This window comes from Caulobacter sp. DWR2-3-1b2 (genome assembly GCF_049896345.1).
Classification (GTDB): Bacteria; Pseudomonadota; Alphaproteobacteria; order Caulobacterales; family Caulobacteraceae; genus Caulobacter.
Window position 1 is genome coordinate 272,731 of sequence record NZ_JAFCUC010000004.1, and the last position, 56,948, is coordinate 329,678.

Annotated in this window: 52 protein-coding genes (1 of these 52 running past the window's edge); 28 read left to right on the forward strand and 24 right to left on the reverse strand. The window is 68.3% G+C overall.

Annotation, left to right across the window (positions count from 1 at the left end):
* Positions 1-518 precede the first annotated feature (518 nt).
* The 8 genes from ACP694_RS13200 to bglX all read right to left on the reverse strand — a co-directional run bounded on the left by ACP694_RS13200 (position 519) and on the right by bglX (position 11,783).
* The gene (locus tag ACP694_RS13200; protein ID WP_426013041.1) at positions 519-1,160 is read right to left on the reverse strand and encodes a hypothetical protein; all 642 of its coding nucleotides are present in this window, start codon (positions 1,158-1,160) and stop codon (positions 519-521) included.
* A complete protein-coding gene (locus ACP694_RS13205) occupies positions 1,160-2,752 on the reverse strand; it encodes a sensor histidine kinase (RefSeq protein ID WP_426013043.1) in 1,593 nt (530 codons plus the stop codon). Before ACP694_RS13205 ends, ACP694_RS13200 begins: the two co-directional genes overlap by 1 nt.
* A complete protein-coding gene (locus ACP694_RS13210; RefSeq protein ID WP_426013044.1) occupies positions 2,749-3,468 on the reverse strand; it encodes a response regulator transcription factor in 720 nt (239 codons plus the stop codon). The genes ACP694_RS13205 and ACP694_RS13210 overlap by 4 nt, the downstream gene beginning before the upstream one ends.
* A 78-nt stretch (positions 3,469-3,546) precedes the next feature.
* Entirely contained in the window at positions 3,547-4,563 is a 1,017-nt protein-coding gene (locus tag ACP694_RS13215; RefSeq protein WP_426013046.1) for a helix-turn-helix domain-containing protein, read from the reverse strand.
* Between the two features lie 661 nt (positions 4,564-5,224).
* Positions 5,225-6,568 (reverse strand): HlyD family type I secretion periplasmic adaptor subunit, encoded by a 1,344-nt coding sequence (locus ACP694_RS13220; protein ID WP_426013048.1) that lies wholly within the window; start codon positions 6,566-6,568, stop codon positions 5,225-5,227.
* Between the two features lie 2 nt (positions 6,569-6,570).
* Positions 6,571-8,310, reverse strand: a complete 1,740-nt coding sequence (locus tag ACP694_RS13225; protein ID WP_426013050.1) for a type I secretion system permease/ATPase — start codon at positions 8,308-8,310, stop codon at positions 6,571-6,573.
* 158 nt (positions 8,311-8,468) lie between these two features.
* The gene (locus ACP694_RS13230) at positions 8,469-9,404 is read right to left on the reverse strand and encodes a Gfo/Idh/MocA family protein (protein WP_426013053.1); all 936 of its coding nucleotides are present in this window, start codon (positions 9,402-9,404) and stop codon (positions 8,469-8,471) included.
* An 84-nt stretch (positions 9,405-9,488) separates the two neighbouring features.
* Complete coding sequence (gene bglX, locus ACP694_RS13235) at positions 9,489-11,783, reverse strand: beta-glucosidase BglX (RefSeq protein WP_426013054.1); 2,295 nt, start codon at positions 11,781-11,783, stop codon at positions 9,489-9,491.
* 108 nt (positions 11,784-11,891) lie between these two features.
* On the opposite strand from bglX, the gene ACP694_RS13240 reads away from it, so the two are divergent.
* Positions 11,892-12,122, forward strand: coding sequence for a hypothetical protein (locus tag ACP694_RS13240; RefSeq protein WP_426013056.1), 231 nt, complete (start codon positions 11,892-11,894; stop codon positions 12,120-12,122).
* A 45-nt stretch (positions 12,123-12,167) separates the two neighbouring features.
* Here ACP694_RS13240 and ACP694_RS13245 read toward each other — a convergent pair whose 3' ends face one another.
* The 4 genes from ACP694_RS13245 to ACP694_RS13260 form a co-directional block, all read right to left on the reverse strand.
* Positions 12,168-13,061 (reverse strand): oxygenase MpaB family protein, encoded by an 894-nt coding sequence (locus tag ACP694_RS13245; protein WP_426013058.1) that lies wholly within the window; start codon positions 13,059-13,061, stop codon positions 12,168-12,170.
* 1 nt (position 13,062) lies between these two features.
* Entirely contained in the window at positions 13,063-14,655 is a 1,593-nt protein-coding gene (locus ACP694_RS13250; RefSeq protein WP_426013060.1) for a fatty acid--CoA ligase, read from the reverse strand.
* Positions 14,656-14,745: 90 nt separating this feature from the next.
* Positions 14,746-15,219 carry a hypothetical protein gene (locus tag ACP694_RS13255; protein ID WP_426013062.1) on the reverse strand — a complete coding sequence of 158 codons (474 nt, stop codon included), beginning with the start codon at positions 15,217-15,219 and terminating at the stop codon, positions 14,746-14,748.
* Positions 15,220-15,316: 97 nt separating this feature from the next.
* On the reverse strand, positions 15,317-15,616 hold the full coding sequence (locus tag ACP694_RS13260) for a hypothetical protein (RefSeq protein ID WP_426013063.1): 300 nt from the start codon (positions 15,614-15,616) through the stop codon (positions 15,317-15,319).
* A gap of 240 nt (positions 15,617-15,856) precedes the next feature.
* Between ACP694_RS13260 and ACP694_RS13265 the strand changes: the two genes are divergently transcribed.
* The 5 genes from ACP694_RS13265 to rutA all read left to right on the forward strand — a co-directional run bounded on the left by ACP694_RS13265 (position 15,857) and on the right by rutA (position 20,993).
* On the forward strand, positions 15,857-17,503 hold the full coding sequence (locus ACP694_RS13265) for a sensor histidine kinase (RefSeq protein ID WP_426013271.1): 1,647 nt from the start codon (positions 15,857-15,859) through the stop codon (positions 17,501-17,503).
* A gap of 145 nt (positions 17,504-17,648) precedes the next feature.
* Positions 17,649-18,365 (forward strand): pyrimidine utilization protein B, encoded by a 717-nt coding sequence (gene rutB / locus ACP694_RS13270; RefSeq protein ID WP_426013065.1) that lies wholly within the window; start codon positions 17,649-17,651, stop codon positions 18,363-18,365.
* Positions 18,366-18,475: 110 nt separating this feature from the next.
* Entirely contained in the window at positions 18,476-18,862 is a 387-nt protein-coding gene (gene rutC, locus ACP694_RS13275; protein WP_426013067.1) for a pyrimidine utilization protein C, read from the forward strand.
* Positions 18,863-19,663 carry a pyrimidine utilization protein D gene (gene rutD, locus ACP694_RS13280; RefSeq protein ID WP_426013068.1) on the forward strand — a complete coding sequence of 267 codons (801 nt, stop codon included), beginning with the start codon at positions 18,863-18,865 and terminating at the stop codon, positions 19,661-19,663. It begins immediately after the preceding gene.
* A 265-nt stretch (positions 19,664-19,928) separates the two neighbouring features.
* Positions 19,929-20,993, forward strand: a complete 1,065-nt coding sequence (gene rutA / locus ACP694_RS13285) for a pyrimidine utilization protein A (RefSeq protein ID WP_426013070.1) — start codon at positions 19,929-19,931, stop codon at positions 20,991-20,993.
* Between the two features lie 156 nt (positions 20,994-21,149).
* Here the strand turns inward: rutA and ACP694_RS13290 are convergent, their stop codons facing one another.
* Both ACP694_RS13290 and ACP694_RS13295 read right to left on the reverse strand, forming a co-directional pair.
* Entirely contained in the window at positions 21,150-21,662 is a 513-nt protein-coding gene (locus tag ACP694_RS13290; protein ID WP_426013071.1) for an FKBP-type peptidyl-prolyl cis-trans isomerase, read from the reverse strand.
* Between the two features lie 70 nt (positions 21,663-21,732).
* On the reverse strand, positions 21,733-23,664 hold the full coding sequence (locus ACP694_RS13295) for a M61 family metallopeptidase (protein WP_426013073.1): 1,932 nt from the start codon (positions 23,662-23,664) through the stop codon (positions 21,733-21,735).
* A gap of 269 nt (positions 23,665-23,933) precedes the next feature.
* Here ACP694_RS13295 and ACP694_RS13300 point away from each other — a divergent pair, with 269 nt between their 5' ends.
* A complete protein-coding gene (locus ACP694_RS13300; protein ID WP_426013074.1) occupies positions 23,934-24,605 on the forward strand; it encodes a hypothetical protein in 672 nt (223 codons plus the stop codon).
* Between the two features lie 27 nt (positions 24,606-24,632).
* Here ACP694_RS13300 and ACP694_RS13305 read toward each other — a convergent pair whose 3' ends face one another.
* Positions 24,633-25,010 carry a response regulator gene (locus ACP694_RS13305; RefSeq protein ID WP_426013076.1) on the reverse strand — a complete coding sequence of 126 codons (378 nt, stop codon included), beginning with the start codon at positions 25,008-25,010 and terminating at the stop codon, positions 24,633-24,635.
* A 201-nt stretch (positions 25,011-25,211) separates the two neighbouring features.
* Here ACP694_RS13305 and ACP694_RS13310 point away from each other — a divergent pair, with 201 nt between their 5' ends.
* The 5 genes from ACP694_RS13310 (at position 25,212) to ACP694_RS13330 (ending at position 29,918) form a co-directional block, all read left to right on the forward strand.
* Complete coding sequence (locus tag ACP694_RS13310) at positions 25,212-25,841, forward strand: PepSY-associated TM helix domain-containing protein (RefSeq protein ID WP_426013078.1); 630 nt, start codon at positions 25,212-25,214, stop codon at positions 25,839-25,841.
* 10 nt (positions 25,842-25,851) lie between these two features.
* Complete coding sequence (locus ACP694_RS13315) at positions 25,852-26,376, forward strand: DUF2271 domain-containing protein (protein WP_426013079.1); 525 nt, start codon at positions 25,852-25,854, stop codon at positions 26,374-26,376.
* A 15-nt stretch (positions 26,377-26,391) separates the two neighbouring features.
* Positions 26,392-27,321: a DUF4198 domain-containing protein gene (locus ACP694_RS13320; protein WP_426013081.1), complete on the forward strand. Its 930-nt coding sequence runs from the start codon at positions 26,392-26,394 to the stop codon at positions 27,319-27,321.
* Positions 27,322-27,393: 72 nt separating this feature from the next.
* A complete protein-coding gene (locus tag ACP694_RS13325) occupies positions 27,394-28,386 on the forward strand; it encodes an FAD:protein FMN transferase (protein WP_426013082.1) in 993 nt (330 codons plus the stop codon).
* Positions 28,383-29,918, forward strand: coding sequence for a flavodoxin domain-containing protein (locus tag ACP694_RS13330; protein ID WP_426013084.1), 1,536 nt, complete (start codon positions 28,383-28,385; stop codon positions 29,916-29,918). The genes ACP694_RS13325 and ACP694_RS13330 overlap by 4 nt, the downstream gene beginning before the upstream one ends.
* 25 nt (positions 29,919-29,943) lie before the next feature.
* Here ACP694_RS13330 and ACP694_RS13335 read toward each other — a convergent pair whose 3' ends face one another.
* A complete protein-coding gene (locus ACP694_RS13335; RefSeq protein WP_426013086.1) occupies positions 29,944-30,498 on the reverse strand; it encodes an NTP transferase domain-containing protein in 555 nt (184 codons plus the stop codon).
* A 102-nt stretch (positions 30,499-30,600) separates the two neighbouring features.
* On the opposite strand from ACP694_RS13335, the gene ACP694_RS13340 reads away from it, so the two are divergent.
* Positions 30,601-31,659: a LacI family DNA-binding transcriptional regulator gene (locus ACP694_RS13340; protein WP_426013088.1), complete on the forward strand. Its 1,059-nt coding sequence runs from the start codon at positions 30,601-30,603 to the stop codon at positions 31,657-31,659.
* A 98-nt stretch (positions 31,660-31,757) separates the two neighbouring features.
* Here ACP694_RS13340 and ACP694_RS13345 read toward each other — a convergent pair whose 3' ends face one another.
* A complete protein-coding gene (locus ACP694_RS13345; RefSeq protein WP_426013090.1) occupies positions 31,758-32,582 on the reverse strand; it encodes a helix-turn-helix transcriptional regulator in 825 nt (274 codons plus the stop codon).
* Positions 32,583-32,682: 100 nt separating this feature from the next.
* On the opposite strand from ACP694_RS13345, the gene ACP694_RS13350 reads away from it, so the two are divergent.
* The 6 genes from ACP694_RS13350 to xylD all read left to right on the forward strand — a co-directional run bounded on the left by ACP694_RS13350 (position 32,683) and on the right by xylD (position 39,962).
* Entirely contained in the window at positions 32,683-33,573 is an 891-nt protein-coding gene (locus ACP694_RS13350; RefSeq protein ID WP_426013092.1) for an SDR family oxidoreductase, read from the forward strand.
* A 214-nt stretch (positions 33,574-33,787) separates the two neighbouring features.
* Positions 33,788-34,939: a fumarylacetoacetate hydrolase family protein gene (locus ACP694_RS13355; RefSeq protein WP_426013094.1), complete on the forward strand. Its 1,152-nt coding sequence runs from the start codon at positions 33,788-33,790 to the stop codon at positions 34,937-34,939.
* Positions 34,940-34,955: 16 nt separating this feature from the next.
* Positions 34,956-36,392, forward strand: a complete 1,437-nt coding sequence (locus ACP694_RS13360; protein ID WP_426013095.1) for an aldehyde dehydrogenase family protein — start codon at positions 34,956-34,958, stop codon at positions 36,390-36,392.
* A gap of 5 nt (positions 36,393-36,397) precedes the next feature.
* Positions 36,398-37,144 carry a D-xylose 1-dehydrogenase gene (gene xylB, locus ACP694_RS13365; protein ID WP_426013097.1) on the forward strand — a complete coding sequence of 249 codons (747 nt, stop codon included), beginning with the start codon at positions 36,398-36,400 and terminating at the stop codon, positions 37,142-37,144.
* Between the two features lie 165 nt (positions 37,145-37,309).
* A complete protein-coding gene (locus ACP694_RS13370) occupies positions 37,310-38,179 on the forward strand; it encodes an SMP-30/gluconolactonase/LRE family protein (RefSeq protein ID WP_426013099.1) in 870 nt (289 codons plus the stop codon).
* A complete protein-coding gene (xylD, locus tag ACP694_RS13375; RefSeq protein ID WP_426013100.1) occupies positions 38,169-39,962 on the forward strand; it encodes a xylonate dehydratase XylD in 1,794 nt (597 codons plus the stop codon). Before ACP694_RS13370 ends, xylD begins: the two co-directional genes overlap by 11 nt.
* Before the next feature lie 164 nt (positions 39,963-40,126).
* On the opposite strand, the gene ACP694_RS13380 is transcribed toward xylD, so the two are convergent.
* Complete coding sequence (locus ACP694_RS13380) at positions 40,127-40,756, reverse strand: TetR/AcrR family transcriptional regulator (RefSeq protein ID WP_426013101.1); 630 nt, start codon at positions 40,754-40,756, stop codon at positions 40,127-40,129.
* An 82-nt stretch (positions 40,757-40,838) separates the two neighbouring features.
* Here ACP694_RS13380 and ACP694_RS13385 point away from each other — a divergent pair, with 82 nt between their 5' ends.
* Positions 40,839-41,915 carry an aldo/keto reductase gene (locus tag ACP694_RS13385; RefSeq protein WP_426013102.1) on the forward strand — a complete coding sequence of 359 codons (1,077 nt, stop codon included), beginning with the start codon at positions 40,839-40,841 and terminating at the stop codon, positions 41,913-41,915.
* 55 nt (positions 41,916-41,970) lie between these two features.
* Here the strand turns inward: ACP694_RS13385 and ACP694_RS13390 are convergent, their stop codons facing one another.
* Together ACP694_RS13390 and ACP694_RS13395 are read right to left on the reverse strand one after the other, a co-directional pair.
* The gene (locus ACP694_RS13390; protein ID WP_426013104.1) at positions 41,971-42,336 is read right to left on the reverse strand and encodes a type II toxin-antitoxin system VapC family toxin; all 366 of its coding nucleotides are present in this window, start codon (positions 42,334-42,336) and stop codon (positions 41,971-41,973) included.
* Positions 42,337-42,361: 25 nt separating this feature from the next.
* Entirely contained in the window at positions 42,362-42,610 is a 249-nt protein-coding gene (locus ACP694_RS13395; protein WP_426013106.1) for a type II toxin-antitoxin system Phd/YefM family antitoxin, read from the reverse strand.
* A 172-nt stretch (positions 42,611-42,782) separates the two neighbouring features.
* On the opposite strand from ACP694_RS13395, the gene ACP694_RS13400 reads away from it, so the two are divergent.
* From ACP694_RS13400 to ACP694_RS13410, 3 genes are all read left to right on the forward strand, one after another.
* Complete coding sequence (locus tag ACP694_RS13400) at positions 42,783-44,231, forward strand: sugar porter family MFS transporter (protein WP_426013108.1); 1,449 nt, start codon at positions 42,783-42,785, stop codon at positions 44,229-44,231.
* Between the two features lie 197 nt (positions 44,232-44,428).
* Positions 44,429-46,033 (forward strand): family 43 glycosylhydrolase, encoded by a 1,605-nt coding sequence (locus ACP694_RS13405; RefSeq protein ID WP_426013110.1) that lies wholly within the window; start codon positions 44,429-44,431, stop codon positions 46,031-46,033.
* Between the two features lie 135 nt (positions 46,034-46,168).
* Entirely contained in the window at positions 46,169-47,014 is an 846-nt protein-coding gene (locus ACP694_RS13410; protein WP_426013111.1) for a rhamnogalacturonan acetylesterase, read from the forward strand.
* 13 nt (positions 47,015-47,027) lie between these two features.
* Here ACP694_RS13410 and ACP694_RS13415 read toward each other — a convergent pair whose 3' ends face one another.
* Complete coding sequence (locus tag ACP694_RS13415; protein WP_426013113.1) at positions 47,028-47,735, reverse strand: YceI family protein; 708 nt, start codon at positions 47,733-47,735, stop codon at positions 47,028-47,030.
* Between the two features lie 107 nt (positions 47,736-47,842).
* Complete coding sequence (locus tag ACP694_RS13420) at positions 47,843-48,442, reverse strand: TetR/AcrR family transcriptional regulator (protein WP_426013114.1); 600 nt, start codon at positions 48,440-48,442, stop codon at positions 47,843-47,845.
* A 188-nt stretch (positions 48,443-48,630) separates the two neighbouring features.
* On the opposite strand from ACP694_RS13420, the gene ACP694_RS13425 reads away from it, so the two are divergent.
* The 3 genes from ACP694_RS13425 to ACP694_RS13435 are packed head-to-tail and all read left to right on the forward strand — an operon-like array spanning position 48,631 to position 54,442.
* Positions 48,631-49,806, forward strand: a complete 1,176-nt coding sequence (locus tag ACP694_RS13425) for an efflux RND transporter periplasmic adaptor subunit (RefSeq protein WP_426013115.1) — start codon at positions 48,631-48,633, stop codon at positions 49,804-49,806.
* Between the two features lie 12 nt (positions 49,807-49,818).
* Positions 49,819-53,013 carry an efflux RND transporter permease subunit gene (locus ACP694_RS13430; RefSeq protein ID WP_426013117.1) on the forward strand — a complete coding sequence of 1,065 codons (3,195 nt, stop codon included), beginning with the start codon at positions 49,819-49,821 and terminating at the stop codon, positions 53,011-53,013.
* A 1-nt stretch (position 53,014) separates the two neighbouring features.
* Positions 53,015-54,442: an efflux transporter outer membrane subunit gene (locus ACP694_RS13435; protein ID WP_426013118.1), complete on the forward strand. Its 1,428-nt coding sequence runs from the start codon at positions 53,015-53,017 to the stop codon at positions 54,440-54,442.
* Between the two features lie 218 nt (positions 54,443-54,660).
* Here the strand turns inward: ACP694_RS13435 and ACP694_RS13440 are convergent, their stop codons facing one another.
* Entirely contained in the window at positions 54,661-55,164 is a 504-nt protein-coding gene (locus tag ACP694_RS13440) for a lipocalin-like domain-containing protein (protein WP_426013120.1), read from the reverse strand.
* Positions 55,165-55,256: 92 nt separating this feature from the next.
* Here ACP694_RS13440 and ACP694_RS13445 point away from each other — a divergent pair, with 92 nt between their 5' ends.
* Positions 55,257-55,826 carry a CGNR zinc finger domain-containing protein gene (locus tag ACP694_RS13445; protein WP_426013122.1) on the forward strand — a complete coding sequence of 190 codons (570 nt, stop codon included), beginning with the start codon at positions 55,257-55,259 and terminating at the stop codon, positions 55,824-55,826.
* A 140-nt stretch (positions 55,827-55,966) separates the two neighbouring features.
* On the opposite strand, the gene ACP694_RS13450 is transcribed toward ACP694_RS13445, so the two are convergent.
* Entirely contained in the window at positions 55,967-56,428 is a 462-nt protein-coding gene (locus ACP694_RS13450) for an Lrp/AsnC ligand binding domain-containing protein (protein WP_426013124.1), read from the reverse strand.
* 429 nt (positions 56,429-56,857) lie between these two features.
* On the opposite strand from ACP694_RS13450, the gene putA reads away from it, so the two are divergent.
* Positions 56,858-56,948, forward strand: partial view of a bifunctional proline dehydrogenase/L-glutamate gamma-semialdehyde dehydrogenase PutA gene (gene putA, locus ACP694_RS13455; RefSeq protein ID WP_426013126.1) — the 5' portion only. The gene runs 3,002 nt beyond the window's last position; only the first 91 of its 3,093 coding nucleotides appear in the window; its start codon is at positions 56,858-56,860; its stop codon lies beyond the right edge, outside the window.

Below are 56,948 nucleotides of genomic sequence, written 5' to 3' on the forward strand. Positions count from 1 at the left end.
AAATCCGCTCATCCCGGCGAATGCCGGGACCCAGATCCCATGGCGTTGAAGTGGGTTGGAGGCGCTCAGAGCTGATGGCGTCAGGCCCAAAGCCACCCATCTGGGTCACGGCATTCGCCGGGATGAGCGGGTTTGTGGGGGTCGCCATTTGAGCCCCTCTTCCCTCCACGCGCATCGCCGACGCCCCGCCTCAAACCCTCAGCGGAGCCTGCTCCGCCGTCCGACGGTGTAAAGGACGGCGCGCCGCGCCGCCGCGACGCGGCCGCCAGAGGCGGTCCTTGACACCGCCAGCCGCCAGAGCTCCGATCCTCCAAAGGTTTAAGGTGTGGCCCCATCCGAGGCGGATGCGGGGCAAGAAGCCACATTTCCAACCTCAGCAGAGGGTGAGGCGCCTGCGCGAAACCCTCTCTCTTCGAGAGAGGGAGGGGCCCACCGCGAAGCGGTGGGAGGGTGAGAGGTTTCACCGCTTGCCGGGAAATCCCTGCCTGAACCTTCATCAACTCGAGCCCGACCACGCCTTACTTCAACGTCGCGCCGATCACCGCCGAGTTCCCTCGCATCCGTGTCTCGAAGTCAGGGTCCGACCAGTTTGTGTCGGCAATTCCCAGCGCGCAGGGCTGATAATCGCGCACCTCCACGCAGTCGGTCCAAATCCCGCCGCGCCCCACTAGGAGCCGGCGCCCGTCACTTGAGAGCGCCAGCCGCTCCTCGTTGATGAAGCGGCCGTCTTCCGAATAGCTGAGATCGGCCATCGTTCGCCGCCACAGCCACCCACCCTGCTCCTCCTGCCAGAGATCGTAGGTGAGGTCGGTCAGCGTGGGGCCAACGCTAAGATGCACGACCCGCCCATCCGCCAACCGAAGGCGCGCGGTATCGGTGGCGGGAATCATTAGCGCGCCATAGCTCAGCGGCACGATCAGCGGCGGCAGCAAGAGCAACAGCAGTAAACCCGTCCAGTGGCGCACCCACAGGATCAGCAACACGATGGTGACGGCGGTCCCGCCAATGGCCGTCAGCAGTAGCACGTCCATGGTCGGCGGCGCCGGCGACAATTGGGGCGGGATCGCGGACATCACGAAGAGGACCCCCGCCAACACGGACACCGCCGCGCAAATGCGGAGAGGCCAGAGCAGCCCGCCGCGCCGAACCTTGCCAACCATCAGCCGCCCTCCCGCGCGGTCGCCAACCGCACCTCGAACACCGCCCCCGCCTCCCCTTCGACCAGCCCGATCCGCCCCGAACTCGCCGCCAGCAGCGATCGGGCGATCGACAGGCCGAGCCCCGTGCCGCCCGCCTCGCGCCGGCTGGTGAAGAACGGTTCGAACAGGCGCTCCCGGTCGGCGGGCGGGACGCCGGGGCCGTCGTCGCTGACGCGCAGCACCACGTCTTCGCCCATCACCAAAGCCGAGATCCAGACCCTCCCCGCCCCCGCCTGGCGGCTGTTCTCCACCAGGGTGGTCAGCACGGTCTCCACCGTCGCCTCGGGCGCGGCGACCTGCGGGAGGTCGTCCGGCAGGTCCAGGACCACGGCGATGTCGCGGCCCTGGGCGTCGGCCACCCGGCGGGCCGGCGAGGCCACGGCGCAGACTACGCCGGCCTGGGGCATGGCCATGTCGGCGCGGGCCATGTCCATCAACCGGCCGACCAGGGCCGAGAGCCGGGCGCTGTCGGCCGAGATATTGCCCAGGAAGCGGTGGCGCTCCTCGGGGCTCATGGTGGCGAAATGGTCGTCCAGCAGCTCGACCGCGCCAGTGATCCCGGCCAGGGGGGTCTTGAACTCGTGGCTGACGGCGGCGGCGAAGTCGCGCAGGTAGCGCGAGCGCACGGCGATGGCGCCGGCCATCACCCGGAAGTCCTGGTAGAGGGCGCGGATCTCGACCGCGGCGGTGACCGGGGTCTCCGGAACCTCGCCCTGCCCCGCCGCCACGCCTTTCGTGGCCGCGCTGAGCGCCTCGATCGGCCGGGTCACGCCGCGCGACACCAGGCCCGACAGCAGCACCAGCAGCAGCACCGTCGCCCCCGCCCCCAGCAGGATCTTGCCCCGGTCCTGATAGACCCCCCGGAACAGGGCGCGGGGCGAGCGCGACAGCAGCAGCGCCCCCACCACCAAGCCATTGACCCGGATCGCCCGCGCGTGATGCAGCCGCAGGGCCGAGGCCCGGCTCAGCCACTCGAACGAATAGCGCGGATGATAGGCCCCATTGCGCCGCAGCACGGTGCGCGAATGGCCCGCCAGCGCCGCCTGGATCTCCGGCAGGGCCGCCAGGCTGCCGCCTTGGCCGAGGCCCCGCACCACCACGCCATGGCGATCGACGATCAGGATCGAGGCCAGGGTGCTGCGGCTGGTCTGGTCGAGGATCGGCTCCAAGGCGTCGGCGGCGGCCACGGCCTGCGGGTCGGCGGGAGGCGCGAGCGCGGGGCCGGGGCGCTCGGGCAGCACCGGCGAGGCGCGCAGGTCGATGCTGACAGCCTCGGGCCGGTAATAGCCGGGATCGTCGCGGGCGTCGGGGTCGGCCAGGGTGGTGTCGCGCACGGCGCCGGGCCACAGGGCGCCGGCCGCCGCCGCCAGGGCCGCGCCTTGCGACGCGAGTTCGGCCTCGGTCTGGCGCACCAGGGTGTTCTCGTAGGTGCGCAGGAACACCGCGCCTATGGCCGGCATGGCGGCGGCGAACAGCAGCACGGTCAGCAGGATGGCCCGCAGCCGAAGCGCCGGCCACCAGGTGCGCAGCCAGGCCCGCAGCGGTTGGATCACGGCTCGACGCCGCCAGCACAAGCGCCTAGCCGGTAACCGATCCCGGCCCGCGTCTCGATCAGGTCGTGACCGCCCACGCCCGCGAACTTGGCCCGCAGGTTGCGCACATGGCTGTCGATGGTGCGGTCGGTGACCGCGAAGCCCGGCCCGCGCAGACGGTCGATGATGGCGTCGCGGCTGAACACCTTGGTCGGTGTGGCCGCCAGGGTCTTGAGGATGGTGAATTCGGTGACGGTCAGCGACAACTCGGCCCCGGCCCAGCGGGCGCTCCAGGCCTCGGGGTCGAGGGCCAGCCGGCCCCGCGTGATCACACCGTCCAGGCCTGTCGCCGCCTCGGCCTTGGCCCCGGTGCGTCGCAGGATGGCCTGGACGCGGGCCACCACCTCGCGCGGGCTGAACGGCTTGACCACATAGTCGTCGGCCCCCAGCTCGATGCCCAGCACCCGGTCGATCTCGTCGTCGCGCGAGCTCAGGAACAGGATCGGCAGCTCGCCCTGGGCCCGCAGCCGGCGGCAGACCTCCAGCCCGTCCAGGCGCGGCATGTTGATGTCGAGAACCACCAGGTCGGGGGCGCGCTCGGCCACGCTGGCCAGGGCCGCTTCGCCGTCGGCCGCTTCGCGGGTCTGCAAGCCCACCTTGGCCAGGGCGAACACCAGGAGCTGGCGGATGTGGGGATCGTCGTCGACGATCAGGATCGTGCGCTGCATGGCGCCCATGTTCAGGGCTCCGCGTCTGGGGTCAACGGAGACGTCGAGGCGGTCGCGCGCGTTTGCCGTGCAGATTTCGTGCAGGCCCTACCCCGCCTTGACCCTCTCGGTCCACCGTCCGAACGGGCCATCTGGCTCGTCGGGCAGGCTGGGCTGCAGCGAGCGCAGGTCGCTGGGGCGGATGTTGAACGCCTTGCGGAAGCTGCGGCTGAAATGGGCCTCGCTACTGAAGCCGCACTGGAAGGCGATCTCGCTGATGCGGCGGACCCGCTTGGGGTCCAGCAGGGCGGCGCGGGCCAGATGCAGGCGGCGGTCCCAGACATAGGCGGTGACCCCGCCCAGGGGTTCGAACAGGCGATAGAGCGTGGAGCGCGACACGCCCAGGGCTTCGCTGATCTTGGCCGGGTTCAGGCTGGGTTCCAGCAGGTTGTGCTCGACATAGCCGCGGGCGCGCAGCAGCACGGGCGACTCGCGCACCCCGAAATCGGCCCGTCCCGCCTCCATGGCCAGGCACGCGCCCAGCAGTTCGACGGTGGCGCGGGTGATGCCGGGCAGGGTCTGGGGGATCAGTTGCGGGAACCAGCGGGTCACCGAGGTCAGGTGTTCGATCAACAGGCCCGCCCGGTTGCCGTCCAGCACCATGCCATGCAGGTCGATACCCGGCACGACGGTCTGGACCTGGACGCGCGGCAGGAAGGTGGAGAGCACCTTGACCGACGTGCTGTGCAGCAGCATGGGCCGCGAAAGGTCGCAGATGCCCACCTCGCCCGGACCGGCCGCGAACGGCACGCCATCGAAGTCGCCGGTGTGCGAGCCGGCGATGTTGAACTGAACGATGTAGGCGTCGTGGCCGTCGGCGGCGATCATTTCCGGCGTACGGAACATCGTGTGGCCGCCGGTCTCGGTCACATAGAAGGCGTGGTCGCCCAGACGCAGCGAGGTGATGCTGGCGGTGAAGCCGGGCTCGGGGTCGCGGGCGTCCAGCGCGACGAGCACTTCACGCCGGTAATAGTCGTGCCGCTCTTCGGCCGGTACGCTCCGGGTACTGAAATTCGACCGGGCGAGGGACGGCAGCCCCGCGCGCGGCTGTTCGAAATCGCTCATGTGTCCCCCCGTTAGCCATAGTCGCTGATTTACGAGACCCGCCCCATGCGGGCGTTCGTCGCATGGGGCGAGACAGGTTTGTCCTTTGAGACAAGCGGTCAAGGAAAAGGGACCCGCATGTAACGTTTGGCGCGCCGAACGCCTTCCTGGTATCCAGCCATCGGGAGAACGTTGGTCGATGACGCGAGCGCTCCGGGAAGACTTTCGTCCCGACGCGACGGCCGCTGGCGACATCGGTTCGAAGAACGGCGCACCGCCCAGGCCAGAGACTGGCTGTTTGTCAGCGCCGCCAAACCCTGTGGGGGAAACCAACTGAAGGCGGGCCTTGGGGGGGGCCTTTTTTGTTTCCGCGGATCCGCCGGGGACGTCATCGAACTGCCGCCGCGTTCCTTCTCCCCTTGCGGGGAAAGTGGCGGCGTAGCCGACGGATGACGGGTCGACGGGCGGCTACCGAAGCGTTTTCACAGCATTGCCGATAGGCTGGCGCGACCCCTCATCCGACCTGCTTCTCAGGCCACCTTCTCCCGCAAGGAGAGAAGGGAAGGTCCACGCCCGTCCAAGAGCATTTCCCGACCTGACTGCGTCAGGCCGTGAGCTCTAATCTTTTGTTTTGACGCACTTTTCTTCACGCGAACCGGAACCACTTCGCTCGAAAAATGCTCTAGTGCTCGCGGCCCATCCGCCAGAAGGTCTGGGTCAGGGGCTCCAGCAGATAGGCCAGGGCCGAGCGCTTGCGGAGGGGGATCAGCACCTCGACCGGCAGGCCGGCCTGCAGGCCCGACTGCGCGCCACGGATCTGGCGGATCTTGTCAAGCTCCTCGGGCGGGGCCGCCACCTCGGCCCGGAAATACTGCACCCCACTCTTCTCGTCGGTGAAGCTGTCGGCCGACAGCTCGGTCAGGGTGCCGTTCAGCAGCGGCAGGTCGCGTTCGTGCAGCGAGGTGAAGCGAATCTGGGTCTTCTGGCCGGGCTGCAGGTCGTCGGCGTCATTGGGCGAGACCTTGGCCTGGATCACCAGCCGCCGGTCCTGAGGCACGATCTCCATCAGGGTCTGGCCCGGCGCCGCCACGCCGCCGACGGTGAAGACATTGAGGCCCACCACCTTGCCGCTGCTGGGCGCGCGGACTGTGGCGCGGGCCAGCTGTTCGCGAGCGGCCAGCACCTTGGGCTGCAGGTCGTCCAGCCGCACCTGCACGTCGCGCAGTTGGCCGGAGACCTCCTCCATCATCTGGCGTTCCAGCGACAGGGTCTGCAGGCGGGTTTCGCCGATCTGCTCGTTGGATCGGGCGATCTGGGCCCGATAGGCCCCGTCCTCGCCGGTCAGGGAGGCGGCGCTGCGCTGCAGGGCCAGAACGCGGGTCTTGGGCGCATAGCCCTTGCTGGCCAGTTCCTGAACACCGGTCAGCTCCTCGGCGATCAGTTTCTGCTGCTCGCGATTGGCGTCCAGCTGGCGCTCGGCGCCGTTGGTCTGCTGGCCCAACTGAAGGACGCGCTGGTTGAGCACGCCGCGCTGGGTGTTCAGCGAACCGCGACGGGCCTGGAACTGCTGGCGCTGCAGGCGCAGGGAGTCCTCGGCGAGGGGCTTGTCCTCGGGCGCCAACGTGGCGAACTCCGGCGGGACGGCGATCGTGGGGCGGCGGTCGCGCTCGGCCACCAGGCGGGCGCGCTGGGCCAGCAGGGTCAACATCTCGCCGGTCATGCCGCGTTCGCTGGCCCGCAGTTCCGACGCCGACAACTCGACCAGGATCTGGCCCTTGACCACGGTCTGGCCTTCCTTGACCCGGATGCCGGTAACCACCCCGCCTTCACGATTTTGTACGGCTTGGCGGTTCCCCGACACGGCGACCACGCCGTGGGCATAGGCCCCGGCGTCCAGCGGCGCGAACGCCGCCCAGCCCAGGAAGCCGACGAAGAACACGCCAGCGACCACCGCGCCGAGACGGATCATCAGGGCCGGATCGTCAGAAATCCGCGCCGTCGCCAGGGCGGTGTTGGGAGACGGCACGGTCATCGCTTGGCGGCCCGCAGGGACATGGCGTTGCCGTTGGTGGCAGGACGGGGCGGGGTCTTGGCGGCCGCAGCCATCTGGGCGATGACCTCGGCTCGCGGCCCGATCCGCTCGACCTGTCCGTCGCGCAGAACCAGCAGGCGATCGGCGATGTTGAGGATGCCCGTGCGGTGGGCGATGATCATGATCGCCGCGCCCCGGGCCTTGGCAGCCAGGATCGTTTGGTTCAACGCCGCCTCGCCCTCGGCGTCGAGCGCCGAATTGGGCTCGTCCAGCACCAGCAGCGGCGGACTTTCATAGAGGGCGCGGGCCAGGGCCACGCGCTGGGCTTGACCCGCCGACAGACCGCGACCGCCCGGCCCGAGCACGGTGTCGTAGCCATTGGGGAAACGCAGGATCAGCTCGTGCACGCCCGCGGCCTGGGCGGCTGCCACCACGGCGGCGTCGATGACGGCGGGATCACCGCCCGCCCAGGCCGCGAAGCGCGAGACATTGTCCTTGATCGAACCGGCGATCAGGGCGGAGTCCTGCGGCAGATAGCCGATGAACCGCCCAAGGCGATCGCCGTCCCAATCGTTCATTTTGGCGCCGTCCAGCCGAACCGCGCCGGCGTCGGGCGTGATCGCGCCGGCGGTCACGCGGGCCAGGGTGGATTTGCCGGCGCCGCTAGGGCCGACAACCCCGAGGATCTCGCCCGGCGCCAAGCGTAGGGACACGCCGCGCAGCAAAAGTGGGCCATCGCCGGGCGCGCGGATCACCACCTGCTCAAGGGTTAGGAGTCCCGAGGGCGCTGGCAGCAGCGTGCTCGGCAATTCAAGGTTCTGGGCTGGAAACAGCTTGATCAGGTTGTTGAGCGCGCCGCGCGCCTGGCCCACCGTGGTCCAGGCGCCGACCATCTGCTCGATCGGCTGCAGGGCCCGGCTCATCAGCACGGAGGCGGCGATGATCGAACCCGCCGAGATCTGCCGGTCCACCGCCAGCCAGGCGCCCAGGCCCAAGGCCGCCGACTGCAGGAACATTCGGGTGAACTTGGTGGCCGCCGAATAGCCGCCGCCGGTGAACTGGGCCTTGGCGGTCAGGTCCAGGCCCTTGCGGCGGTCGACCAACTGTCGCTCGCCCAGGGCGCCGCGCATGCCCAAGGCGCGCACCACCTCAGCGTTGGCGGCGACGGCCTCTTGCGAGGCATAGGCCTGGGCCTGGGCCAAGAACGCCTCGCGGGCCCGCAGGCGAGTGGCGCGCTCGTTGAGGACAGCCAGGGCTACCAGGATCGCGCCGCCGACGATGGTCATCGCGCCGAGGGCCGGGTGGATCATGAAGGCCACGATCACGTAGATCGGTGTCCAGGGGATGTCGAAGGCAGCGATGGCGATGGGGCCGGACAGGGCCTGGCGAACGATGTCGAACTCGCGCATGCCCTGCGACGACGAGCCGGGCGACAGGGCGCTCATCAGCCTCTGCAGGATGTCGCCGGCCAGCAGGCGATCCACGCGCAGGCCGGCCAGGGTCAGCAAGCGCGAACGCACCGACTCCAGCGCCGTCTGGGTGCCCAGGGCGAAGGCCACAACGAGGGTCAGGTAAAGCAGGGTGAGGCGGCCCTCGGTCGGCACGACCCGGTCATAGACCTGCATCATGTAGATGGTCGGGGCCAGCAGCAGCAGATTGATCATGGCGCTGAACACCGCCGCGGCCATGAAGTGCGGCCTGCAAGCTCGCAAGGCGGCGGCCAGCGGCGGCGGCAAGGGGGCGTCCAGGAACTTCAGCCTAATCTCTCCCCAGGCCGCGCGCTCGTTCCGACACCCTGGTCGGCCGTCAACGTTACGCTCCGGACGGTACCTAACGTCCGGGGCCCCTTCTATGCAAGAGAACGTCGCCCAGGTTGCAGGGCGGCGCGACCTTGCTATTCCACGAAGGCGGGAGCGGCGACGCGGCGTCCCAGCAGGAAAGCGTCCGCCACGTGCCGCAGGGGCGTGACATCGACGTCCGACGCGCCGGTCGCGATCAGCTCGGCGAACCGGGTGTAGAGGCTCGGATACTCCGCCTCTGGCTGCTCGTGCATCAGGAGGCCGTCGATCCAAAGCTTGGACCCGCCGTGCGACAGCCGCAGGGCGCCGCCGTCGGTGTCGACCTCGATGTCCCAGCTCTGCGGGCCGGTCTGCAGGAAGTCGAACACTGCGGTGATCGGCACGCCCGCCGTGTCGACAAAGTCCAGCTCGGCGGCGATTGGCGACTGGCGGTTCTCGGGAACGTGCAGGGTGGCGCTGGTCAGGAAGAACGACCGGGGCAGGATGGCGGTGGCGATCGACAGGGCGTTGATGCCGGGGTCGAAGACGCCCAAGCCACCCGGCTCCCATATCCAGTCCTGGCCGGGATGCCAGACGCGGACGTCCTCTTTCCAGATGATGCGGGCGGCGCTGATCCTCCTGCCGGCTAGCCAGTCGCGCGCGGGGGCGACGGCGGGGGCGTGGCGCGAGTGCCATGTGGCCTGCAGGGTGACAGCCTTCGCTTGCGCGAACTGCCGCAGGTCCTCGACCTCGCTCAGCGTCGCGCCGGGGGGCTTTTCCAGCATCACGTGCTTCCCCGCTTCCAGCGCCTGGCGGGCCAGGCCGTGGCGCACCTGGGGCGGGGTGCACAGCGTCACGGCGTCGAAGGCGACCTCGCTGGCCAGTAACTCATCGAGGGTGTGGAAGCTGGGTAGGCCCGGCTGTTCGGCGTGGCGGCTGACGATCGCTACCAGCTCGAAGCACGGGTCGGCGGCCATGGCCGGCAGGTGCTGGTCACGGGCAATCTTGCCCAGGCCGATCAGGGCCACGCGGATGGGGGTGGCGGCGGTCATGGGGCCTCGCGAACTCCGGGGACTTTATTTGTAGGATGAATGATGGGTGGGGCTCGAGATGTCAAATAGCCTCCACAAACCCGCTCATCCCCCCAACAACTCGAAACTCGCCGCCAAGCCATCCACGGCGTTATTGGCCACCCACAGGTCGAACATCCCCGGCTCGGCGATCCAGCGATCGTTCTCGCCGAAGAACATCAGCGCGCCGCGCTCCAGGCTGAAGCGCACCTCGCGCTTCTCGCCGGGCTTCAGGGCCACCCGGATGAAGCGCTTCAGCTCGCGCACCGGCCGAGTGCGGCTGGCGACCCGGTCATGCACATAGAGCTGGACCACATGCTCGCCCGCCACCTTGCCCATGTTGGTGACATTGGCGGTGATGGCCAGCTTGTCGTCCCAGGCCAGGCGCGTGGTCGACAACCGCACATCGCTGAGCGCGAACGGCGCATAGCCCAGGCCATGGCCGAACGGATAGAGCGCCTCGTTGCGGGTGGTGCGCCAGCGGGCTTTGTACTCCTGGCTGTCGTCGGCCTGGGGCGCGGGCCGGCCGGTGGTGCGGTGATTGTAGAAGAACGGCTCCTGGCCGCTCTCGTGCGGGAAGCTGACCGGCAGGCGGGCCGACGGATTGACCTTGCCAAACAACACATCGGCCACCGCGTGGCCGGTCTCGCTGCCCAGGAACCAGGTGGCGAGGATCGCCGGCGCGGCCTTGACGGCCCCCTCCAGCACCAGGGCCCGCCCGTGACGCAGCAGCACCACCGTCGGCTTGCCCACCGCGCCGACCAGGTCGGCCAGTTGCTGCTGGACGCGCGGCAGGCCGATCTCGGTGCGCGATTGGGCCTCGCCGGACATGTTCTGCCCCTCGCCGACCGCCAGCAGCACGATGTCGGCCGCCCGCGCCGCCGCCACTGCCTGGTCGAAGCCGCCGCGGATGGTGGCCTCGACATCGCAGCCGCGGGCGACGGTCAGCGACGCCGAATCGGCCAGGGCCTCGCGGATGCCGGTGGCCAGGTCGACGCTCAGGCCCGGATCGCCGAAAAAGGCCCACGGGCCCAGGATGTTGGCGCGGTCCTCGGCGAACGGCCCGATCAGAGCGATGCGCTTGCCCTGGGTCGCCAGGGGCAGCAGGCCGCCATCGTTCTTCAGCAGGACGATGGATCGCGCGCCCGCTTCCCGCGACAGCGCCCGCGCCGCCGGGGTGGCGGTTTGGGCGGCCTGGACCTTGGGGTTTATCGAGCGGAACGGCCGGTCGAACAGGCCGACGGCCTCCTTCAGGCTCAGCACCCGGCGCACGGCGGCGTCGACGACCGCCATCGGCACGCGCCCCTGGGCGACCAGCTCGGGCAGGTAGCGGCTGTAGAGCCCGCTCTGCATGCTGATATCCACCCCGGCCAGGATCGCCAGCCGCGCGGCGTCCCTGTCGTCGGCGGCGTAGCCGTGGGCCACCAGCTCCTGGTCGGCGGTGTAGTCGGAAATCACCACGCCCTTGAAGGCCCATTCGCCGCGCAGGACATCGGTCAACAGGTGGCGGTTGGCGGTGGAGGGCACGCCGTTGATGTCGTTGAAGGCCGACATCACCGTCAGGCAGCCGGCGTCGAAGGCGGCCTTGAACGGCGGCAGGTGCACCTCGCGCAGGGTCTCGTCTGAGATGTCGACGGCGTTGTAATCGAGCCCGGCCATCACCGCGCCATAGGCAGCGAAGTGCTTGGCGGTGGACAACAGGCTGTCGGGGGCGGTCAGGTCGCGGCCCTGGAAGCCGCGCACCCGGGCCTGGGCCATCACCTCGCCCAGGAACACGTCCTCTCCGGCGCCCTCGGCCCCCCGGCCCCAGCGCTGGTCGCGGGCCACGTCGACCATCGGGGCGAAGGTCCAGTGCAGGCCGTGAGCGCTGGCCTCGACGGCGGCCGCCCGGGCCGTGCGCTCGGCCAGGACAGGGTCGAAGCTCGCCGACTCGGCCAGGGGGATGGGGAAGATGGTCTTGAAACCGTGGATCACATCGGCGGCCAGCAGCAGCGGAATGCCCAGGCGCGACTGTTCGACGGCGGCGGTCTGGGCCAGCAAGGCGCCCTCGACGCCCACCCCATTCATCAGCACGCCGATCCTGCCGGCCCGGGTGTCGGCCAGGATCTGCTGGGTGTTGCGGGCGTTGACCGCCGGATTGATGTCGCCGACCGGCGGACGGATCGTGTCGGAATAGCACGAGAGCTGACCGGCCTTTTCCTCAAGGGTCATCTGAACGATCAGAGCCTCGACGCGCGGCGAGGCCGCCCGGGCGGAGCCGGCTCCCGCCCCCACCGAGATAACGGCGAACCCCGCCAGACCTGCGGCGCCGGCCATGAACTCGCGCCGACCCAGGCCCTGCCGCCCGCCACCATCCGCCATGGAATCTTCCTAACTGAAGCTTTGGCGCAACCTCGCCAGAAACACCGACCGGTGCAATGGTGCGTTACCTGTGGGGCGAACGAACGTCCAATTCTTGAAGAGGCTCCCATGACCGTACGCTGGCGCATTGATGTCCGACTGGGCGACGCCCCGCCCCAGGCGCCGCTCCGCAGCATGGTGGTCGAGGCTCCCACCGAGGTCGAGGCCCTGCGGCTGGTGCTGGTCCAGGCCGAGCAGGACCGCGACAACGCCGCGGAGCTGTTGCAGGACGGGCAGGAGGAGGTGTTCTCCCGCACCGAGGTCGAGGGCCGCACGGAGCACCAGGGGAATACGGACTAGCGGGCGGCGCAGTCTTAAAAACCTTCTCCCGGAGAGGAGAGGGTCTCATTTGCGCCGATACAGATAATCCGCCGGCAGTCCCATCCGCAGGCACGCCTCCACCGCTGGCATGCCCTTGATTGGTAAACGATCGGCCGCCGCGCCGGCCCAGCGCACCAACCGGCCCTCCACCGGCCCCAGGTCCCACTCAGGCCCAAGCCCCACGACCGCCCGAACCTCCGCCGGGGTGATCGCCACCGCCGCTCGGATCAGCGCGCCCTGCAGGCCTTGTAGTGGCGCTGGCAGGATCGCCGTCTGGCGCATCAGGTCCAGGAACTCAAACACGATCTCGTGTCGCTCGAGCTTCGGCAGCATGGCCACGAGCTGAGCCTCCCATCCCACCACCGAACCCGGCGCCCCCACGGCGCCGTAGAGGGCGGCCGCCGGCGCCGCCTCGGCGTAGAAGCGGTCGCGTTCGTCGTCAGTCAGCGGGGCGGCGTAGGCGCGGTAGGCCTCCAGGAAGCCGAAGCTGGCGGTGGCCTGCACCCAGTCCAGCAGCTCGACGTCGTTGGCGCGGTAGGTGGCGCCGGTTGGAGTATCGCCCGCCACCCGGTCATGCATCCGCCGCACGCCGGCGATCATCGTCTCGGCGGCCGATCGCGCGCCATAGACCGTGACCATCGCCGCCAGGCCCGTGCGCTTGAGACGCGGCAGGGGATCGGTGCGAAAACTGCTGTATTGCCAGACCCCCGTGCGCACGCGCGGCTCGGCGAGTTCCAGGATCACCGCCGCAACGCCGCCGACGAATAGCGAGACCGGGTTCTTGAACACCCGCCACGACACCGAGTCCGGGGCGGCCAAGGCGGGCTCGCCGGCCGGCTGGCGGAAGTCGATGCGTGGCCCGGTCTCCGGCTGGATCAGACCCTGAACGAAGCTCGCCAGGCGACCGCCGTCGGCCATGCTAGTTCACGCGCCTTTCCTTGCCAGCCCAGTACGGTTCGCGCAGTTCGCGGCGCAGGATCTTGCCCGAGGCGTTGCGCGGCAGGACCTCGACGAAGTCGATGGTCTTGGGCGCCTTGAAGCCGGCGATGCGGGTGCGGGCGAAGGCGATGATGTCGTCCGGATCGGCCGGGGCGCCGGGCTTGAGCGCCACCACCGCCTTGACCGCCTCGCCCCAGGTGTCGTCGGGCACGCCGATCACCGCCACCTCGGCGACGTGCGGATGACCGTAGACGGCGCTTTCGACCTCGGCGGGATAGATGTTCTCGCCGCCGCTGATGATCATGTCCTTCACCCGGTCGTGAATGAACAGATAGCCGTCGCCGTCGATATAGCCGGCGTCGCCCGTGCGCAGCCAGCCGTCGGCGGCGATGGTCTCGGCGGTGGCCTCGGGCAGTCTCCAATAGCCGGCCATGTTGGCGGGCGAACGGACCGCGATCTCGCCGACCTCGCCCGGCGGCAGGGCCTGGCCGCTCTCGCCGAGCACCTTCAGCTCCACGCCCGGCATCGGCAGACCGGCCGAGCGCATGCGGGCGTTGCCGGCCGGGTCGTGGTCCTGTGGCGGCAGATAGACCACCGTGCCGGTCGTCTCGGTCATGCCGTACTGCTGGACGAAGCCGCAGCCGAACACCTCGAGACACTCGCGCAGCAGGTCCAACGGGATAGGCGCGGCGCCGTAGAGGATGTGGGTTAGGCGGCTGTAGTCAACCTGGCGGGCGCTCGGCAGGCGGACCACGATCTGCAGGGCCGCCGGCACCATGAACATCTTGGAGATCTGGTCCTTCTCGATGAAGTCCAGCACCTTGGTCGGGTCGAACTCGCGGGCCACCACGCCCTTGGCGCCGTTAACCAGGCCGACCACGCCCCAGCCGGTGCCGCCGATATGGGCCACCGGCATGGCCACCAGGCTGACATCGTCCGGACCCCAGCGGTTCCAGTCCATGTCGGCGGCGGCGGCCAGCTTGCGCGGCCCCAGGATGTTGTCGTGGGTCAGCATCGCGCCCTTGGGGCGGCCGGTGGTGCCCGAGGTGTAGAGCTGCACGGCGATATCAGCCGGCATGATCCGCGCGGTCGGCGCATCGGCGGAGGCGGCGTCGCGCCAGGTGGCGAAGTCGGGATGGCCGTCCTCGCCGGGCTCCATGGCGATCAGCAGCGGCTGGTCGAGAATCAGGGCCGCCACGTCCTGGACATGGGCGATCAGTTCGGGGCCGACGAACACCATGCGGGCCTCGGCGTCGCCGAGGATGTAGGCGATCTCGCGCGGGGCCAGGCGCCAGCCGATCGGAGCCAGCACCACCCCGGCCTTGGCCGCGCCGAACAGCAGCTCGAAATAGTGGTCGCTGTTCTTGCCGACATAGGCGATGCGGTCGCCGGCGCTCAATCCCTCCGCCAACAGGGCGTTGGCGACCTGGTCGGTGTGGCGGTCGAAGTCGGCGAAGCTCGTCGAGCGCCCTTCGAACACCAGGGCCGTGGCCTCCGGGCGCACATCGCGATGGTAGCGCGCCACGTCGCCAAGGGTGGTCATGCGGTCGAAATCGACGGCGGGTCCGGACATGCTCACAGGGCTCCTCGCGCGGTTCCGAGGCGATCTAGGCGCCGCCTTCGGTTCAGAAAACCCAGGATGAAGGCCATTTCCGGTTCAGGGCTAGGGGAAAACGCTCGTTTTCGACACGGCCTTGGGTCCAAGGCGTCGAGCATTGGCTGTCGCGGCGGCGTGCACCGGGGTGATCATCGCCGCCTGCCAGGCCATGCTTAGCGACATCATTCGTCCCCAAAAGGCCATCGCCGCCATGGGCGCGGCCACGGGAGCGGCCACCACGCCGAGGCCCGGCGCCTTCCAGGCCTCGCCGAGATAGCGATTGGAGTCCGCCACCATCGCCAAAAGACCCGCGCCGCCCGCCGCCGCGCCGCGCGCGAAGGCCAGGGGCTTTTCGGACACCATCTTGGTCAGTTCGGCGTAGTCGCCGCGCATCGGGTCGCGCAAAGCCTGGGCGATCATCGGCGTGCGCGCGCCCACCACCTGCCACGAGGCCAGGGCCAGTTCTCCAGCCGTCGTGGCCAGGCAAAACGCGTCGACGACGGTGGCCGTCTTGCGGCGGGTCTTGCGGGGCTTGGTCATGCGAGAACAACGCGGCGCGAGCCGGGTTTGCTCCGCGCAATATAAAGACCGGCCCCGCACAAGCGGGGCCGGCCCTTCAGTCTTCGACGGCGAACGCTTAGTGGGCGGCGTCCTTGGCCTTGTCGCCGGCCTTTTCGGCCTTGTCGCCAGCCTTCTCGGCTTGGTCGCCCGCGGCGGCGGCGGCGTCGCCGGCGGCCTTCTGGGTGGCTTCGTCGCCGGTCGCGGCGGCGGTGGCGCTGGCCTGGGCGGCGGTCTCGGCGGCGGCTGCGGCCTGTTTGCTGGACATGGCGGCGGCGTCGCTGGCGGCGGCGGCCTTCTGGGCTTCCTCGGCCTTGTTCTCGCAGGCGGTGGCGGTCAGGGCGAGGGCGGCGACGGCCGCGATGGTGACGATGCGCATGGTGTGATGTCTCCCAAAATCCCCGACATCTTCGCCGTGGGTACGCAAATGAATTCCAAGCGCGGCCGAAGGTTGCCGTGAAGCTCGCGCGACGCTCGAGGACGCGGAAGCGCTTGACCCGACGCGGCCGGCATTCTCTGTTGGCGGCGGATACAGCAGGGTGAGCGCGTCCGTTTGGCGAAAGAGACAGTCCAAGCCAGCCCGCCGGCGGCCAGCACGGTGCGGCGGCGCCTGCTGCTGATGGCCCTGAGCCTGGTGGTTCCGGCCATGGTCTTCATGGCCCTGCTGGCGCGCGCCGAATATTCCGACAGCCGCGCCCGTGATGAGCGGCAACTGGTCGCCACGACCCGGGCCCTGGCCCTGGCCACCGACCGCCAGATCGGCCAGGGGCAGAGTATCCTGCAGACCCTGGCGGTCTCGCCCGCCCTGATCGCCGGCGACCTCCCGACCTTCGAGCGCCAGGCCCGCGCGGCGGTGCAAGGCGGCGATGGCTGGGTCGTGCTGCTCGACGGCCAGCGCCAGTTGCTCAACACCCAATCGCCGCCCGGCGCCGCCCTGCCCCCGTCGAAGACGCCGCCCTATCGCTGGGAGGCGGTGCGCTCGGGCCGAACCGCGGTCTCGAACCTGGTCCTGAGCGCCGATCCCAGGCAAGCCTTCGTGGCGATCGACATGCCGGTGATCGTCGATGGCCATTTGCAAGACCTGGCCTACATCCAGTCGCCCAAGGCCTTTTCGTCGATCTTCGCCGCCCAGAACATCCCGCCGACCTGGGTGGCGACCATTGTCGATCGAAGCCATTCGGTGGTGTCGCGGTCTCGCGACCAGGACCGCTTCCTGGGCCACAAGGCCAGCGGCAGCATGCGGGCGGCCTTGGCCCGGGGCAATGACGGCGTGATCCTGAGTCGGACCCTGGACGGCACGCCCACCCTCTCGGCCTTCAGCCGATCGCCGACCAGCGGCTGGGCGTTCATCATCGGCGTGCCGCGCGCCGAGTTGGATCGGGCCAACTGGGTTTCGGTGGGTCTGTTGACCCTGGCGGGCCTGGTGCTGTTGGCCATCGGCGCGACCGTGGCCTCGCTGTTCTCGCGCGATATCTCGGTGGCGGTGCGCGGCCTGGTGATCGACGCCAAGGCCGTGGCGGCCGGCGAGACGGTGTCGACCGCCCCCGACAGCCTGAAAGAGATCGCCGAGGTGCGCGCCGCGCTGCACGACGCCGCCGCCCAGCTGCGGGCCCGCGAGGCCGACGAGCATCGCGCCCGCCAGCGCCAGCGGCTGATGATCAACGAGCTGAACCACCGGGTGAAGAACACCCTGGCCACGGTCCAGTCCCTGGCCCGCCAGAGCCTGGGGCGCCCGGACGATGTGCCCGGCCTGCCGGCCTTCAACGAGCGCCTGCTGGCCCTGGCGAGGGCCCACGACCTGCTGACCAAGAGCGTCTGGGAAGGGGCCGACCTGGAGGATATCCTGCACCAGACGCTGGAGCCCTACGAGGGCCAGACCGTGTTGGCCGGCCCGCCGGTCGCCCTGTCGCCCAACGCCGCCCTGGCCCTGTCGATGGTGTTCCACGAACTGGCCACCAACGCCGTCAAATATGGCGCGCTCTCGGCGCCCGAAGGCTCGGTGACAATCGTCTGGCACGCCGATCCGCGCGCCATCCATCATGTCACCCTGCACTGGGAGGAGCGCGGCGGTCCCACCGTCTCGGCCCCCAGCCGTTCGGGCTTCGGCTCGCGCCTGATCGCCGCCAGCCTGAAGTCCGACCTGGGCGGCGAGGCCAGGTTCGACTATCGGCCCACGGGCCTGGTCTGCGTGCTCAGCTTGTCTCTACCCAAGCCGCCGGCGGGCGCGAAGCCTGAAACGCCTGAGACGGGCGTCGGTAATGAGTAAGCCATTTCTGAATTAGCCCAAGACTTGGGCGCCCCATGGGGCACTTGGCGTTCGGCGATCATCGATCGATTGCGCCGCGTCTCGCGATGGTCTTACCTGCGTCGCTCACCTCTAGGGCCATCCTTGACCGCAGGAATGAGCGCGCATGACGACACCCGACACCCTGATGCTGCCGGCCCGCCCCGAGCCGATCGCCCTGCCGGTCGACAAGACGGCCGTGATCGTCATCGACATGCAGAACGCCTATGCTTCACCGGGCGGCTATCTCGACCTGGCGGGCTTCGACATCAGCGGCGCGGCCGCCGTGATCGACAAGATCAAGGACGTGCTGGACGTGGCGCGCGGCGCGGGCATGCCGGTGATCTATTTCCAGAACGGCTGGGACAGCGACTATGTCGAGGCCGGCGGTCCGGGCTCGCCCAACTTCCACAAGTCCAACGCGCTCAAGACCATGCGCGCCCGGCCCGAACTGCTGGGCAAGCTGCTGGCCCGAGGCGGCTGGGACTATGAGCTGGTCGACGCTCTCAAGCCCCAGCCCGGCGACATCCAGCTGCACAAAACCCGTTACAGCGGCTTCTTCAATTCCCAGCTCGACAGCGTGCTGCGCTCGCGCGGCGTCCGTCATCTGGTGTTCGTGGGGATCGCGACGAACGTCTGCGTCGAGTCGACGCTGAGGGACGGCTTCTTCCTGGAATATTTCGGCACGGTGCTTGAGGACGCCACGCATCAAGCGGGCCCGGACTTCGTGCAGAAGGCGGCGCTCTACAACATCGAGACCTTCTTCGGCTGGGTATCGACGACCGCAGACTTCAAGGGGGCGGTGGGGCAGCAGCAACCGTTGTCATCCCGGACAAGCGCGTAGCGCGCAGATCCGGGACCGACGCGTGAACGCAGGCGCTTCCGGCGGTCCCGGATCGGCGGCCCTGCGGGCCCTGTCCGGGATGACACGCTTTTGAGAATCTGGAGAGAGACATGCCCAAGACCGTCATCACCCCGCCCGGCACGGGTACGCCCATCGCCCCGTTCTCGCCCGGAACCCTGGCCGACGGGATCGTCTATGTCTCGGGCACCCTGGCCTTCGACAAGGACAACAATGTCGCCCATGTCGGCGACGCTTCGGCCCAGACGCGGCAGGTGCTGGAGACCATCAAGTCGGTGATCGAAACCGCCGGCGGCACGATGGAGGACGTGACCATGAACCACATCTTCCTGAAGGACTGGGCCGACTACGCCGCCATCAACCTGGTCTATGCGGAATACTTCCCCGGCGAGAAGCCCGCGCGCTATTGCATCCAGTGCGGCCTGGTGCGGCCCGACTTCCTGGTCGAGATCGCCACCGTCGCCCACATCGGCAAGTAGATGAATTCCGGAACCGTCGACGGCCTGTACCACGAGGTCAATGGCGGCCCGGCCGCCGATCGCCAGACGGTGATCCTGTCGGCCGGGCTCGGCGGCTCCGGGGCCTTCTGGGCGCCGCAGATGGACGCGCTGCTCGAGCGGTTCTGCGTGGTGCTCTACGACCATCGCGGCACGGGCCGCAGCGCGCGGATCCTGACCGACCCGCACACCGTGGCGGCGATGGGCGAGGACATCGTCAAGGTCATGGACGCCATCGGCCTGGAGCGCGCCCACGTGGTCGGCCACGCGGCGGGCGGCAATGCCGGCCTGGCCATGGCGCTGACCCACTCGGACCGCATCGGCAAGCTGGTGGTGGTCAACGGCTGGTCGCGGCCCGACCCGCACATCAAGCGCTGTTTCGACACCCGCCTGGCCCTGCTGAACAACACGGGGATCGCGGCCTATGTGCACGCCCAGCCGCTGTTCCTCTTTCCTGCCGACTGGCTGAGCGCCAACCACGCCCGGCTGGAGGCCGAGGAGGTTCACCATATCCAAGGCTTCCCGGATCCCGACGTGATGCGCGCCCGCATTCAGGCGCTCCTGGATTTCGACATCGACGCCGACCTGCCGCGCATCGCCTGCCCCGTGCTGGTCAGCGCCAGCGCCGACGACATGCTGGTGCCGCTGTCCTGCTCGCGCCGCCTGGCCGAGCGCCTGCCCCACGCCACGCTCGACATCGCACCCTGGGGCGGCCACGGCTTCACGGTGACGGCGGCGGAGGCGTTCAACGCGACGCTCGTCGATTTTCTGGAGGGGGCGTGAGGTGTTTTTGCACGCCCCAAGCCGCCTTCCTGGCGAAGGCCGGGACCCAGATTCATCCTGAGCGGCTCGTGGGTTTCACCTAGAGCATCGCGCGGAAAAGTGGCAACCGGTTTTCCGCAAAAGCGATGCGAAAACAAAAGTCTAGAGCAAGCCGTGCGATTCCTATATCGCGCGGCTTGCTCTGGGCCCCGGCCTTCGCCGGGGAGACGGAAAATGGGCGAGTGATCGCTCAACACAACATCAAGCTTAGGCAGGGGGAATTGATATGGAAATCGGCGTCTTCATTCCGATCGGCAACAACGGCTGGCTGATCTCCGAAGCGGCTCCGCAGTACATGCCGACGTTCGAGCTCAACAAGGAGATCGTCCAGAAGGCGGAGACCTACGGCTTCGACTTCGCCCTCTCGATGATCAAGCTGCGCGGTTTTGGCGGCAAGACCCAGTTCTGGGAGCACAATCTCGAGAGCTTCACCCTGATGGCCGGCCTGGCGGCCGTGACCAGCAAGATCAAGATTTTCGCCACCGCCGCCACCCTGACCATCCCGCCGGCCATCGTGGCGCGCATGGCCTCCACGATAGATTCGATCGCCCCGGGCCGGTTCGGCATCAACTTGGTCACCGGCTGGCAGAAGGCCGAATATGACCAGATGGGCCTGTGGCCGGGCGAGGGCCACTATACCGATCGCTACAACTACCTGGCCGAATACGCGACGGTGCTGCGCGAGCTGCTGGAGACCGGGGTGTCGGACTTCAAGGGCAAGTACTTCCAGATGACCGACTGCCGGGTCAGCCCCCATCCGAAGGACACCAAGCTGATCTGCGCGGGCTCGTCGAACGAGGGCCTGGCCTTCACCGCAAAGTATGCCGACTACAGCTTCGCCCTGGGCAAGGGGATCAACACCCCCACCGCCTTCGGCTCGGTCAATGACCGCCTCAAGGCCGCCGCCGACAAGACCGGCCGCGACGTGGCCTCCTACATCCTGTTCATGATCATCGCCGACGAGACCGACGAGGCCGCCATGGCCAAGTGGCAGGCCTATCGCGCCGGCGCCGACCAGGAGGCGCTAGCCTGGCTGACCAACCAGGCCGCCCCCAACGCCGCCGCCGGTTCCACCACCAACACCGCCCAGCTGGCCGCCCCGGAATCGGCGGTGAACCTCAACATGGGCACCCTGGTGGGGTCGTATGAGAGCGTCGCCCGCATGCTCGACGAGGTCGCCGCCGTCGACGGCACGGCCGGCGTGCTGCTGGTGTTCGACGACTTCGTTGCGGGGGTGGAGAACTTCGGGACGCGGATTCAGCCGCTGATGAAATCAAGGGCGGGGATTTAGGTGGCTCACTGACTTGCCTCCACCTGACGGCTTCGCCGTCTGTCCACCCCCATAGGGGGCGGAGCTCAGGTCGCGCGAAACTCCGCTCCCTGTGGGGGCGGACAGGCGACGCAATCGCCAGGTGGGGGCAAGTGCGCCGCCACTCCAGCCCCTTTTCTAATCCACCGCCAGCATCCCGATCAGCTGCAGGCGGAACACCAGCACGCTGTTGGCCGGGATCGGACCGGTGTTGCGTTCGCCGTAGCCTAGGCTGGCCGGGATCCACAGGGTCCATTCATCGCCGACATGCATCAGCGGCAGGGCCTCCATCCAGCCCGGGATGAGCCCGTCCGACGGCATGATCGCCGCCTTGCCGCGCTCGAACGAGCTGTCGAACACCGTGCCGTCCAGCAGCTTGCCTTCGTAATGCACCTTGATGATGTCGCCGAGCTTGGGCGACGGGCCGGTCTTCGGACCCGAGGTCGTGATCTTGTATTGCAGGCCCGAGGCGGTGGTGATCACGCCGGGCGCCTTGGCGTTCTTCACCATGAACGCCTGACCGTCGGCCAGGGTCTTGGCGGTGTCGACCGCAACCGACAGCTGCGGCGGCGGCGGCGGCGAGGCCTGCCGCGCCAGGGCGGGGCTCGACAACAGGCAAAGGCCCAGGGCCAGGGCGGCGATACGGTTCATCGGAAACTCGCGACAGGGACGAAAAGGAAAGACGCCCCGACCTTCGCATGAAAGCCGGGGCGAAATCAGCCTACTTCCGCGCCGCGTAGATATCATCCAGCCGCGCGGGCGTGCCCTCGATCCGCTCCAGGCGCGGATACTTCAGGCCGCCGGCATAGTCGATCTTCACCGTGCGATAGCGCTCGCCGTCCTTGATCAGCAGCTCGACCGGCGCGGCGCCGGTCTTGGCCGTGGCCTTGACCGCGTCCTTCAGGCCGTCGTCGCTATAGGCCGTACCGTTGACCGCCACGAGGGTCTCGCCGGCCGTCAGGCCCGCCTTGAAGGCCGGGGTGTCCCAGTTGACGGCCGACAGCACGCCTAGCGCGCCGACCGTAACGCCCAGCGAATAGCTGAGATTGACGACCTTGCCGCGCGTTTCGGCCGCCTTGAAGAACTCGGTGGGCGTGTCGGTATAGAGCAGCTTGTAGCCGCCGCGTGTCAGGCCATCCAGCGGGGCGCGCGCCGAGAGCCCCTGGATGCGGGTCTTCAGAAAGCTTGACCAATCATAGGGAACCACGCCGTTCAGCGTCGTGACCACGGTTTCGAAGTCGTAGGTCAGCGGCACGTAGGAGCCGTTCTCGACGCCGAAAAAGGCCTTGGCAAAGTCGTCCAGCGACTTCTTGCCGCCGGTCTTCTCGCGGATCAGGGTGTCGGCGTCGAGCCAGACCAGCTGGCCTTCCGAATAATAGTCCTCGCTCCGCTGCCAGCTGGTCCACGAGGCCGGCTTGCGATTGGCGATGATCGGGTCGTTGGTGGTGTCTTCCACATTGCGCCAGTTGCGGCCGGCGCGAGTGTCATAGAGGGCGGCGGTCATGGCCAGAGAGTCCAGGCCCTGCTGCTTGGTCTGCAGGCCCGAGCGGGCGGCCAGTACGTTGCCCCAATACTGGGTCTGGCCCTCATAGACCCACATCAGGCTGTCGCGCATCGGCTCGTTCAGCGTCGGGGTATAGAGGTCGGCGGCGCGGCGGAACTTGCCGTTCCACGAGTGGGTGTATTCGTGGGCCAGCAGGTCGCGGCCCACATAGGTCTTTTCCCAGTCCGTGAAGTATTTGGGGGTGACGCCATTTTCGCTGGAGCGGTGATGCTCCAGACCAATGCCGCCCATCTTGTCGGTCAGGGCCAGCAGGAAGTCGTAGTGGTCATAGTGGTGCGCGCCGTACAGCCTGTAGGCCTGCTGCACGAGGTTGCGATGGATTTGCAGGGCTTCCGGCTTGATCTCCAGCAGATCGGGCTTGTCGGCGACGATGTTCAGCCGCACCGGCGTAGCCGCGCCCGGGTCCAGGTCGATCTGCTTGAAATAGCGGCCGGCGAACATCGGCGAATCGACCAGCGTCTCGAAGGTGGTGGTCTTGAAGGTGGTGGTCTGGCCGCTGGCCGAGGCCTTCTCCAGCGCGGTGCCGAAGCCCCAGCCTTCCGGCAGCTTGACGGTCGGTTCGATCTGAATGCCGCGCATGTAGTAGCCGGCCGGGTAGAAGCCCAGCTGCAGCCACTGCACGTTCAGCATGTCGTCGGTCACCAGGATACGGCCGACATCGGCCTTCACAGGGGTCAGGAACTGGAAGCTGACCTGCACTTCGGTCGCGCCGGCCGGCACGTCGAAATGGAAGGCGTGGACGGCGACCGGGTCGCGGGTCCAGGGCAGGGTCTTGCCGCCGGCGGTGATGACGAGACCCGCTAGCTTGTCCAGGTCGTTGCGCGGCGAGTGTCCGCCGGGAACCCACTGCGGATAGAGGATGGTCATCGGGCCGGGCTTGGCGACCGGGATCGTCTCGCGGACCTGGAAGATCTTGCGGTCCAGATCGGTGGCGTCGACCGACAGTTTCAGCACGCCGGGATAGGCGATATCCTGGGCGGCCGCGATCGGCGGGGTGGGCGGCGCCTGGACGGGCACGCGGTCCTGGGCGGAAGCGCCGCCCGTCAGAACCAGGGCGAGAGCGGAGGCGGTAAGGAACAGCGTTTTCAAAAAACGACCCCAATGCGACGCGCGGGCATGCTCCCACGACGAAAGGCAGGATACTTCTCCCCTAAGGCCGGCCTTGTCGAGGTCGCCTTTTGCAGAGACTACCGGGTTCGCTCCCTTTTTGACGGCCGCCCACGCAGCGGGCTCCTCCTGCCCCTGACCGACCCGCGTTAGCTGACAGGTCTGAAGCCGGCGTAGCGGGGACAACTATGGCTGGATGTCAGGCGCTGGATTTGGCAAAACTGACCGCACTGTTCATCGAGACGAGAACCATGAGTTGGACCTCCAAACCTCTGACCGTCTCCTTGGGTGTTTTCGCGCTTCTCGCGCTTTCACCGCTTTCCGCCCAAGCCCAGGCCACCTCGCGGACCTGTCAGGGGCAGGCCGGCGAGACACCGGGGCCGGCCTGCCTCGTCGCCCACCAGGATCTGGGGACGCCGCCGCCGGGGCCGCTCTACTGGAACATCTATACGTTCGCCGACCTGCCCGCCGCCGAACGCGTCAGGCCGCCGCACGGCGCCGTCGTTCAGGCCTTTGGCCGGGTCTGGCTCTTCGATGTGGGGGGCAAGGGCCTTGAACGCGAGGGCGGACGCCATCTGGCCGACATCGGCCCGCTGCCGATCGAGGCGGCGCCGGGCGAGCTTAGCGCCGAATATCTGAAATCGACCTTCGCGCCTGGCATGACCGCGCCGGTGCATGTGCATTCCGGACCCGAAGCCTTCTATGCAATCCGTGGCGCAAGCTGTCTGGAAACGCCCGCCGGCGTTCAGGTCGCCCGAGGCGAAGGCCACTCGCTGATGGTGCCGCGTGGCCCGCCCATGCTGCTGATGGCGATTGGCCGAGAAACGCGGCAGGGCTTCGCCCTGATCTTGCATGGCGAAGGCAGTCCGCCGACGACCCTCACCTCGGACTGGACGCCCAAGGCGCTGTGCCCAAAGGATTGAGGGATCGAGGCCGCCTGGCTGCGGACTTTACGCGGCCAGCGCGCCGCCGACGAAGCGCTCTTCCAGCGCCCGCACCGCGCTCAGCAGGCGGCCGGGGGTGATCGGCTTTTCCAGGCGGGCGTCGCCGCGCTCGTCGGCTTGCATCGAATGCTCTTCGCGTCCCGAGGCCAGCAGCACGGCCGTGCGCGCGCCGCGACGACGGCGGGTGGCCTTGATCAGCTCGCCGCCGTTCATGCGGGGCATGAAGAAGTCGGTGATCAGCAGGTCGGGATCGAAGGCGTCCATGGCCTCCAGCGCCTGCTGCCCGTCGCGGCACACCAACACGTCGAAGCCCGCCTCGCTCAGGGTAATCTCGTGAAGGGTCGCCAGCAGGATATCGTCCTCGGCGACTAGGATTTTCTGCACGCGACGGCCCCCGGCTTTTCTTAACAACACATGAACAGATCTAGTCTCCGAGGCCGGGTCCGTCCCCGTGCGCTATCGTCGCAGGCGCCGTATTTGGGAGGCCGCAAAGCCGAGATCAGACCCTTCGCAGAGCTTGCTCTTGCAAGTCGTTCTCAAACATGGGCATGAAGCTGCGCTCCTCCTCCCCCCGACCCGGATAACGTGAAGACCGCTCCCGCTCCGCAACGCCGCTCGTTCTGGCTCAAGCAACTGCACCAGTGGCACTGGATCAGCGCGGCCCTGAGTTTGGTCGGCCTGCTGGGCTTCGCCGTGACGGGATTCACCCTCAACCATGCCGGCCAGATCGAGGCCAAGCCCGTGGTCATCGACCACAAGGCCACCCTGCCCGCCGACCTGATCGCCCTGCTGGCCAAGGGCCCGACCGAGGGCAAGCGCCCGCTGCCGATCCGGGTCGAGACCTGGCTGGACAAGGCCGTCGACGCCGACATCGCCCGCCGCGACGGCGAGTGGACGGCGGAAGAAGTCTATGTCGCCCTGGCCCGTCCCGGAGGCGACGCCTGGATCAGCATCGACCGCGAAACCGGCGCGGTGGAGCACGAGAAGACCACGCGCGGCGCGATCAGCCTGCTGAACGACCTGCACAAGGGTCGCAGCGCCGGCAAGGCCTGGGGCTGGTTCATCGACATCTTCGCCGGGGCCTGCGTGATCTTCGCGGTCACCGGCCTGATCCTGCTGCAGTTCCACGCGCGGGCCCGGCCCCTGACCTGGCCCTTGGTGGCCGGCGGCCTGGTGATCCCGCTGCTGCTCGTCATTCTTTTCGTCCACCTGTGAGCGTCCATCCATGAAGCGCACCCTGTCCCTGCTGACTTTCTCGGCTCTTGGCGCCGGCGCGGCCGTCGCGACCCCGGCCCTGGCCGCCGACCTTAATGTCACCGTCGAGGTGCCGCGCCTGACGGTCGCGGAATATCACAAGCCCTATGTGGCCATCTGGGTGGAGGCGCCGGACGCCTCGGCCGCAGCGACGCTGGCGGTCTGGTATGACGCCGACTCCAAGGAGGACAAGGGCGTCAAATGGTTGAAGGACATGCGCCAGTGGTGGCGCAAGGCCGGCCGCACCATGAGCTTCCCGGCCGACGGCCTGAGCGGCGCCACCCGCGCGCCCGGTCCGCAGAAGCTGGTGTTCAGCGGCGCCAAGGGACCGCTGAAGGACCTCAAGCCCGGTCAGTATAACCTGGTCGTCGAGGCCGCTCGCGAGGTCGGCGGCCATGAGGCCGTCCGCGTGCCCTTTGCCTGGGGCAAACCCGGCAAGCCCGCCTCCGCCAAGGGGACAGCCGAACTCGGCGCCGTCACCGTCGCCGTCAAATAGAAGAGAGAAAACGCCATGACCTTCAAGAAGCGCCTTCTCGCCGTCGCCGCGTCCATGACCCTGGGCGGTTTCGTCCTGGCCCTGCCCTTCGCGGCCCAAGCCCATCGCGGCTGGATCGCGCCCACGGCCACCGTGCTGTCGGGCGACATCTGGGTCAGCTTCGACGCGGCGATCTCGAACGAGCTGTTCTATGCCGACCATAACCCGATGCGGCTGGACGGCGTGGTCGTCACCGCGCCGGACGGTTCGGTCGACAAGATTCAGAACGCCCTGACCGCCAAGTACCGCTCGACCTTCGATGTCCAGCTGACCAAGCCGGGCACCTACAAGATCGGCACGGCCTCGGCCAATATCATGGCCAGCTGGACCGAGAACGGCGCGGTCAAGCGCTTCCGCGGCACGCCCGAGGACTTCGCCAAGCAGGTTCCGGCCGGCGCCGCAGACCTGAAGACGATCAAGAGCTTCAACCGCAACGAAACCTTCGTCACCCGTGACGCCCCGACCACCACGGTGTTCAAGCCGACCGGCAAGGGCCTGGAACTGATCCCGGTGACCCATCCCAACGACCTGGTGTCGGGCGAGGCGGCGACCTTCAAGTTCCTGTTAGACGGCAAGCCGGCGGCCGATCTGGAGGTGACCTTCGCCCCCGGCAGCGCTCGCTATCGCGCCACGCCGGACGACTTCAAGGTCAAGACCGGCGAGGACGGCAGCTTCAAGGTCACCTTCCCGGAGGCCGGCCTCTACTGGATGAACGCTGTCGCGCGTTCCGGCGAGACCGGTCGTCGCGCCGGCGGTGAAGGCGGCGGCCCTGGTGGTCCCGGTGGCGCGCCCGGCGGTCCTGGCATGGGCGATCCTGGCGCCGGTCAGCAAGGCCCCGCCACGCCCCTGGCGGGCGACGGCACGAGCGCCAGCTACACCGCCACGCTCGAAGCGCTGCGGCCTTAGTCGGCCAACACTCCACGTCGTCAATCCCCCGACCTGTCCGGGGGATGACGACGGTGGGGCCGGCCCCTCCCCATGACCCGCGTCCTCGTCCCCCTGCTCGCCGAGCCGCCCGCCCGCCCGATCGGCGGCGCGGTGCTGGCGCTTGGTGGTGAGACCATGGGCACAACCTGGTCGGTCAAGCTGGTGGCCCCGCCCACCGCCAAGGCGCGGGCCCTGACCGCCATGGTCCAGTGCGAGCTCGACACCGTCGTGCGTGAGATGAGCCCCTGGGAGCCTGACTCCGACCTGTCGCGCTATAACCGCGCCGCCGCCGGAACTTGGACTGCCCTACCCCCGGCCATGCTTCGAGTGCTGCGGTGCGCTCTGGAAGTCGCCGAGGCCACGGAGGGCGCCTTCGACCCCACCCTGGGCGGCCTGGTCGACCTGTGGGGCTTCGGGCCCCGCCCGTTTACCGGCGCGCCGCCGTTGCCCGAGGCGATCGCCAAGGCCCAGGACGCCGCCGGCTGGCGTAGCCTGATCCTCCACGGCGACCGCCTGTTCCAGCCCGGCGGCTTGACGCTGGACCTCAACGGCGTCGCCAAAGGCTTCGCGGTCGATCAAGTCGCCGCCGCGCTCGATCGCGCCGGCGCCCGCTCGTACCTCGTCGACGTCGGCGGCGAACTGCGCGGGACCGGCGCCAAGCCGGACGGCCAGCCCTGGTGGGTCGAGCTTGAGCGGCCACCGGTCGCCAATGAGAACCCGCGCACCCTGGTCGCCCTGCACGGCCTGTCGGTGGCCACCTCGGGCGACTACCGCCGGTTCTTCGAGCATGACGGCCGGCGTTACGCCCACACCCTGGATCCCGCCACCGCCGCCCCCGTCGAACACGGCGCCGTCAGCGTCACGGTCCTGGACGAAAGCTGCATGCGCGCCGACGCCTACGCCACAGCCCTGACCGTGATGACGCCCGACGTCGCCCTGGCCTTGGCCACGGTGCGGGGCCTGGCCGTGCTGGTCGTGGCCGACGGTCCTGGCGGACTGGAAGAGCGCCTGTCGCCGGCCCTGACGGCGATGCTCGACGCATGAGCGCCTGGCTCGCCCTGTCTCCCGAGACCCGCCGGCTTTGCGCCGCCGGCCTGGTGCTGGGCGTCTATGCCCTGTTCTGCATCGCTATCGCCCTGCGCGAGGCCCGCCGCCGTCGCGCCGTCCGCCGCGAGGCCCACGCCCTGTCGGCCGGAGAGGGCGCGGCGATCCTGCTGGCCCATGCCAGCCAGACCGGTTTCGCCGAGCAGCTGGCGCTGGCCACCGCCAAGCTGCTCAGCGACGGCGGCGCGAGGGTGACGCTGAAGGCCCTGGCCGACGTTACCGCCGCCGACTTGGCCAAAGCTGGGCGCGCCCTGTTCGTGGTCAGCACCACCGGCGAAGGCGACGCCCCCGACACCGCCCGCCCCTTCCTGCGTGATGTGATGAGCGCGGCGCCCGACCTGCACGACCTTGGCTTTGGCGTCCTCGCCCTGGGCGACAGCAGCTACGCCCACTTCTGCGCCTTTGGCCGCACGCTCGACGCCTGGCTGGCCCGGCGCGGGGCCCATCCGCTGTTCGACCGGGTCGAGGTCGATGAAGGCGACGACGCCGCCCTGCGCCATTGGCAGGGCCAGGTTGGGGTAATGGCCGGCGTCACCGACAGCCCGGACTGGACCCGACCCCGTTATGGTCTCTGGCGCCTGGCCGAGCGTCGACAGCTCAATCCGGGCAGCCCCGGCGAGGCGGCGTTCCACATCCGGCTGGAGCCCGCCGAGGCCGCGACCTGGGAGGCTGGCGACATCCTGGAGATCGGGCCGTGCAACGACCCCGCCGAGGTCGCCGCCTTGCTGTCGGGCCTGGCCCTGGACCCGGACGCTGGGGTGCTGGCCGACGAGGGCGCGACCTTGGCGGCGGTCCTGGCCTGGCGGCGCCTGCCGCACGACGGCGCGGCCCCGACGACGCCTCAGGCCCTGATCGACGCTCTGTCGCCCCTGCCCCACCGTGAATATTCCATCGCCTCGCTACCGGCCGACGGCGGGGTCGAGCTGCTGGTGCGGACCATGCGACGCGCCGACGGCAGGCTGGGCGTGGGCTCGGGCTGGCTGACCGTCCACGCCGAGAAGGGCGCCGAGATCGCCGCGCGGGTGCGAACCAACCGAAGCTTCCATGGCCCGACCGACGATCGGCCGCTGATCCTGATCGGCAACGGCACGGGCCTGGCCGGCCTGCGCGCCCACCTGAAGGGCCGCGCCGCCGCTGGCCGCCACCGCAACTGGCTGGTGTTCGGCGAGCGGACCCAGGCGCACGACTACTTCCACCGCGACGAGATCGAGGCCTGGCGGGCCAGCGGCGTGCTGGAACGTCTCGACCTGGCCTTCTCCCGCGACCAGACCCGCAAGATCTATGTCCAGCACCGGTTGATGCAGGCCGCCGACGCCTTGCGGGCCTGGGTGGCGGACGGCGCGGCGATCTATGTGTGCGGGTCGCTGGAGGGGATGTCGGGCGACGTCCATGCCGCGCTGGTCGCGGTGCTGGGCGCGGAGGCCGTGGAGCGGCTGAGCGACGAGGGGCGGTACCGGCGCGACGTTTACTGACGCGGCGCCTGGAGGTGGCCAGCCCTCAATATCCTTCTCCCCTTGGAGAAGGGAAAACAATCAACCTCGCCCGCTCCTCCGGCGTGTTGGCCCCGCGCAGCCTCAACCGCACGGCCTCGTCGCAGGGCTCGGCGACCAGCCCCGCCCGCTCGACGAGCCGCCGCAACGGCCAGCCGACCTCCGCGTCACCCGGCACGGCGGTCAAAGCCAGCACCATCGGAACCGGCAGCCCCTCGTAAAACGCCCCCGCCCCCGGCGCGGCGAGCAGCGGCGCGAGGTCGGCCAAGGTCACGGTCGGCGCATCGACCGCCAGCACCAGCGCTCGCGTCAGGCCGCTCGCCGCCAGCGCCGCGCAGCCCGCCAGCACCCCGCCCACGGGCCCGGCGTCGGGCGCGGGATCCTCGACATGCTCCAACCCGTGATCGCGCCCGGCGGTCAACACGCGCGCCGCGCCCGCCGCGCGCGCCAGGGCGACCACGCAGTCCACCGCCCGCTGACCGTTCCAGTCGAGCAACGCCTTGTCGGCGCCCATGCGACGCGAGCCGCCGCCGGTCAGGATGATGGCGCCGAAGGGGATCATTGGGCGCAGCCTAGGACAGACCGTCCGCGGACAAAAGCGCGCGTCTTTCAAGTTGAGGCCGAACAGGGCTAGTCTCCGCCGCGATAAAGGGACGGGCTATTCATGAACGAACGTAACGAGCGTCAAAGGCGCCGGACGACCCAGAGCGCCACCATCCGCGACGTCGCCGCCCTGGCGGGCGTCTCGCCGATGACGGTGTCGCGGGTGATCAACCGCGAGACCACGGTCAAGTCCGAGACCAAGGCCCTGGTCGACGCGGCGATCCGCGACCTCAACTACGCCCCCAACCCCGCAGCCCGCAGCCTGGCCGGCTCGGCGCCGGCCCGCATCGGCCTGCTCTATGACAACCCCTCGACGGGCTACCTGTCGGAATTCCTGGTCGGTGCGCTGGACGAGAGCAGCCGCACGGGCGCCCAGGTGGTGATCGAGAAATGCGCCGAGCCCGAACTGGCTGGCGCCACCCTGACCCGCCTGTTGAAGACCGGCGTCGACGGCCTGATCCTGCCCGCGCCGCTGTGCGAGAACGCCCAGGTCCTGGCCGAGGTCAAGGCGGCCGGCGCCGCCGCCGTGGCCGTGGCCCCAGGCATGCCCAGCGCCGACATGGCCACCATCCGCATCGACAACGAAGCCGCCGCCTACGAGCTGGGCCAGCATCTGCTGGATCTCGGCCACAAGCGTTTCGGCTTCATCAAGGGCCACCCCAACCAGACGGTCAGCCAGCAGCGGCTGGACGGCTTCATGGCCGCCCTCAAGGCCGCAGGCCTGACGCAGGACGCCGTGCATATCGAGCAGGGCTATTTCACCTATCGCTCCGGCCTGGAGGCGGCGGAGCGGTTGCTGGCCGTCGAGGATCGCCCCACGGCCATCTTCGCCAGCAATGACGACATGGCCGCCGCCACAGCCGGCGTCGCTCACCGCCTGGGCCTGGACGTGCCGGGCGACCTGTCGATCGTCGGTTTCGATGACACCTCGATCGCCGCCAATATCTGGCCGGCCCTGACCACCGTCCACCAGCCCATCGCCGCCATGGCCCGCGCCGCCGTCGACCTGGTGCTGGAAGAGATTCGCCGCAACCGCGCCAAGACCGGCGAGCCCCGGCAACTGGTCCACCCGCATACCCTGATCGTCCGGGATTCGACCGGGCCGGCGCCGGAAGCCTAGAGCATCGCGCGGAAAAGTGGCCACCGGTTTTCCGCAAAAGCGATGCGAAAACAAAAGTCTAGGGCAAGCCGTGCGATTCCTATATCGCGCGACTTGCTCTAGGTCCGCGCGATCAGCGAACCAATACGCTCGGCGTCCGCCGCCGTGACCGGATTATAGACGATCATGCTGAGGTCGGGCCGTCCATCGACGGCGAAGGCGGAATATTCTAGCGCTAGCACGCCCAGGATAGGGTGGTGGAGCCGCTTGGCGCCCTCGCCGTGCAGGCCGACGTCGTTTTCGGACCAGAACCGCTTGAACTCGGGGCTGGTCAGGCACAGCTCATCGACGAGCTGGCTGACCTCGGAAACGGCCCCGGCGCGGGCCGCGTCCGCCCTGAACGTGCTGACCACGAACCGGGCGACGTTCTCCCAATTCTCCTGGGCGGCGCGGACCTGGGAATTGCCGAACATCAGCCGCAGCACGTTGCGCTGGTCGGGCGCCAACGCGCCATAGTCGGTCAGCACGGCGGCGGCGGCCCGATTCCACGCGACGATGTCCCAGGTGGCGGTCTTGATCATGGCGGGACTGGAGGTCATGCCGTCCAGCACCCGCTGCAGGCGGGGCGATACCCCCTCCGGCGCCTTGTAGCGAACCTCGGGAGGCCGCCCCAGGCCGAGCAGGAAGACATGCTCGCGCTCGACATCGGTCAGCATCAGCGCGACAGCGATGCGATGCAGAACGTCGGCCGACGGCGCCCCGCCCCGGCCTTGCTCCAGCCAGGTATACCAGGTGGCGCTGATGTTGGCGCGCTGGGCCACCTCTTCGCGCCGCAACCCCGTGGTGCGCCGGCGCGAGGCGGGAAACCCCAGGGCGACCGGATCCATGCGCCCGCGCCGGCTTTTCAGATAGGTCCCCAGCCGATTGTCAATATCGACGGTCATGTTGAGCCTGTTGGCTATTATACCCTGATAAGGTCACTACTTTAACAGTATCGGTCCAGGGCGTCATGGTCCTTCGAACAGCTAATATCGGAGTGTTTCCATGCGTGTTTTCCTCACTGGGGCCACCGGCTTCATCGGCTCCGCCGTCATTCCCGAACTTCTTCAAGCCGGCCATCAGGTCGTGGGCCTGACGCGGTCCGAGGCCGGGGCCCGGCAAATGGCCGTCGCTGGGGCCGACAGCCATCGCGGCAGCCTCGAGGATCCTGACAGCCTGCGGGCCGGCGCGGCCCAGGCGGACGGCGTGATTCACTGCGCCTTCGACCACGATTTCGAGAACTTCCTGGCCAATTGCGACAAGGACCGCCGGGCCATCGAGGCCCTGGCTTCGGCGCTGGTCGGAACCGACCGCCCGCTGGTCATTACCTCGGGCGCGGGGATGGGCAGCCCGGGCGACGGCCGGCCGGCCGTCGAGGACGTCTTCAACCTGGAGTACCCCAATCCGCGCAGCGCCTCGGAGGTCGCCGGCCAGGCGGCCCTGGCGACCGGCGTCAATGTTTCGGTCATGCGCCTTCCCCAGGTCCACGACCCGGTCAAGCAAGGCCTGATCACCCCCGCCGTGGAGATCGCCCGCGCGAAGGGCGTCTCGGCCTATGTCGGCGACGGGGCCAATCGCTGGGCCGCGGGCCATGTCCTGGACGTCGCCCGCCTCTACCGGCTGGCGCTGGAGCACGCCAAGCCCGGCGCCCGCTACCACGCGGTGGCCGAGGAGGGCGTGACAGCCCGCGAGATCGCCGAGGTGGTCGGCGACGGGTTGAAGGTTCCGGTGGTGTCCCTGACGCCGGAGGAGGCGGCGGTCCATTTTGGCTGGATGGCCCGGTTCATCACCCTGGACATGCCGGCCTCGAGCGCTTGGACGCGACGGGAACTGGGCTGGACCCCGACCGGGCCGAGCCTGATTGAAGACCTCGAGGCGATGAACTACGCGGCCTGAGGCGCCGTCACATCCTCATTCCTCGACGGGGCGGCCTGCGCGCCGTCCCCGTCGCGCCCGAGACAAAAGCCTCCGAACCGACTTACCTGCCCCCGCCATTTGTAATATCAAATCACCGACTTGCGCGCCCCGGCATGTTAGCGCTAACAGGTGGGTTTGCAGGAACGAGCGTGGCCTTGGTAGGGTTGCAAAGCTCGACGAGGGAGAAGACGCGGTGGGTATTTCGGAGTTCCTTCCCGAGGATTGGCGTGACGCGACCCTGCTGGGCCGTGTCGATTTCGGCGACGGACCGACCCCGATCCTCGTGCGCGGCGGCCGGATCGAGGACGTCAGCAAGATCGCCCCCACCACCTCCGACCTGATGAACCGCTTCGCGCCTGGCGAGACGATCCCGGCTGGCGTCGACCTGGGCCCGCTTGAAGACCTGGATGTCCGCCCGGTCTGGGCCGACCCGCAGGGCGCGGCCGCCAAGCTGCTGGCCCCCGTCGACCTGCAGTGCCTGAAGGCCGCCGGCGTCACCTTCGCCGTCTCGACCCTGGAACGCGTCATCGAGGAACGGGCGCGCGGCGACGCCGCCGAGGCCCTGAAGATCCGCGCCCAGCTGGCCGACAGCATGGGCGGCGACCTGCGCGCCGTCGATCCGGGCTCGGAGGGCGCGGCGCGCCTGAAGCTGACCCTGATCAAGGACGGCCTGTGGTCGCAATATCTCGAAGTGGCCATCGGCCCCGACGCCGAGATCTTCACCAAGGGCCCGACCCTGTCGTCGATGGGCTGGGGCGACCAGGTCGGCGTGCGCAGCGACAGCCATTGGAACAATCCCGAGCCCGAGGTCGTGCTGCTGTGCGACGGCCAAGGCCAGATCCGCGGCGCTTCGCTGGGCAACGATGTCAACCTGCGCGACTTCGAGGGCAGATCGGCCCTGCTGCTCAGCAAGGCCAAGGACAACAACGCCTCCTGCGCCATCGGTCCGTTCTTCCGCCTGTTCGACGACGGGTTCAGCCTGAACGACGTCCGCTCGGCCGAGGTCACCCTGAAGATCACCGGCCGCGACAATTTCGTGCTCGATGGCCACAGCAATATGAGCCTGATCAGCCGCGACCCCGCCGTCCTCGCCGGCCAGGCGTTCGGCAAGCAACACCAGTATCCCGACGGCTTTGCCCTGTTTTTGGGCACGATGTTCGCGCCGATCCAGGACCGCGACACCCCCGGCCAGGGCTTCACCCACAAGATCGGCGACCGGGTGCGCGTGGCCACCCCCAAGCTGGGCGTACTGGAGAACGAGGTCACCACCTGCGATCTCGCCCCCCCGTGGACCTTCGGCGTCTCCGCACTGATCCGCAATCTGGCCGGCCGCGGCCTGCTCTAGTCTCTAGGAATCCGGCATGACCGACACCCTGCACCACCTGATCGGCGGCCAACGCGTCAGCGGCGACACCCCGACCCAGAGCCTCAACCCGTCCAACACAAACGACGTCGTCGCCCAACTTCCCGACGGCGGCGCGGCCGAGGTTGACGCCGCCGTCAGCGCCGCCCGCGCGGCTTTCCCGGCCTGGTCGGAATCCTCCCCCGAAGTGCGTTCGGACCTGCTGGACAAGGTGGGCACGACGATCATCGCTCGCAGCGCCGAGATCGGCCGCCTGCTGGCCCGCGAGGAGGGCAAGACCGTGCCCGAGGGCGTCGGCGAGACAGTCCGCGCCGGGCGGATCTTCAAATATTTCGCCGGCGAGGCCCTGCGCCGCCACGGCCAGAACCTGGAAAGCACCCGCCCCGGCGTCGAGATCCAGACCTATCGCCAGGCCGTCGGCGTCTTCGGCTTGGTGACGCCCTGGAACTTCCCGATCGCCATCCCGGCGTGGAAGGCCGCCCCGGCCCTGGCCTTCGGCAACACCGTGGTCATCAAGCCGGCCGGCCCGACGCCCGCCACGGCCTCCGCCATGGCCGACATCATCCAGGAATGCGGCGCGCCGGACGGCGTGTTCAACATGCTGTTCGGGCGCGGGGCCATGGGCGACGCCCTGGTCAAGCATCCGGGCGTGGACGGCGTGTCGTTCACCGGCTCGCAGGGCGTGGGACGCCAGGTGGCCGCCGCCGCCGTGGCCCGCCAGGCCCGTGTGCAACTGGAGATGGGCGGCAAGAACCCGCTGATCATCCTCGACGACGCCGACCTGGAACGCGCCGTGGCCATCGCCCTAGACGGCTCCTATTTCGCCACCGGCCAGCGCTGCACGGCCAGCTCGCGCCTGATCGTCCAGGACGGCATCCACGACCGGTTCGTGGCCCTGCTGGCCGAGAAGGTCGCGGCCCTGCGGGTGGGCGACGCGCTCGACCCCAACACCCAGATCGGTCCGGCCGTCACCGAGGACCAGATGGAAACCAGCTACCGCTATATCGACATCGCCACGAGCGAAGGCGGCCGGCTGGTCACCGGCGGCCAGCGTCTGAAGCTGGAAAACCCCGGCTGGTACGTGCACCCCACCCTGATCGCCGACACCGATCCGTCGATGCGGATCAACAATGAGGAGGTCTTTGGCCCCGTCGCCTCGACCATCCGGGTCAAGAGCTACGAGGAAGCCCTGGAAGTCGCCAACAACACCGAGTTCGGTCTGTCGGCAGGCATCGCCACCACCTCGCTGAAGCACGCGCGCCACTTCCAACGCCACGCCAAGGCTGGCATGACCATGGTCAACCTGGCCACGGCCGGCGTCGATTACCACGTGCCGTTCGGCGGCTCGAAGGGCTCGTCGTACGGAGCCCGCGAGCAGGGCTTCGCGGCGGTCGAGTTCTATACCCAAACCAAAACCGCTTACTCCTGGTCGTGATCTCCATGTCTTCCGCTATCTATCCCAGCCTCAAGGGCAAGCGCGTGGTGATCACCGGCGGCGGCTCGGGCATCGGGGCCGGCATCGTCGCCGGCTTCGTCCGCCAGGGGTCCGAGGTGATCTTTCTCGATGTAGCCGACGAAGATTCCTCGGCGCTGGCCGCGCGGCTCGCGGGCTCGGAGATCGCGCCGGTCTATATCCGCTGCGATCTGACCGACCTGGACGCCGTGGCCAAGACCTTCGCCGAGATTGGCCCCATCGACGTTCTGGTCAACAACGCCGGCAATGACGACCGCCACAGCCTGGCCGACATCACGCCCGCCTATTGGGACGAGCGGATCGGCGTCAACCTGCGCCACATGCTGTTCGCCACCCAGGCCGTGGCGCCGGGCATGAAGGCGCGCGGCGGCGGGGCGATCATCAATTTCGGCTCGATCAGCTGGCACCTCGGCCTGCCCGACCTGGTGCTCTACGAGACCGCCAAGGCCGGCATCGAGGGCATGACCCGCGCCCTGGCCCGGGAGCTCGGCCCCGACGACATCCGCGTCACCTGCGTGGTGCCCGGCAACGTCAAGACCAAGCGCCAGGAAAAGTGGTATACGCCCGAGGGCGAGGCCGAGATCGTCAAGGCCCAGGCCCTGAAGGGCCGGCTGCTGCCCGACCACATCGCCTCGCTGGTGATGTTCCTGGCCTCGGACGATGCGAGCCTGTGCACGGGTCACGAATACTGGATCGACGCCGGCTGGCGTTAGGGGTTGCTCCTTGAGCCCCCTTCCCCCTGGAGTGGGGAAGGGCTGGGGATGGGGGTGGAAACGGTTCAGGATAGGGCGATGGAATCACAGCTTCCAATTGGCGGGGCCACCCCCATCCCTGCCCTTCCCCCCTCCAGGGGGAAGGGTTCAAAAATGGATAGACTCATGCCCGAACCCCTCTGCGTCTGGGACCTGAAGGCTACGCTCGGCGAGGGTCCGATCTGGTCGGCTGAGGAACAGGCCGTGTGGTTCGTCGATATCAAGAGCCACAAGGTCCACCGCTTCCACCCCGCCAGCGGCGAGACGACCAGCTTCGACGCTCCCGACCAAGTGACTTTCCTGGCGCCCCGGGCTGGCGGCGGCTTCGTGGCGGGCCTGAAGAGCGGCCTGCATCACTTCCACCCCGACATCGGCTTCACCTTCCTGGGCGAGATCGAGCCGCCGGAGCTGAACAATCGCCCCAACGACGCCACGGTGGATGGCGAGGGCCGGCTGTGGTTCGGCACCATGGACGACGGCGAGGAGGCCCCGAGCGGCGCGCTCTACCGCCTCGACGAGGCCGGCCGGCCGATCGCCGAGGACACCGGCATCTGCATCACCAACGGCCCCTGCGTCAGTCCCGACGGCCAGACCTTCTATCACACCGACACGCTGGAGAAGGTGATCTGGGCCTACGACATGGAGGGCGGGGCGCTGTCGAACAAGCGGCTGTTCTTCAAGCTTGAGCTCGAAAACGCCTGGCCCGACGGCTCGGTGGTCGACGCGGACGGCTACATCTGGACCGCCCTGTGGGGCGGCAGCGGCGCTTTGCGGATCTCCCCGGAAGGCGAGGTCGTCGACCGGATCACCCTGCCGGCCATCAATGTCACCAAGCCCTGCTTCGGTGGGCCCGACCTGAAGACCGTCTATTTCACCACCGCCCGCAAGGGGCTGAGCGACGACCAGCTCGCCGCCTTCCCCCTGTGCGGCGGCCTGTTCGCCCTGCCCGTCGCCGTCGCCGGCCAACCCCAATACGAGGTGCGTCTTGACCTCTAATCACACCCCATCGGGCCGTACCCCGCGCCGGTTCCGATCGCGCGACTGGTTCGACAATCCCGACCATATCGACATGACGGCGCTCTACCTCGAGCGATTCATGAACTACGGGATCACGCCTGAGGAACTGCGCAGCGGCAAGCCGATCATCGGCATCGCCCAGACCGGCAGCGACATCTCGCCGTGCAACCGTATCCACCTGGACCTGGTGAGCCGGATCCGCGACGGCATCCGCGATTCCGGCGGTATCCCGATGGAGTTCCCGGTCCACCCGATCTTCGAGAACTGCCGCCGCCCGACCGCGGCGCTCGACCGCAACCTGTCCTATCTGGGCCTGGTCGAGGTGCTGCACGGCTATCCGATCGACGCCGTCGTCCTGACCACCGGCTGCGACAAGACCACCCCGGCCGGCATCATGGCCGCCACCACGGTCAATATCCCGACCATCGTGCTGTCGGGCGGGCCGATGCTGGACGGCTGGCACAACAATGAGCTGGTCGGCTCGGGCACGGTGATCTGGCGCTCGCGGCGCAAGCTGGCGGCCGGCGAGATCAACGAGGAGGAGTTCATCCAGCGCGCCTCCGACAGCGCCCCCTCGGCCGGCCACTGCAACACCATGGGCACGGCCTCGACCATGAACGCCGTGGCCGAGGCCTTGGGCCTGTCGCTGACCGGCTGCGCGGCCATCCCCGCCCCCTATCGCGAGCGCGGCCAGATGGCCTATCGCACCGGCCAGCGGATCGTCGACCTGGCCTATGAGGATGTGAAGCCGCTCGACATCCTGACCCAAAAGGCCTTCGAGAACGCCATCGCCCTGGTGGCGGCGGCCGGCGGCTCGACCAACGCCCAGCCGCATATCGTGGCCATGGCCCGTCACGCCGGGCTGGACATCACCGCCGACGACTGGCGGGCGGCCTATGACATCCCGCTGATCCTCAACATGCAGCCGGCCGGCAAGTACCTCGGCGAGCGCTTCCACCGGGCCGGCGGCGCGCCGGCGGTGCTGTGGGAGCTGCTGCAGGCCGGCCGCCTGCACGGCGACGTCATGACCGTCACCGGCAAGACGATGGCGGAAAACCTGGAAGGCCGCGAGACCCGCGACCGCGAGGTGATCTTCCCCTACGCGGCGCCGATGAGCGAGCGAGCCGGGTTCCTGGTTTTGAAGGGCAACCTGTTCGACTTCGCGATCATGAAGACCAGCGTCATCAGCCAGGAGTTCCGCGATCGCTACTTGAGCGAGCCCGGCAATACGGGCGCGTTCGAGGCGCGGGCCGTGGTGTTCGACGGATCGGACGACTATCACGCCCGGATCAACGATCCCTCGCTGGAGATCGACGAGCGCACCATACTGGTGATCCGCGGGGCCGGTCCGATCGGCTGGCCGGGCTCGGCCGAGGTCGTGAACATGCAGCCGCCGGACGCCCTGCTGAAGCGCGGGATCATGAGCCTGCCCACCCTGGGCGACGGCCGCCAGTCGGGCACCGCCGACAGCCCCTCGATCCTCAACGCCTCGCCCGAAAGCGCGATCGGCGGCGGCCTGTCCTGGCTGCGCACCGGCGACCGGATCCGCATCGACCTCAACACCGGCCAGTGCAACGCCCTGGTGGACGAGGCGACCATCGCCGAGCGGCGCCTGGAGGGCATCCCCGCCGTGCCGGCCACGATGACGCCCTGGCAGGAAATCTACCGCGCCCATACCGGCCAGCTGGAAACCGGTGCGGTGCTCGAGTTTGCGGTCAAGTACCAGGACCTGGCGAGCAAGCTGCCGAGGCATAACCACTAGGGCATTTTTCGAGCGAAGTGGTTCCGGTTCGCGTGAAGAAAAATGCGTCAAAACAAAAGATTAGAGCTCCCGGCCTGACGCAGTCAGGCCGGGAGCTCTAGGGGGGCGGACGGTGACAGGCCCATGGGCCTGTCACCCACCTCGGCCGGCGACGCCGGCGAGCCCTATCGATCAGCGCCCATGCCAGGCCAGGCGCGCAAGGCCGCCTGGACCGTCGCCAGCAAGGACGCGCGGCTCGCGCCGTCCCGGGCGAGCACGGACATCCCCTGTATGACGGCCATGACCAGCCCCGAAAGCTCGGCCGGGTTCGTGGTCAACGGTAGCGCGCCGTCGGCGATGTCTCGCTGAATTCTCTCATCAAGGCGCCGTTGCACGCCACGCCGGATGTCTGCGACGGCCTGTTGCACGTCGCAGGACGCCGCCGACCCGCTGGCCGTCGCGCTGGCGAGCAGGCAGCCCCTGGGCGTCTCCTCGCCGGTATAGGCGGTAGCGGCTGCGGTCATCAGGTCACGCGCCGCCTCCAAGGCGCTGGGCGCATCGCCGATGGCCCGCGCCATGACGTCTGGATCGCCCGCGTACAGCCGCACGGCTTCCAGGAACAACTGCTTCTTGTCGCCAAACGCGGTGTAGAGGCTGGGCGCCGTCACGCCCATGGCGGCGGTCAGGTCGGCCACCGACGTGGTCTCGTAGCCATGACGCCAAAAGGTCAGCATCGCGGTCTGAAGGGCGACATCCCGGTCGAACGACAGCGGGCGGCCAAGACGCCGTGGACGTTGCGGGTCAACATATTCCATAGCGACCACTATGGAATATGTTGACCCGCCGATGCAAGAGAGTCATGACTTTCGTAGCAACCGCTATGAAAGTCAGATCCTCATGTCGCTCACCGCCTTCCGCACCCTGGGTCGCTCCGGCCTCGTCGTCAGCCCCCTGGCCCTCGGCACGATGACCTTTGGGCCGGGCGCCTGGGGCGCCGACGAGGCGACCTCGCGCCAGATCTTTCAGGCCTACCGCGCGGCGGGCGGCAACTTCATTGACACCGCCGACATCTACTCGGGCGGCGAGAGCGAGCGTCTCGTGGGTCAATTCATCAAGGAGGCCGGCTCGCGCGACGACATCGTGCTGGCGACGAAATTCGCCTTCAACGGATCGGCGAGCCCCTTGACCGCCACCCAGGCCGGCGGCGGAAACCCCAACGCCGGCGGCGCCGGGGCGAAGAACATTCACCGCGCGCTCGACGCATCGCTGAAGCGCCTGGGGACCGACTATGTCGACCTCTACTGGATGCACATCTGGGACGGGGTAACGCCCATCGAGGAGATCGTGCAAACGCTGGGCGACTTGGTGCGGGCCGGCAAGATCCGCTACTATGGCCTCTCCGACATGCCCGCGTGGCTGGCGATGAAAGCCGCCACCATCGCCGCCGAACGGCGCGTGCCGGGACCGATCGCCATCCAGGTGGAATACTCCCTTGTCGCGCGCGACGTCGAAAGCGAGCATGTGCCGGCCGCCCGTGAAGGCGGCATGGGCGTGATGCCGTGGAGTCCGCTGGCGGGCGGCTTCCTGTCCGGCAAGTACCGCCGCGAAGACACCAAAAACACCGGCCGGCTCAGCGGCCCCAACCCGTTCGGCGACAGCAAGTTCACCGACCGCAACTGGGAGGTTCTCGACACGCTGAAGACAGTCGCGGCCGAACTCGATCGCCCCGTCGCGCAGGTCGCGCTCAGCTGGGTCATGGCGCGCCCCGGCGTCACCGCGACGATCGTCGGCGCGAGCAAGCTGGAGCAGCTTGCCGGAAACATCGCCGCCACGCAGGTCGTGCTCAACGACTCCCAGATGGCGCGCCTGAACGCTGCGAGCGCCCCACCCGCGAGCTTCAGCGCGGGACTGACGTCACCGATGATCCGCCGCATGGTCTTCGGCGGTCATGCTGTCACCGGATGGGGCGAGTAGGTCGCACGACCTGCGGCAAAGTCGAAGACTCAGGCCGCCGCCAAAGCCGCCGGCGTCAAACCTTGATGATGCGCGTGTTGTAGGACGCGACGGCGGCGTCGTGGGTCAGCAGGACCAAGGCCTCCGTCAGCCCCTGGGCGATCAGCAGGCGATCGAACGGGTCGGCGTGGACGCGCGGCAGGGTTTCGACGATGACCGCCTGCTGCGGCGTGATCGGGATCAAGACGTAGCCGGCGGCGGCGAACAGCACCTGGGCCTCATGGGCGCCGATCGGCATGGCGCCCGGACCTTGGCGGTCGAGGCCATGCTTGATGGCGATCTCCCAGAGCGTCACCGCGCTGACGCAGATCTCATTGGCCGGGTCGAGGATCAGGTCGCGCGCCGCCTGCGTCAGGCGGGGATCGTCGGTCAGGGTCCACAAGGCGATGGGGTGTCGAGCAGCAGCCTCAATCGCGCGGATCGAGGAACAGCGCCGCCACCTCGGCGTCCTGGGAGGCCGTGTCGGCCGGGGCGACGAACAGGCCCTTGGCGATGCCGATTCTGACCGGCGTCCTGGCCGCCGTCGTCATGGGGATGAGCCGCGCGGCAGGCCGGCCATTGCGCGCGATCACCACCTGGTCGGTTTCGCCGCTCTCCACAGCCTCCACCAACTTGGAAAGCTGCGACTTGGCGTCGTGCATGTTGACTGTGCGCATGGTCGGGCTCGCGATTAGCTAATCTTAGCTCGCACAAGACCAACCCTACGGAAAGGCCGCCAACGCCGCTTGCGAGCTGATACCGGTAACACTAAGGTCAAGCTCAATGAGCGGTCCGCCAAGGACCGCTCCGCGTACAAACGGGCCTTCGGGCCACATCGGGGAAGAAACCGTGGCATCAGTCATCAACGCCGGCCCAAGCCCGGGCATGAGCGCCGTGGGCGGCCCCAATGGGGGCAAGGTCAACATGGCCTTCATCGCCGCCATCGTCGCGGTCGCCACCATCGGCGGCTTCATGTTCGGCTACGACAGCGGCGTCATCAACGGCACGCAGGAAGGCCTGGAGAAGGCTTTCAGCCTCAGCAAGCTGGGCACCGGCCTCAATGTCGGGGCCATCCTGATCGGCTGCGCGTTTGGCGCCTTCGCCGCCGGCCGCCTGGCCGACGTGTGGGGCCGCCGCACGGTGATGATCATCGCCGCCCTGTTGTTTCTGGTCAGCGCCATCGGCTCGGGCGCGGCCCACACCTCCACCGTGTTCATCATCTTTCGCCTGATCGGCGGCCTGGGCGTGGGCGCGGCCAGCGTGCTGTGCCCGGTCTATATCTCCGAAGTGACCCCGGCCAATATCCGCGGCCGGCTGTCGTCGGTGCAGCAGATCATGATCATCACCGGCCTGACCGGCGCCTTCCTGGCCAACTACATTCTGGCCCACACCGCCGGCAGTTCGACCGCCCCGTTCTGGCTGGGCTTGCCCGCCTGGCGCTGGATGTTCTGGATGCAGACCATTCCGGCCGCCATCTTCTTCTTCGCCCTGCTGTCGATCCCGGAAAGCCCGCGCTACCTGGTGGCCAAGGGCAAGGAGGCCGAGGCCGAAAAAATCCTGTCGCGCCTGTTCGGGGCCGGCCAAGGCGCCGCCAAGGTCGCCGAGATCCGCGCCTCGCTGTCGGCAGACCACAAGCCGAAGTTCTCGGACCTGCTGGACCCCACCACCCACAAGGTACGCGCCATCCTCTGGGCCGGTCTCGTGCTGGCCGTCTTCCAGCAACTGGTCGGCATCAACATCGTCTTCTACTATGGCTCGGTGCTGTGGCAGTCGGTGGGCTTCACCGAGGACGACAGCCTGAAGATCAACATCCTGTCGGGCGCGCTGTCGATCCTGGCCTGTCTGCTGGCCATCGGCCTGATCGACAAGATCGGCCGCAAGCCGCTGCTGCTGATCGGCTCGGCCGGCATGGCCGTGACCCTGGGCCTGCTAACCTGGTGCTTCTCGACCGCCACCACCGTCAACGGCGCCCTGCAACTGGCGGGCGACACCGGCCTGATCGCCCTGGTCTCGGCCAACGCCTATGTGGTGTTCTTCAACCTCAGCTGGGGTCCGGTGATGTGGGTCATGCTGGGCGAGATGTTCCCCAACCAGATGCGCGGCCCGGCCCTGGCCGTCGCCGGCTTCGCCCAATGGATCGCCAATTTCGGCATCTCGGTCAGCTTCCCGTCGATGGCCGCCAAGAGCCTGCCGATGACCTATGGCTTCTACGCCCTGAGCGCCGTGGTCTCGTTCTTCCTGGTCCAGAAGCTGATCCAGGAGACACGCGGCAAGGAACTCGAGGCGATGCAGGGCTAAGGCGCCATTTCCCTCCCCGAAATGGGGAAGGAAAGAATTCAGAAACGCCCGGGGGCTATGCCTCCGGGCGTTTTTCGTTTCATGCTGACAGCGTTATCGGCGATGACACCGGTAGACATCAGTCGAAAAGGCCCGATAGGCTAGCGGTATCATTGAAGCGACGAGCCAACGTCGCGCGCGTTCTGGGAGGGAAACACATGGTCGATCTCAATCGCCGAGGCGCGCTGGGCGCGGTCTTCACCGGCGCCGCCGCGGCCGCTCTTCCCACGATCGCCGACGCCGCGACCGCCGCCGCCAAGCCCGCCGCGACCTGGGCCAAGGGCGTCGAGGGCCAGCGCAAAGCCGATCTCGGAGACGGGACCTTCCTCAACCCCCTCCTGGCTGGCGACCATCCCGACCCGTCGATCCTCAAGGACGGCGAGGTCTATTACATGACCCACTCGTCGTTTGACGCCTATCCGGGCCTGCTGATCTGGCGCTCGACGGATCTCGTCAACTGGACCCCGGTCGGCCCGGCCCTGAAGACCAATGTCGGCTCGATCTGGGCGCCCGAGCTCTGCAAGCACCGGGGCCGCTACTACATCTTCCTGCCGGCCAAATTCCCGGACAACAACACCAGCTATGTGATCTGGGCCGACCAGATCGAGGGTCCGTGGAGCGAGCCGGTCGATCTGAAGCTGCCGCGCTATATCGACCCCGGCCACGTGGTCGACGAACACGGCGTACGCTGGCTGTTCCTGTCGGGTGGCGACCGCATCCAGTTGGCGCCCGACGGACTGTCCACCATCGGCAAGCCCGAGCACGTCTATGATCCCTGGCATTATCCGGAGGACTGGGACGTCGAGGGCTTCTCGCCCGAGGGCCCCAAGGTCACCAAGCGCGGCGACTACTATTACCTGGTCACCGCCGTGGGCGGCACGGCCGGCCCGCCGACTGGCCACATGGTCATCGTCGCGCGGTCCAAGTCGTTGGCCGGGCCCTGGGAGAACGATCCGAAAAACCCCATCGTGCGCACCACCGACAATAGCGAAAAGTGGTGGTCGCGCGGCCACGCCACCTTGGTCCAGGGTCCGGCCGGCGACTGGTGGACCGTCTATCACGGCTACGAAAACGGCTTTTATACCCTGGGCCGCCAGACCCTGCTGGCCCCGGTGACCTGGACCAAGGACGGCTGGTTCGAGGTGGGCGGCGGCGATCTGTCCAAGCCGCTCCCCAAGCCCAAGGGTGGCAAGGTGGGTCCCCACGGCCTGGCTTTGTCGGATGACTTCGGCGCCGACAAGCACGGCCTGCAATGGAACTTCTTCGATCCCAAGCCAGGCGAGCACGACCGCATCAGCCGGTCCGGCGGGGTCATGACCCTGAAGGGGGCCGGCGAGGCGCCCAGCACCGGCGCTCCGCTGATCTTCGTCAACGGCGACCAAGCCTATGAGATCGAATGCGAGATCGAGGTCGATCCCGACACGCGGGCCGGCCTGATCCTGTTCTATGACCGCCAGCTCTATTGCGGCCTGGGCTTCGACACCAAGAACTTCGTCACTCATCAGTACGGCATCGAGCGCGGCCGGCCGGCCAATCCGCAGGGGTCGAAGATGCTGATGCGGCTGAAAAACGACCGCCACATCGTGTCCTTCCACACCAGCGGGGACGGCGGCGCGACCTGGAAGCGGTTCGACCGCGGCATGGAGGTCTCGGGCTACCACCACAATGTGCGCGGCGGCTTCCTGATGTTGAAGCCGGGCCTCTACGCGGCCGGCAAGGGCTCGGCGCGGTTCAAGGGCTTCAAATACCGGGCGCTGGCATAATCCATGTTGTCATCCCGGACAAGCGCGCGGCGCGGAGATCTGGGACCGACGCGTGAACGCCGGCGCTTCCGGCGGTCCCGGATCGGCGGTCGTCCGGACCTTGTCCGGGATGACAATCGTTTGGTGGAAAGATCGATGACGCTCAAGCCCCTCCTCCTCGCCGCCGCCCTCCTGATCGCGACGCCCGTCCTCGCCCAGGCCCCGGCTGATCCGCTGCCGTTCAAGGCGACCAAGATCATCCTGGTCGGCGACTCGACCACGGCGGTGCGCAGCGGCTGGGGCGGGGCGTTCTGCGGTCAGCGGGTGACGTCGGCCGTGGCCTGCGTAAACCTTGGGCGCGGCGGGCGCAGCACCAAGACCTATCGCAGCGAAGGATCCTGGACCCTGGTCCTCTCCGAGATGAAGGCCGGGGGCTTCGCCGACACCTATGTGCTGATCCAGTTCGGCCACAACGACGCCTATGGCCGGGCCGAGCGCCTGACCGACCTGAAGACCGAGTTTCCGACCAATCTGAAGCGCTATGTCGCCGACGTGCGCGCGGCGGGCGCCCATCCGGTGCTGGTGACCCCACTGTCACGCCGACAGTTCAGCGACGGCAAGCTGGTCGACGACCTGATCCCGTGGGCCCAGGCCATCCGCGCCGTCGCCGCCGAAACCGCCACGCCGCTGGTCGACTTGAACGCCCGCAGCGCCGCCGCCGCTCAGGCGCTAGGCCCCGTGAAGGTGGCGGACTGGGCCGAGGGGCCGCCCTCGGCGGAGGTGGCCAAGGCCCTGGCGACCGGCACGACGGTCGGCGTGAAGTTCTATGAGCCGCCGATCCCAGGCGCCGTCGCCGTGCCGATGCCCGCGCCGGGCGCGCCGGGCGAGGCGCCCTTCGACTATACCCACCTGGGTCCGGTGGGGGCGGAGGCTTGCGCGACGATCGTGGCTGAAGCGTTGGCGAAGGCGGTTCCGGAGTTGGCGCACGTCTTGGCGCCGTAGAGCTGAGACGCCCCTACTTCACCCAAGCCGGTCCGCTGAACTCCGTCTCGATCCGCACATCCACCGCGTCGCTGACGCCCATGGTCGTGCCCGGGGCCGGCACGCCGAAGCCCATGCCGAAGTGGGAGCGCTTGAACACGCCGTGGGCCGAAAAGCCGATGCGGGCGTGCGGGTCCATGTCGAAGCCCGCATAGCCGCCGTTGAAGGTCGCTTCCAGCACCACTGGCTTGGTGACGCCATGCAGGGTCAGGTCGCCGGTCATCTTCGCCTTATTGGCGCCGGTGACCTCGATCTTGGTCGAGCGGAAGGTGATGGCCGGATATTTCGCGGCGTCGAACCAGGATGGCCCGGTCAGTTCGTCGCGGAAGCCGGCCGGCGGGCTGGGGATCACCAGGGAGCGCGGGTCGATCGTCGCCTCTATGCTGGCCGCCGCCGGATTGGCCGGGTCGAATTTCAGCTTGGCGTCGAAGGCGGCGAACTGGGCCGTATATTGCGAAAAGCCGAGATGGCCGACCTTGAACACCACCGTCGAGTGGCTCTTGTCGAGCGTGTAGTCGCCGGCCGGAACCTGAGGCATGGCGGGCTGAGCGGGGCCGGCGGCCGGCGTCGCCGGCGGGGCGGCCTCCCTGTCGGCGGGCGGCGAACAGGCGGCCAGTGCGGCCGCGGCCGCGACGGCCATCAGGGCCAAACGGAAGGGCCGGCGGCGGGTTGGCGCGGTCATGGTGGGCTCCCTCGAACTTTTGTCAGCGTCGTCAGCCCAAGGACGAAGCTGGGGACGATGATCCGACATCGCGGCGCGGACTTTGTTGGCCCCGCTTCCCCGCACCCCTAGCTGAGCAGCTGCCGCACGGTGGCGCCCAGCACGCGGGCCAGGGCCTGGCGGTCGGTGTCGGGATGGTTGACCGCGCGCATGATCATGCCGTCGAACAGCATGCCGACCACTTCGCTGCGGGCATGGAACTCCGCATCGCTCCAAGCGGGATTGCGGCTGCGCTCCAGCATGCCGCGGGCGAAGGCGCGTTCCTGTTCGTCGGCGGCGCGGACAATGCAGGCCACCTTGGGATTGCGCGCCGCCTCGGCCAGCACTTCCAGCACCAGGGCCGCGCGGCGCAGGTCGAAGCATTTGTCGACTGCCTCGGGCAGGTGCTCGGTCATGGCGTCCAGCAGGTCGCCAGGCCGGCTTTTCATCTCGGCGAACTTCTCGCGCATCTCGGCCAGGTCCTGGGCGACGATGGCGGCGATGATCGCCTCCTTGTTCTCGAAATAGCGATAGATCTGGCCGACACTGAGACCCGCCGCCTTGGCGATCTCGGCCATGCTGGCGCCATGGAACCCGGCCTGGCGCACGCAGTCGCAGGCCGCGTCAAGAATCTGCTGGCGTCGGGCTTCCGGCGTCGGCCTGCACACGGCCTGGGCTTCGTCGTCCATGGAAAGCTACAAGTCCCAATTAAATTTCCGTCGCGTCAACCTGGACGGAACCCCCGAGGTTGACTTGCGACAACCCCGGAACTATGTCCAGCCCGATTGAGAATGAACGTTCATTCTCATGTTGGTTACCACCAGGGCCTCGTCAAGGCCAAGCGCCTGCGGCGCCCTGTCGCTCCTGGGGTTTCTCTATGTCCGTCAACCTTTCTCGCGCCGTCCTTTCGGCGGCCTGCCTCGCGGCCATCGCGCTGACCCTGGCCGCCTGTGGCCAAGGCAAGGGCGCGGGCGGGGCCGGCGGCATGGGACCGCGCGGCCCCTCGCCGGTGGGCGTGATCATCGCCAGGATCGAGCCGGTCACCCTGACCTCCGAACTGACCGGCCGCACCTCGGCCCACCTGATCTCCGAGGTGCGTCCGCAGGTCGGCGGCATCGTCAAGGCGCGGCTGTTCCAGGAAGGCGGCTATGTCCGCGCCGGTCAGGCGCTGTACCAAATCGACGCCGCGACCTATCAGGTCGCCTATAACAGCGCCGCTGCGGGTCTCGCCCAGGCCCAGGCCCAGGCTACCGCCGCCCGTCTCAAGGCCGAGCGCTACAAGGGCCTGGTCGAGATCAACGCAGTCTCCAAGCAGGACAATGACGACGCCCAGGCCGCGTCCCTGACGGCCGCCGCCAATGTCGCCGCCCAAAAGGCCGCCGTCGACGGCGCCCGCATCAATCTGGGCTATACCCGCGTGCTCGCCCCGATCTCGGGCCGCATCGGCAAGAGCACGGTGACCCCGGGCGCCCTGGTCACCGCCAGCCAGGCCACGGCCCTGGCCACGGTGCAGGACCTGTCGAAGATCTATGTCGACCTGACCCAGTCGTCCTCGGACATGCTGAAGCTGCAGAGCGCCCTGAACAGCGGCCAGCTGGGCCGCTCGGGTTCGGCTCAGGTGACCCTGAAGCTGGAAGACGGCTCCACCTATCCCGTGCCCGGCCGCCTGGAGTTCTCCGACGTCAGCGTCGATCCCACCACCGGGTCGGTCGGCCTGCGCGCCACCTTCGACAATCCCAATGGCGTGCTGCTGCCGGGCATGTATGTCCGCGCCATTCTCGGCAAGGGCGTGGCCAATGGCGGCATGCTGATCCCGCAAGCGGCCGTCAGCCGTGATCCCAAGGGCAACGCCACCGTGATGGTGGTCGGCGCCAAGAGCCTGGCCGAGCCACGTGTCGTGGTCGCCAGCCAGACGATCGGCGACAAGTGGCTGGTGACCTCGGGCCTGAAGCCGGGTGACCAGGTCATCGTCGAAGGCCTGCAGAAGGTGCGCCCCGGCGCGCCGGTCAAGGCCGCCGTCATCACCGCTCCTGCTACCTCTGCTCAACGCTAAGGCCGGTCCCCGATGCTTTCCCGTTTCTTCATCGACCGGCCGATCTTTGCCTGGGTCGTGGCCATCGTCATCATGCTGGCGGGGGCCCTGGCCATCCGCAGCCTGCCGATCGCCCAATATCCCAACATCGCCCTGCCCCAGGTCGCGGTGACCGCCGTCTATCCCGGCGCCTCGGCCAAGACCGTCGAGGACAGCGTCACCCAGGTCATCGAGCAGAAGATGAAGGGCCTCGACGGCCTGGACTACATGGCCTCGACCAGCGACAACTCGGGCCGGGCCACGACGACCCTGACCTTCAAGGCCGGCACCGATATCGACATCGCCCAGGTGCAGGTCCAGAACAAGCTGCAGACCGCCACCGCCCTGCTGCCGCAGGAAGTGCAGCAGCAAGGCCTGGCAGTGGCCAAGTCGGCCCGGAACTTCCTGCTGGTGGTCGGCATGTATTCGGAGGATCCGAAGACCACCGCCACCGACCTGGCCGACTACATCTCCAGCAACCTGCAGGACCCGCTGAGCCGCGTCGACGGCGTGGGCGACATCCAGATGTTCGGCTCGCAATACGCCATGCGCATCTGGTTGGATCCGACCAAGCTGGCCAGCTTCAGCCTGAACCCAGCCGACGTGCAGGCCGCCATCCGGGCCCAGAACGCCCAGGTCTCGGCTGGCCAGCTGGGCGGGGCGCCCAACCTGCCGGGCACGGCCCTGAACGCCACGATCACCGCCCAGTCGCGCCTGACCACCCCGGCCGAGTTCGAGAACATCATCGTCAGGAACAGCGCCGGCGGCGCCATCGTCCACCTGCGCGACGTGGCCCGCGTCGAGCTGGGCGCCGAGAGCTACGGCTTTGGCGCCAAGTACAACGGCAAGCCCGCCGCCGGCATCGCCATCAAGCTGGCGCCCGGCGCCAATGCGCTGGACACGGCCGACGCCGTCAAGAAGCGGGTCGAGGAGCTCTCCAAGACCTTCCCTGCCGGCTATCAGTACGTAGTCCCCTACGACTCCACGCCTTTCGTGAAGCTGTCGATCGAGGAGGTCATCAAGACCCTGATCGAGGCCATCATCCTGGTCTTCATCGTCATGTTCCTGTTCCTGCAGAACTGGCGCGCCACGCTGATCCCGACCATCGCCGTGCCCGTTGTGCTGCTGGGCACCTTCGGAATCCTGTCGATCTTCGGCTATTCCATCAACACTTTGACCATGTTCGGCCTGGTGCTTGCCATCGGCCTGCTGGTCGATGACGCCATCGTCGTGGTCGAGAACGTCGAGCGGGTGATGAGCGAGGAAGGCCTGTCGCCCGTCGAGGCCACGCGCAAGTCGATGGACGAGATCACCGGCGCCCTGGTCGGCATCGCCTTGGTGCTGGCCGCAGTGTTCGTGCCCATGGCCTTCTTCAGCGGCTCGCAGGGCGTGATCTATCGCCAGTTCTCGATCACCATCGTCTCGGCCATGGGTCTGTCGGTGCTGGTCGCCCTGGTGCTGACCCCGGCCCTCTGCGCCACTCTGCTGAAGCCGGCTCGCCCGGGCCATGGCGAGCCTTTGCGGACAGACCGTACGGGTCCGCTGGGCGGGGTCGTGAATTTCTTCAACCGGTTCTTCAACTGGTTCAACCGCAGCTTCGACCATATGAGCCGCAACTATCAGGGCTCGGTGCGCGGCATCCTGGGCAAGAGCGCCCGCTGGATGCTGGCCTATGGCGTGGTCATACTGGTGATGGGCTTCCTGTTCATCCGCCTGCCCAGCGCCTTCCTGCCGGAAGAGGACCAGGGCACGATGTTCACCATCGTCCAACTGCCGCCGGGCGCCACCGAGGAACGCACCCAGCGGGTGCTGGACCAGGTGCGCGACCACTTCCTGGTCGACGAGAAGGACGCGGTGCAGGCGGTGTTCACCGTCGCCGGCTTCAGCTTCAGCGGCGCCGGCCAGAACGCCGGCCTGGCCTTCGTTCGGATGAAGGACTTCGACGAGCGCAAGGCCGCCCGGCTCAAGACCCCGGCCGTCGCCGGCCGCGCCATGGGCAAGTTCATGCAGATTCGCGACGCCATGGTCTTCGCCATCGTGCCGCCGGCCGTGCCGGAACTGGGCACCTCCTCGGGCTTCGACTTCCAGCTGCAGGACATCGGCGGCGTCGGCCACGAGGCCCTGCTGGCGGCGCGCAACCAGGTGCTCGGCATGGCGGCAAAAGACCCGGCCCTGGCCGGCGTCCGCCCCAACGGCCAGGACGACACCCCGCAGCTGAAGATCGACATCGACCAGGCCAAGGCCGGGGCGATGGGCCTGACCACGGCCGACATCAACGCCGCGCTGAGCACCGCCTGGGGCGGGGCCTATGTGAACGACTTCATTGACCGGGGCCGGATCAAGAAGGTCTATGTCCAGGCCGACGCGCCCTATCGCATGCGGCCCGAGGACCTCAACAACTGGTACGTCCGCACCGGCAGCGGCGCGATGGCGCCGTTCAGCGCCTTTGCCACCACCCGCTGGGTCTACGGTTCGCCGCGCCTGGAGCGCTATAATGGCCTGTCGTCGATGAATATCCAGGGAGCCCCAGCCCCAGGCAAGAGCTCGGGCCAGGCCATGGACGCCATGGAAAAGATCGCCGCCCAGCTGCCCCCGGGCATCAGCTTCGAATGGACCGGCCTGTCGGCCCAGGAACGCGAGTCGGGCAGCCAGGCGCCCGCCCTCTATGGCGTCTCGATCCTGGTGGTCTTCCTGCTGCTGGCGGCGCTTTATGAGAGCTGGTCGATCCCGCTGTCGGTGATCCTGGTCATTCCACTGGGCATCGTCGGCGCCCTGCTGGCCACCACCCTGCGCGGCCTGTCCAACGACATCTACTTCCAGGTGGGCCTGCTGACGACCATGGGCCTGGCGTCCAAGAACGCCATCCTGATCGTCGAGTTCGCCAAGGATCTGCACGAAAAGGGCATGGACCTGGTCGAGGCCACGGTGGAGGCCGTGCGCATCCGTCTGCGGCCGATCATCATGACCTCGCTGGCCTTCATCTTCGGCGTGTTGCCCTTGGCGATTTCGAACGGGGCTGGATCCGGCAGCCAGCACGCCATCGGCACTGGCGTGATCGGCGGCATGATCTCGGCCACCGTCCTGGCGATCTTCTTCGTCCCGTTGTTCTTCGTGATCGTCGAACGGATTTTCAAACCCAAGCCGCGCCATTTCGCCGAGACGCCTGTCACCCCGGCCGAGGGCCACTGAGATGAACTTGCGTAGCCTGACCCTGGCCCTGTTGGCCGCCTCGGCCCTCGGCGCCTGCACCCTGGCCCCCGCCACCGTGCGTCCGGCCCTGGCGGTCGACAACGCCTGGCCGGTCGCGGCCTCGAATACCGGCTCTAGGGTCACCGCCACCGACCTGGGTTGGCGCGAGGTGTTCGAAGACCCGCGCCTGCAAGGCGTCATCGAGATGGCCCTCAGCAACAACCGCGACCTGCGGGTGGCGGTGCTGAACATCGAGCGGGCCCGCGCCCAGTACCGCATTCAGCGCGCGGCGCTCATTCCGGGCATCGACGCCTCGGCGATGGGGACCCGAGGCCAGAGCTCATCGTCGCAAACGGCCAATATCCCCGGCGTGGCGGTCGGTCGCGACATCGAGAGCTACTCGGCCGGCGTCGGCGTCACGTCCTACGAACTGGACATTTTCGGCCGCGTGCGCAGCCTCAAAGACGCGGCGCTGCAGAGCTATCTGGCCACCCACGAAAACAGCCGCGCGATGCAGATCAGCCTGATCGCCCAGACGGCCGGCACGTGGCTGACCCTGGCCGCCGACCAGGACCTGCTGGCCCTGTCGCAAGAGACCCTGTCCACCCGCGACCAGTCCATGACCCTGATCCGCCGGCGCTTCGAGGCCGGCGCGATCTCGCAGCTGGAAGTGCGCGAGGCCGAGACCCTGGTCGAGAACGCCCGCTCCGACGTGGCGACCTACCTGGCCCAGGTCGAGCAGGACAGGAACGCCCTGCGGCTGGTGGTCGGCGCCGATGCGCCGAACGACCTGCTGCCGGCCGGCGGGCTGGTCACCGCCCAGATCCTGCCCGACCTGCCGGCTGGCCTGCCTTCGGACGTGCTGACCCGTCGCCCCGACGTGCTGGCCGCCGAGCACGGCCTGGCCGGCGCCAACGCCAATATCGGCGCGGCCCGCGCGGCCTTCTTCCCCAGCATCAGCCTGACCGGCCAGACCGGCGTGGCCAGCAACGATCTGGGCGGCCTGTTCGACAGCGGCAGCGGCGCCTGGAGCTTCACGCCGCGCATCAGCCTGCCGATCTTCAACGGCGGGGCCAATATGGCCAATCTCGACAGCGCCAAGGCCGGCCGCGACATCGCCATAGCCCAGTACGAACGGGCCGTGCAGACCGCGTTCCGCGAAGTCTCCGACGGCTTGGCCGTCCAGGCCACCATCCAGGACCGGGTCGGCTCGCAGGAGCGCCTGGTCGCCGCCGCCAACGACACGGTCCGCCTGTCGCGGGCCCGCTACGGCGCGGGGATCGACAGCTCGCTCAGCCTGCTCGACTCCGAGCGCACGCTCTATACGGCCCGGAAGGGCTTGATCAACACCCGCCTGGTGCGCGCCACCAACCTGGCCACCCTCTACAAGGCCCTCGGCGGCGGCGCCCCCGCCGCGCCGGGGACCTAGAGGATTTCCCGACCTGACTGCGTCAGGCCGTGAGCTCTAATCTTCTGTTTTGACGTATTTTTCTTCACGCGAACCGGAACCACTTCGCTCGAAAAATGCTCTAGACGGACCACGCGATCCCCCATGCGCCCCCTCCCCCAAGCGTGCCATTTTCCTTCTCCCCTTGCGGGAGAAGGACGCGATAGCAAGATCGCTGAATTGGGTATGCGGAGCGGGCCCTACCTTACCCGCTTCCATACCGAGATCGGGATCGTCCCGTCTGCCGCCGCCGGCACCTGGTAGCTCAGTTCCTCGCCCTTCAGCTCATATCGCCGCTTCTGCTCCGTGCCCTCCCAATTGGGATAGGACGCGCCCTCGATTCGGAAGGTCAGCACGTGGGCCGGCGCGTCGATCGTCACAGTCCCATAATGGGTGCTCGACCCCAGCACGGCGCTCTCGAACTCGGCCGCCGTGCCCTTGCGCTTGTCGGCCAAGGCGAACCTCGGCCGCTCCGCCTTGAAGATCTGCAGGCTGTAACGGCCTTGGTCATCGACAATCAGCCGGCCCTTGGGCGCCTCGCCATAGCCGTGGGTGCGCGCCCCGCCGGGATGCAGGTCGTCGGCGGCGACCAAGATCCAGGTCCCCCCCAGCGATGGCTCGGCCGCGTGCGCCGCCGAGACCGACAAGGCCGCTAACGTCAAACCGAAAGCCACGCCCCATGGCCGCGTCGTGGTCGTGCTCATGTCGATCTCCAGTGATAACTTGTTTGACAGGTTACTTGTGCACCTTCGACGACGCATCCTAACCTGTCAATTCGGTTACTGGACAGGAACGCATGATCGCGAAGGCGGAAATCCGCGACGGCTTCAAGTTTCGAGGCGGCCGCCTGGCGCTCGACCTGCCGGCGACGGTGACCGGTCGCCTGGGCGCCGCGCCCCGCGACCTGCTGGCCACGCCCGCCGATCTCGATCGCTGGCTGGTCGCCGCTGGCTTGGCCGAGGTCTCGCCCAGCGCCACCGACGGCAACCTGGTCCAGGCCCGCGGCCTGCGCGAGGCGCTCTATCGCCTGGCCTTGGCCCGCGCCAAGGGCGGCGACCTGCCGAGCCTCGACCGCGAGCTGATCAATGGCTTCGCCGCCCTGCCCGCCGCCCCGCCCTGGCTGGGCGAGGATGGCCGCGCTCGGTTGTTTGGCGATGCGCGCAGCCTATTGGCCGGCCTGGCCCGTGAAAGCGTCGACCTGCTGGGCGGCGAGCTCTCCGACCGCATCCGCCAGTGCGAAGGCCCGCCCTGCGCGGTGCTGTTCCTCGACACCTCCCGCAAGGGAGACAGGCGGTGGTGCTCGATGACCGCGTGCGGAAACAGGGCGAAGGCGGCAGGGTTTCGGAAGCGGGAGCGGTCTCTCTAATTCCGCTCATCCCGGCGAATGCCGGGACCCAGACCCCTTAGCGGTGAGGATGACGGGAAGAGCTCGACGCCTATGGCGTCAGCCTCAGCTATTCCATCTCGGTCCCGGCATTCGCCGGGATGAGCGGGTTTTTGGCGGGATTACAACGGCAGCTGCACCGTGCTCTTAACCTCTTCCAGCACGGCATAGGTCCGCGTCTCGCGCACCCCCGGCATCTTGACCAAAATGTCGCCCAGGAACCCGCGATAGGCCTCCATGTCGCGCACCCGGGCCTTGATCAGATAGTCGAAGCCCCCGGCCACCATGTGGCACTCCAGGATCTCGGGCGCGCGGCGCACGGCGGCGGCGAAGTCCTCGAACATCTCGCCGGTCGTGCGGTCCAGCACCACCTCGACGAAGATCAGCAGGGCGCGGTCGACCTTGGCCGGGTCGAGCAGCGCCACATAGCCGAGGATGAAACCGCGCTCGCGCAGCCGCCGCACACGGTCGAAGGTGGCGGCCGGTGACAGGTTGCAGCGTTTGGCCAGCTCGGCGTTGGTGATACGGCCATCGACCTGCAGCACCCGTAAAAGTCGGCGATCGGTATCATCTAGAGCAGACATGGACTTTTCCCGTTTTAACCGAAGATAATTCGGAAATTGATCCGAACAAACAAAGCACCTTCGATCATGTCGGCGCTATACCCTCAATCGTCCTAGCAAGCTTGGCCGCGCCACTCCCCCCCTCGGCGTTTCCAGGCGGCAGGATCGCCCCGCGCAAGCGGCGGCCGTCGCGGCGCGCCTCTCCCCCGTTGAGCGCCGCGCGAGAGCGGAAGGGGCACGCGACCTCCCCCCGTAACGTGTCCCTTCCCACCGCTCTCCTTCCCGCCCAATGTGCCGTCGACATGCTCCCGAGCGACCTCGCGGCGCGCCTGGAGCGAATGACTGGTCTCGCCGATTTTACCGAAGATTACACGGACCAGCCACCGAACAAACGAAGCACCTTTGGCCGATGTCGCGATAGACCGATGATATTCCATTAACGAGGCGACCATGACCGACTGGGACACGCTGGACGACGGCAAGTACCGCGACGAGGCCGCGGTGATCGCCGACCTGCTAGCCGCCCAGCCCCTGAGCCTGG

Coding starts and splice junctions, on each gene's coding strand:
- ACP694_RS13200 (WP_426013041.1), bottom strand. CDS start 1,160: ATGGTTGGCAAGGTTCGGCGCGGCGGGCTGCTCTGGCCTCTCCGCATT.
- ACP694_RS13210 (WP_426013044.1), bottom strand. CDS start 3,468: ATGGGCGCCATGCAGCGCACGATCCTGATCGTCGACGACGATCCCCAC.
- ACP694_RS13215 (WP_426013046.1), bottom strand. CDS start 4,563: ATGAGCGATTTCGAACAGCCGCGCGCGGGGCTGCCGTCCCTCGCCCGG.
- ACP694_RS13230 (WP_426013053.1), bottom strand. CDS start 9,404: ATGACCGCCGCCACCCCCATCCGCGTGGCCCTGATCGGCCTGGGCAAG.
- bglX (WP_426013054.1), bottom strand. CDS start 11,783: ATGGCGGATGGTGGCGGGCGGCAGGGCCTGGGTCGGCGCGAGTTCATG.
- ACP694_RS13240 (WP_426013056.1), top strand. CDS start 11,892: ATGACCGTACGCTGGCGCATTGATGTCCGACTGGGCGACGCCCCGCCC.
- ACP694_RS13245 (WP_426013058.1), bottom strand. CDS start 13,061: ATGGCCGACGGCGGTCGCCTGGCGAGCTTCGTTCAGGGTCTGATCCAG.
- ACP694_RS13250 (WP_426013060.1), bottom strand. CDS start 14,655: ATGTCCGGACCCGCCGTCGATTTCGACCGCATGACCACCCTTGGCGAC.
- ACP694_RS13255 (WP_426013062.1), bottom strand. CDS start 15,219: ATGACCAAGCCCCGCAAGACCCGCCGCAAGACGGCCACCGTCGTCGAC.
- ACP694_RS13260 (WP_426013063.1), bottom strand. CDS start 15,616: ATGCGCATCGTCACCATCGCGGCCGTCGCCGCCCTCGCCCTGACCGCC.
- ACP694_RS13265 (WP_426013271.1), top strand. CDS start 15,857: ATGGCCCTGAGCCTGGTGGTTCCGGCCATGGTCTTCATGGCCCTGCTG.
- rutB (WP_426013065.1), top strand. CDS start 17,649: ATGACGACACCCGACACCCTGATGCTGCCGGCCCGCCCCGAGCCGATC.
- rutC (WP_426013067.1), top strand. CDS start 18,476: ATGCCCAAGACCGTCATCACCCCGCCCGGCACGGGTACGCCCATCGCC.
- rutD (WP_426013068.1), top strand. CDS start 18,863: ATGAATTCCGGAACCGTCGACGGCCTGTACCACGAGGTCAATGGCGGC.
- rutA (WP_426013070.1), top strand. CDS start 19,929: ATGGAAATCGGCGTCTTCATTCCGATCGGCAACAACGGCTGGCTGATC.
- ACP694_RS13290 (WP_426013071.1), bottom strand. CDS start 21,662: ATGAACCGTATCGCCGCCCTGGCCCTGGGCCTTTGCCTGTTGTCGAGC.
- ACP694_RS13300 (WP_426013074.1), top strand. CDS start 23,934: ATGAGTTGGACCTCCAAACCTCTGACCGTCTCCTTGGGTGTTTTCGCG.
- ACP694_RS13315 (WP_426013079.1), top strand. CDS start 25,852: ATGAAGCGCACCCTGTCCCTGCTGACTTTCTCGGCTCTTGGCGCCGGC.
- ACP694_RS13320 (WP_426013081.1), top strand. CDS start 26,392: ATGACCTTCAAGAAGCGCCTTCTCGCCGTCGCCGCGTCCATGACCCTG.
- ACP694_RS13325 (WP_426013082.1), top strand. CDS start 27,394: ATGACCCGCGTCCTCGTCCCCCTGCTCGCCGAGCCGCCCGCCCGCCCG.
- ACP694_RS13330 (WP_426013084.1), top strand. CDS start 28,383: ATGAGCGCCTGGCTCGCCCTGTCTCCCGAGACCCGCCGGCTTTGCGCC.
- ACP694_RS13335 (WP_426013086.1), bottom strand. CDS start 30,498: ATGATCCCCTTCGGCGCCATCATCCTGACCGGCGGCGGCTCGCGTCGC.
- ACP694_RS13340 (WP_426013088.1), top strand. CDS start 30,601: ATGAACGAACGTAACGAGCGTCAAAGGCGCCGGACGACCCAGAGCGCC.
- ACP694_RS13345 (WP_426013090.1), bottom strand. CDS start 32,582: ATGACCGTCGATATTGACAATCGGCTGGGGACCTATCTGAAAAGCCGG.
- ACP694_RS13350 (WP_426013092.1), top strand. CDS start 32,683: ATGCGTGTTTTCCTCACTGGGGCCACCGGCTTCATCGGCTCCGCCGTC.
- ACP694_RS13360 (WP_426013095.1), top strand. CDS start 34,956: ATGACCGACACCCTGCACCACCTGATCGGCGGCCAACGCGTCAGCGGC.
- xylB (WP_426013097.1), top strand. CDS start 36,398: ATGTCTTCCGCTATCTATCCCAGCCTCAAGGGCAAGCGCGTGGTGATC.
- ACP694_RS13370 (WP_426013099.1), top strand. CDS start 37,310: ATGCCCGAACCCCTCTGCGTCTGGGACCTGAAGGCTACGCTCGGCGAG.
- ACP694_RS13380 (WP_426013101.1), bottom strand. CDS start 40,756: ATGGAATATGTTGACCCGCAACGTCCACGGCGTCTTGGCCGCCCGCTG.
- ACP694_RS13385 (WP_426013102.1), top strand. CDS start 40,839: ATGTCGCTCACCGCCTTCCGCACCCTGGGTCGCTCCGGCCTCGTCGTC.
- ACP694_RS13395 (WP_426013106.1), bottom strand. CDS start 42,610: ATGCGCACAGTCAACATGCACGACGCCAAGTCGCAGCTTTCCAAGTTG.
- ACP694_RS13405 (WP_426013110.1), top strand. CDS start 44,429: ATGGTCGATCTCAATCGCCGAGGCGCGCTGGGCGCGGTCTTCACCGGC.
- ACP694_RS13410 (WP_426013111.1), top strand. CDS start 46,169: ATGACGCTCAAGCCCCTCCTCCTCGCCGCCGCCCTCCTGATCGCGACG.
- ACP694_RS13415 (WP_426013113.1), bottom strand. CDS start 47,735: ATGACCGCGCCAACCCGCCGCCGGCCCTTCCGTTTGGCCCTGATGGCC.
- ACP694_RS13420 (WP_426013114.1), bottom strand. CDS start 48,442: ATGGACGACGAAGCCCAGGCCGTGTGCAGGCCGACGCCGGAAGCCCGA.
- ACP694_RS13425 (WP_426013115.1), top strand. CDS start 48,631: ATGTCCGTCAACCTTTCTCGCGCCGTCCTTTCGGCGGCCTGCCTCGCG.
- ACP694_RS13430 (WP_426013117.1), top strand. CDS start 49,819: ATGCTTTCCCGTTTCTTCATCGACCGGCCGATCTTTGCCTGGGTCGTG.
- ACP694_RS13435 (WP_426013118.1), top strand. CDS start 53,015: ATGAACTTGCGTAGCCTGACCCTGGCCCTGTTGGCCGCCTCGGCCCTC.
- ACP694_RS13440 (WP_426013120.1), bottom strand. CDS start 55,164: ATGAGCACGACCACGACGCGGCCATGGGGCGTGGCTTTCGGTTTGACG.
- ACP694_RS13445 (WP_426013122.1), top strand. CDS start 55,257: ATGATCGCGAAGGCGGAAATCCGCGACGGCTTCAAGTTTCGAGGCGGC.
- ACP694_RS13450 (WP_426013124.1), bottom strand. CDS start 56,428: ATGTCTGCTCTAGATGATACCGATCGCCGACTTTTACGGGTGCTGCAG.